Annotated in this window: 55 protein-coding genes (2 of these 55 cut by a window edge); 39 read left to right on the top strand and 16 right to left on the bottom strand. The window is 55.0% G+C overall.

Annotation, left to right across the window (positions count from 1 at the left end):
* The 10 genes from TH4_RS13465 to TH4_RS13420 all read left to right on the top strand — a co-directional run.
* Positions 1–1,155, top strand: partial view of a 1-deoxy-D-xylulose-5-phosphate reductoisomerase gene (locus tag TH4_RS13465; protein WP_064781494.1) — the 3' portion only. It extends 9 nt beyond the left edge of the window; the window shows 1,155 of its 1,164 coding nt (coding positions 10–1,164); its start codon lies off the left edge, out of view; its stop codon occupies positions 1,153–1,155.
* Between the two features lie 38 nt (positions 1,156–1,193).
* The gene (rseP, locus tag TH4_RS13460) at positions 1,194–2,297 is read left to right on the top strand and encodes an RIP metalloprotease RseP (RefSeq protein WP_064781493.1); all 1,104 of its coding nucleotides are present in this window, start codon (positions 1,194–1,196) and stop codon (positions 2,295–2,297) included.
* 26 nt (positions 2,298–2,323) lie between these two features.
* Positions 2,324–4,618: an outer membrane protein assembly factor BamA gene (gene bamA, locus TH4_RS13455; RefSeq protein WP_336232768.1), complete on the top strand. Its 2,295-nt coding sequence runs from the start codon at positions 2,324–2,326 to the stop codon at positions 4,616–4,618.
* Between the two features lie 5 nt (positions 4,619–4,623).
* On the top strand, positions 4,624–5,196 hold the full coding sequence (locus tag TH4_RS13450) for an OmpH/Skp family outer membrane protein (protein ID WP_245227865.1): 573 nt from the start codon (positions 4,624–4,626) through the stop codon (positions 5,194–5,196).
* On the top strand, positions 5,196–6,215 hold the full coding sequence (gene lpxD, locus TH4_RS13445) for a UDP-3-O-(3-hydroxymyristoyl)glucosamine N-acyltransferase (RefSeq protein WP_064781490.1): 1,020 nt from the start codon (positions 5,196–5,198) through the stop codon (positions 6,213–6,215). The genes TH4_RS13450 and lpxD overlap by 1 nt, the downstream gene beginning before the upstream one ends.
* 11 nt (positions 6,216–6,226) lie before the next feature.
* A complete protein-coding gene (fabZ, locus tag TH4_RS13440) occupies positions 6,227–6,676 on the top strand; it encodes a 3-hydroxyacyl-ACP dehydratase FabZ (RefSeq protein WP_008891195.1) in 450 nt (149 codons plus the stop codon).
* Between the two features lie 2 nt (positions 6,677–6,678).
* The gene (lpxA, locus tag TH4_RS13435; RefSeq protein ID WP_008891194.1) at positions 6,679–7,482 is read left to right on the top strand and encodes an acyl-ACP--UDP-N-acetylglucosamine O-acyltransferase; all 804 of its coding nucleotides are present in this window, start codon (positions 6,679–6,681) and stop codon (positions 7,480–7,482) included.
* Complete coding sequence (locus TH4_RS13430; RefSeq protein WP_064781489.1) at positions 7,463–8,326, top strand: LpxI family protein; 864 nt, start codon at positions 7,463–7,465, stop codon at positions 8,324–8,326. The genes lpxA and TH4_RS13430 overlap by 20 nt, the downstream gene beginning before the upstream one ends.
* Positions 8,316–9,482, top strand: a complete 1,167-nt coding sequence (lpxB, locus tag TH4_RS13425; RefSeq protein ID WP_064781488.1) for a lipid-A-disaccharide synthase — start codon at positions 8,316–8,318, stop codon at positions 9,480–9,482. Before TH4_RS13430 ends, lpxB begins: the two co-directional genes overlap by 11 nt.
* A 75-nt stretch (positions 9,483–9,557) precedes the next feature.
* Positions 9,558–9,998 carry a VOC family protein gene (locus TH4_RS13420; RefSeq protein WP_064781487.1) on the top strand — a complete coding sequence of 147 codons (441 nt, stop codon included), beginning with the start codon at positions 9,558–9,560 and terminating at the stop codon, positions 9,996–9,998.
* 100 nt (positions 9,999–10,098) lie between these two features.
* Here TH4_RS13420 and TH4_RS13415 read toward each other — a convergent pair whose 3' ends face one another.
* A complete protein-coding gene (locus tag TH4_RS13415) occupies positions 10,099–11,406 on the bottom strand; it encodes a citrate synthase (protein WP_064781486.1) in 1,308 nt (435 codons plus the stop codon).
* Between the two features lie 110 nt (positions 11,407–11,516).
* Positions 11,517–12,923 (bottom strand): glutamate--tRNA ligase, encoded by a 1,407-nt coding sequence (gltX, locus tag TH4_RS13410; protein WP_064781485.1) that lies wholly within the window; start codon positions 12,921–12,923, stop codon positions 11,517–11,519.
* Positions 12,924–13,202: 279 nt separating this feature from the next.
* On the opposite strand from gltX, the gene TH4_RS13405 reads away from it, so the two are divergent.
* Positions 13,203–15,203: a ComEC/Rec2 family competence protein gene (locus TH4_RS13405; protein ID WP_245227862.1), complete on the top strand. Its 2,001-nt coding sequence runs from the start codon at positions 13,203–13,205 to the stop codon at positions 15,201–15,203.
* A 77-nt stretch (positions 15,204–15,280) separates the two neighbouring features.
* Here the strand turns inward: TH4_RS13405 and lexA are convergent, their stop codons facing one another.
* From lexA to TH4_RS13380, 5 genes are all read right to left on the bottom strand, one after another.
* Positions 15,281–15,988 (bottom strand): transcriptional repressor LexA, encoded by a 708-nt coding sequence (lexA, locus tag TH4_RS13400; RefSeq protein ID WP_064781483.1) that lies wholly within the window; start codon positions 15,986–15,988, stop codon positions 15,281–15,283.
* A 162-nt stretch (positions 15,989–16,150) separates the two neighbouring features.
* Positions 16,151–16,630: a cyclic pyranopterin monophosphate synthase MoaC gene (moaC, locus tag TH4_RS13395; protein WP_064781482.1), complete on the bottom strand. Its 480-nt coding sequence runs from the start codon at positions 16,628–16,630 to the stop codon at positions 16,151–16,153.
* 19 nt (positions 16,631–16,649) lie between these two features.
* Entirely contained in the window at positions 16,650–17,447 is a 798-nt protein-coding gene (trpC, locus tag TH4_RS13390; RefSeq protein WP_064781481.1) for an indole-3-glycerol phosphate synthase TrpC, read from the bottom strand.
* Entirely contained in the window at positions 17,444–18,478 is a 1,035-nt protein-coding gene (gene trpD, locus TH4_RS13385; RefSeq protein WP_064781480.1) for an anthranilate phosphoribosyltransferase, read from the bottom strand. Before trpD ends, trpC begins: the two co-directional genes overlap by 4 nt.
* A 32-nt stretch (positions 18,479–18,510) precedes the next feature.
* A complete protein-coding gene (locus TH4_RS13380; RefSeq protein WP_064781479.1) occupies positions 18,511–19,083 on the bottom strand; it encodes an anthranilate synthase component II in 573 nt (190 codons plus the stop codon).
* Between the two features lie 270 nt (positions 19,084–19,353).
* Between TH4_RS13380 and TH4_RS13375 the strand changes: the two genes are divergently transcribed.
* Positions 19,354–20,577, top strand: coding sequence for a divergent polysaccharide deacetylase family protein (locus TH4_RS13375; protein ID WP_064781478.1), 1,224 nt, complete (start codon positions 19,354–19,356; stop codon positions 20,575–20,577).
* A gap of 71 nt (positions 20,578–20,648) precedes the next feature.
* Here the strand turns inward: TH4_RS13375 and trpE are convergent, their stop codons facing one another.
* Both trpE and TH4_RS13365 read right to left on the bottom strand, forming a co-directional pair.
* Positions 20,649–22,148, bottom strand: a complete 1,500-nt coding sequence (trpE, locus tag TH4_RS13370) for an anthranilate synthase component I (protein WP_064781477.1) — start codon at positions 22,146–22,148, stop codon at positions 20,649–20,651.
* A 111-nt stretch (positions 22,149–22,259) separates the two neighbouring features.
* Positions 22,260–24,155 carry a peptidyl-prolyl cis-trans isomerase gene (locus TH4_RS13365; RefSeq protein WP_064781476.1) on the bottom strand — a complete coding sequence of 632 codons (1,896 nt, stop codon included), beginning with the start codon at positions 24,153–24,155 and terminating at the stop codon, positions 22,260–22,262.
* A gap of 351 nt (positions 24,156–24,506) precedes the next feature.
* Here TH4_RS13365 and tpiA point away from each other — a divergent pair, with 351 nt between their 5' ends.
* The 12 genes from tpiA to TH4_RS13305 all read left to right on the top strand — a co-directional run bounded on the left by tpiA (position 24,507) and on the right by TH4_RS13305 (position 38,341).
* On the top strand, positions 24,507–25,262 hold the full coding sequence (gene tpiA / locus TH4_RS13360; protein ID WP_064781475.1) for a triose-phosphate isomerase: 756 nt from the start codon (positions 24,507–24,509) through the stop codon (positions 25,260–25,262).
* 134 nt (positions 25,263–25,396) lie between these two features.
* Positions 25,397–25,735, top strand: a complete 339-nt coding sequence (gene secG / locus TH4_RS13355) for a preprotein translocase subunit SecG (protein ID WP_044826746.1) — start codon at positions 25,397–25,399, stop codon at positions 25,733–25,735.
* A gap of 389 nt (positions 25,736–26,124) precedes the next feature.
* Complete coding sequence (locus tag TH4_RS13350; RefSeq protein WP_008891175.1) at positions 26,125–27,753, top strand: CTP synthase; 1,629 nt, start codon at positions 26,125–26,127, stop codon at positions 27,751–27,753.
* Positions 27,754–27,811: 58 nt separating this feature from the next.
* On the top strand, positions 27,812–28,669 hold the full coding sequence (kdsA, locus tag TH4_RS13345; RefSeq protein ID WP_008891174.1) for a 3-deoxy-8-phosphooctulonate synthase: 858 nt from the start codon (positions 27,812–27,814) through the stop codon (positions 28,667–28,669).
* A gap of 104 nt (positions 28,670–28,773) precedes the next feature.
* Positions 28,774–30,045, top strand: coding sequence for a phosphopyruvate hydratase (eno, locus tag TH4_RS13340; protein ID WP_008891173.1), 1,272 nt, complete (start codon positions 28,774–28,776; stop codon positions 30,043–30,045).
* A gap of 316 nt (positions 30,046–30,361) precedes the next feature.
* The gene (locus TH4_RS13335; protein ID WP_064781474.1) at positions 30,362–30,721 is read left to right on the top strand and encodes an FtsB family cell division protein; all 360 of its coding nucleotides are present in this window, start codon (positions 30,362–30,364) and stop codon (positions 30,719–30,721) included.
* Positions 30,722–31,286: 565 nt separating this feature from the next.
* Positions 31,287–32,300 (top strand): pyruvate dehydrogenase (acetyl-transferring) E1 component subunit alpha, encoded by a 1,014-nt coding sequence (gene pdhA / locus TH4_RS13330; RefSeq protein ID WP_064781473.1) that lies wholly within the window; start codon positions 31,287–31,289, stop codon positions 32,298–32,300.
* Between the two features lie 53 nt (positions 32,301–32,353).
* Positions 32,354–33,808, top strand: a complete 1,455-nt coding sequence (locus TH4_RS13325; protein ID WP_064781472.1) for a pyruvate dehydrogenase complex E1 component subunit beta — start codon at positions 32,354–32,356, stop codon at positions 33,806–33,808.
* Between the two features lie 64 nt (positions 33,809–33,872).
* The gene (locus TH4_RS13320) at positions 33,873–35,210 is read left to right on the top strand and encodes a pyruvate dehydrogenase complex dihydrolipoamide acetyltransferase (RefSeq protein ID WP_064781471.1); all 1,338 of its coding nucleotides are present in this window, start codon (positions 33,873–33,875) and stop codon (positions 35,208–35,210) included.
* 95 nt (positions 35,211–35,305) lie between these two features.
* Entirely contained in the window at positions 35,306–36,703 is a 1,398-nt protein-coding gene (gene lpdA / locus TH4_RS13315; protein WP_064781470.1) for a dihydrolipoyl dehydrogenase, read from the top strand.
* Between the two features lie 125 nt (positions 36,704–36,828).
* Complete coding sequence (gene lipA, locus TH4_RS13310) at positions 36,829–37,827, top strand: lipoyl synthase (protein WP_008891167.1); 999 nt, start codon at positions 36,829–36,831, stop codon at positions 37,825–37,827.
* 49 nt (positions 37,828–37,876) lie between these two features.
* Entirely contained in the window at positions 37,877–38,341 is a 465-nt protein-coding gene (locus tag TH4_RS13305; RefSeq protein ID WP_008891166.1) for a type II toxin-antitoxin system RatA family toxin, read from the top strand.
* A gap of 3 nt (positions 38,342–38,344) precedes the next feature.
* On the opposite strand, the gene TH4_RS13300 is transcribed toward TH4_RS13305, so the two are convergent.
* A complete protein-coding gene (locus tag TH4_RS13300) occupies positions 38,345–38,845 on the bottom strand; it encodes a CinA family protein (RefSeq protein WP_209272227.1) in 501 nt (166 codons plus the stop codon).
* A gap of 19 nt (positions 38,846–38,864) precedes the next feature.
* Positions 38,865–39,347 carry a phosphatidylglycerophosphatase A family protein gene (locus tag TH4_RS13295; RefSeq protein ID WP_064781468.1) on the bottom strand — a complete coding sequence of 161 codons (483 nt, stop codon included), beginning with the start codon at positions 39,345–39,347 and terminating at the stop codon, positions 38,865–38,867.
* Between the two features lie 222 nt (positions 39,348–39,569).
* Here TH4_RS13295 and TH4_RS13290 point away from each other — a divergent pair, with 222 nt between their 5' ends.
* Both TH4_RS13290 and TH4_RS13285 read left to right on the top strand, forming a co-directional pair.
* Complete coding sequence (locus tag TH4_RS13290) at positions 39,570–40,895, top strand: M23 family metallopeptidase (protein WP_064781467.1); 1,326 nt, start codon at positions 39,570–39,572, stop codon at positions 40,893–40,895.
* Positions 40,855–41,310 (top strand): bactofilin family protein, encoded by a 456-nt coding sequence (locus tag TH4_RS13285; RefSeq protein ID WP_064781466.1) that lies wholly within the window; start codon positions 40,855–40,857, stop codon positions 41,308–41,310. Before TH4_RS13290 ends, TH4_RS13285 begins: the two co-directional genes overlap by 41 nt.
* A 135-nt stretch (positions 41,311–41,445) precedes the next feature.
* Here the strand turns inward: TH4_RS13285 and TH4_RS13280 are convergent, their stop codons facing one another.
* Both TH4_RS13280 and TH4_RS13275 read right to left on the bottom strand, forming a co-directional pair.
* Positions 41,446–42,144 carry a haloacid dehalogenase type II gene (locus TH4_RS13280; RefSeq protein ID WP_064781465.1) on the bottom strand — a complete coding sequence of 233 codons (699 nt, stop codon included), beginning with the start codon at positions 42,142–42,144 and terminating at the stop codon, positions 41,446–41,448.
* Between the two features lie 94 nt (positions 42,145–42,238).
* Positions 42,239–44,275, bottom strand: a complete 2,037-nt coding sequence (locus tag TH4_RS13275) for a lytic transglycosylase domain-containing protein (protein WP_064781464.1) — start codon at positions 44,273–44,275, stop codon at positions 42,239–42,241.
* Positions 44,276–44,483: 208 nt separating this feature from the next.
* Here TH4_RS13275 and dapA point away from each other — a divergent pair, with 208 nt between their 5' ends.
* From dapA to TH4_RS13255, 4 genes are all read left to right on the top strand, one after another.
* On the top strand, positions 44,484–45,365 hold the full coding sequence (gene dapA / locus TH4_RS13270; RefSeq protein ID WP_064781463.1) for a 4-hydroxy-tetrahydrodipicolinate synthase: 882 nt from the start codon (positions 44,484–44,486) through the stop codon (positions 45,363–45,365).
* Between the two features lie 17 nt (positions 45,366–45,382).
* Positions 45,383–45,859 carry an SsrA-binding protein SmpB gene (gene smpB, locus TH4_RS13265; RefSeq protein ID WP_008891158.1) on the top strand — a complete coding sequence of 159 codons (477 nt, stop codon included), beginning with the start codon at positions 45,383–45,385 and terminating at the stop codon, positions 45,857–45,859.
* Between the two features lie 123 nt (positions 45,860–45,982).
* Positions 45,983–46,642, top strand: coding sequence for a sulfite oxidase-like oxidoreductase (locus TH4_RS13260; protein WP_157097756.1), 660 nt, complete (start codon positions 45,983–45,985; stop codon positions 46,640–46,642).
* A gap of 64 nt (positions 46,643–46,706) precedes the next feature.
* Complete coding sequence (locus tag TH4_RS13255) at positions 46,707–47,198, top strand: glutathione peroxidase (protein ID WP_008891155.1); 492 nt, start codon at positions 46,707–46,709, stop codon at positions 47,196–47,198.
* Positions 47,199–47,239: 41 nt separating this feature from the next.
* Here the strand turns inward: TH4_RS13255 and recQ are convergent, their stop codons facing one another.
* The 3 genes from recQ to TH4_RS13240 all read right to left on the bottom strand — a co-directional run bounded on the left by recQ (position 47,240) and on the right by TH4_RS13240 (position 50,426).
* Positions 47,240–49,072 (bottom strand): DNA helicase RecQ, encoded by a 1,833-nt coding sequence (recQ, locus tag TH4_RS13250; protein ID WP_064781462.1) that lies wholly within the window; start codon positions 49,070–49,072, stop codon positions 47,240–47,242.
* Positions 49,073–49,091: 19 nt separating this feature from the next.
* Positions 49,092–49,733 carry a uracil-DNA glycosylase gene (locus TH4_RS13245; protein WP_064781461.1) on the bottom strand — a complete coding sequence of 214 codons (642 nt, stop codon included), beginning with the start codon at positions 49,731–49,733 and terminating at the stop codon, positions 49,092–49,094.
* An 84-nt stretch (positions 49,734–49,817) separates the two neighbouring features.
* Positions 49,818–50,426, bottom strand: coding sequence for a LabA-like NYN domain-containing protein (locus TH4_RS13240; protein WP_008891152.1), 609 nt, complete (start codon positions 50,424–50,426; stop codon positions 49,818–49,820).
* Positions 50,427–50,625: 199 nt separating this feature from the next.
* Between TH4_RS13240 and folK the strand changes: the two genes are divergently transcribed.
* The 9 genes from folK to era form a co-directional block, all read left to right on the top strand.
* A complete protein-coding gene (gene folK / locus TH4_RS13230; protein ID WP_083997102.1) occupies positions 50,626–51,174 on the top strand; it encodes a 2-amino-4-hydroxy-6-hydroxymethyldihydropteridine diphosphokinase in 549 nt (182 codons plus the stop codon).
* 109 nt (positions 51,175–51,283) lie between these two features.
* On the top strand, positions 51,284–51,616 hold the full coding sequence (gene rpoZ / locus TH4_RS13225; protein WP_008891150.1) for a DNA-directed RNA polymerase subunit omega: 333 nt from the start codon (positions 51,284–51,286) through the stop codon (positions 51,614–51,616).
* A 141-nt stretch (positions 51,617–51,757) separates the two neighbouring features.
* On the top strand, positions 51,758–53,902 hold the full coding sequence (locus TH4_RS13220; RefSeq protein WP_063089421.1) for a RelA/SpoT family protein: 2,145 nt from the start codon (positions 51,758–51,760) through the stop codon (positions 53,900–53,902).
* 179 nt (positions 53,903–54,081) lie between these two features.
* Positions 54,082–54,744: a DUF2062 domain-containing protein gene (locus tag TH4_RS13215; protein WP_231959728.1), complete on the top strand. Its 663-nt coding sequence runs from the start codon at positions 54,082–54,084 to the stop codon at positions 54,742–54,744.
* Entirely contained in the window at positions 54,741–55,490 is a 750-nt protein-coding gene (locus TH4_RS13210) for a pyridoxine 5'-phosphate synthase (RefSeq protein ID WP_064781458.1), read from the top strand. The genes TH4_RS13215 and TH4_RS13210 overlap by 4 nt, the downstream gene beginning before the upstream one ends.
* On the top strand, positions 55,491–55,886 hold the full coding sequence (gene acpS / locus TH4_RS13205; RefSeq protein WP_064781457.1) for a holo-ACP synthase: 396 nt from the start codon (positions 55,491–55,493) through the stop codon (positions 55,884–55,886). It begins immediately after the preceding gene.
* Between the two features lie 25 nt (positions 55,887–55,911).
* Positions 55,912–56,658, top strand: coding sequence for a signal peptidase I (gene lepB / locus TH4_RS13200; protein WP_008891145.1), 747 nt, complete (start codon positions 55,912–55,914; stop codon positions 56,656–56,658).
* The gene (rnc, locus tag TH4_RS13195) at positions 56,658–57,341 is read left to right on the top strand and encodes a ribonuclease III (RefSeq protein ID WP_008891144.1); all 684 of its coding nucleotides are present in this window, start codon (positions 56,658–56,660) and stop codon (positions 57,339–57,341) included. Before lepB ends, rnc begins: the two co-directional genes overlap by 1 nt.
* Positions 57,334–57,671, top strand: the beginning of a protein-coding gene (gene era, locus TH4_RS13190; RefSeq protein ID WP_008891143.1) for a GTPase Era. 601 nt of this gene lie beyond the right edge of the window; only the first 338 of its 939 coding nucleotides appear in the window; its start codon is at positions 57,334–57,336; the stop codon falls past the right edge of the window. Before rnc ends, era begins: the two co-directional genes overlap by 8 nt.

Genomic DNA, 57,671 nt, shown 5'->3' with positions numbered 1-57,671 from the left:
AAGAAATCCGTCAGTGTCTTTGGTGTTACCGGTTCCATCGGGGCCAGCACCGTTGATGTTTTAAAGTCCCACACTGACAAATATGTTGTCGAAGCTGTAACGGCGCATCGCAATGTCGATGCATTGGCCAAGGCCGCCATCGAACTTGGTGCCAAATGCGCCGTGATCGGCGATTCTTCCCGTTTTGCGGACCTTCGCGATGCTCTGGCTGGGAAGGGGATTGAAATCGCGGCCGGTGAAGACGCGCTGATCGAGGCTGCCGAACGTCCCTCTGACATCGTCATTGCCGCAATTGTTGGGGCAGCTGGCCTGAAACCGACGCTCGCGGCCATTCGCCGTGGTGCACGCATCGGACTTGCCAATAAGGAAACGTTGGTCTGTGCCGGCGCCCTGATGACGGCGGAAATTTCCAGGCATGGTGCGACCCTGATCCCGGTTGATTCCGAACATAGTGCAATTTTCCAGGTTCTCGAGGATCGCGAAGAAATGCGCATCGACCGTATCCTTTTAACCGCTTCGGGCGGTCCATTCCGGGAATGGTCGTTAAAGGACATGCAATCTGTCACCCGTGTACAGGCTTTGGCCCATCCGAATTGGGAAATGGGCGCCAAGATTTCGATCGATTCTGCGACCATGATGAACAAAGGCCTTGAGCTGATAGAGGCTTGGCACCTGTTCCCGGTCGCCGAGGAACAGATTGAAATTGTTGTTCATCCTCAATCAGTTGTTCACAGCATGGTGGAATATCCTGATGGTTCTGTGCTGGCACAGCTGGGATCTCCGGATATGCGTACGCCAATTGCTTATGCGCTTTCATGGCCGGATCGGATCAAAGTGGACGCACCGCGTCTTGATTTTGCCACGATCGGGCGTTTGAACTTCGAGGCGCCGGATACAAATCGTTTCCCGGCTCTTCGTCTGGCACGACAGGCCTTGCAGGAAGGTGGCACGCTGCCTACTGTTCTGAACGCTGCCAACGAAGTCGCCGTCGAAGCGTTCCTTAACGACAGAATCGGATTCCTTGAAATCGCCGCGACTGTCGAAAAGGTCATGACAAGGCTTGGAAGCGAACCGCTGACCAGCCTTGAACAGGTATTTGAAACAGATGCAATGGTGCGCCGGGAAACGTCGGCGTGTCTTGTGTCGGTTTCTTAGATTGAAACTGCCGGTTTCACCGGCTTAGGGAATTCTTGATGGAAACCTTACTTGCTTTTCTTTTTGTGCTCTCGGTACTCGTGTTTGTTCACGAATATGGTCACTACTGGGTGGCAATCAAAAACGGCGTGAAGGTCGAAGCCTTTTCAATCGGATTTGGCCCCGAACTTTTCGGTTGGCAGGATAAAAAAGGCACGCGCTGGAAAGTCAGCCTGATCCCGCTTGGCGGTTACGTCAAAATGTTTGGCGATATGAACCCTGCCAGTGCCGGTGGTCGCGATGACCTTGACGCCGAAGAAGCAAAATACGCCTTCCATCACAAAGGGGTTGCCGCGCGCGCGGCCATCGTTTTTGCAGGACCTTTGGCCAACTTCATCTTTGCCATCATCGTCTTTACCTTCCTGTTTGCCGCTGTCGGACAACAGCGTGCCTTGCCGGTTGTTGGCGAGGTTCTTGAAAACAGCCCGGCATCTGTTGCTGGCCTGATGGCTGATGACCGCATCACCGCGATCAACGGTCAGCCGGTTGAATGGTTTTCTGAGCTTTCTGACATTGTGCGAGCAAATCCCGGGCAACCGATTTCCGTCACGGTCCAACGCGACAGCGAAATCGTTGATCTTGCCGTGACGCCCGAAGCCGTCGAAGTCGACGAGGGTGGTATGACTGCGACGGTCGGACGCCTTGGCATCACCGCTGGTGACTTTGAGACGAGCCGCACCGGGGTTGTGGAATCGGTCGGTCGCGCATTTGAGACGACCTATTCATTGACCACGCAGACCTTCTCGGCACTCGGTGAAATGATCAGTGGTGATCGCGACAGTTCTGAACTGGGCGGGCCGATCCGGATCGCGCAAATGTCAGGACAGGTGGCCGAAGGGGGCATCGCACCGCTTCTGTTCTTTATGGGCTATCTTTCCATCAGCCTTGGGTTGATCAACCTGATGCCTGTTCCGGTCCTGGATGGTGGTCATCTTGTGTTCTACGCGATTGAGGCAATTCGCGGTAAGCCATTGGGGGCAAAAGCACAAGAATATGGTTTCCGTATCGGCGCGGGTTTGGTATTCAGCTTAATAATTTTCGCAACGTGGAACGATTTGACGCAATTGGGTGTCTTTAGTTTCCTCAAAGGACTTGCTGGCTAATGCATGACAGCAACAGGGGGGTTAACTTGCTGCGTAAGGTAAAAGCGGCCGTTGTCATTACGGCCCTGCTTGGCGGAACGGCGCCATTGATTGTTCCTGTGGCTGCGCATGCCCAATCGGGTCTGATTCGCGACATTGAAGTCGAAGGCAATAATCGTATCGAAACGGCGACGGTGAATGCCTACCTCACCGTTGCACCTGGCGATTCCTACGACATCCAGAAAATCAACAGTTCACTCAAGGCGCTTTTCTCGACCGGCCTGTTTGCCGACGTGTCCTTCTCCTTTAATCAGGGAATTTTGCGTGTAAATGTCGTTGAAAACCCGATCATCAACCGCATTGCGTTTGAAGGAAACCAGCGTCTTGATGATGATACCCTGAGTGCTGAATTGCAGTTGCGCCCGCGCGTTGTTTACACCCGCACCAAGGTGCAGGCCGACGTTCAGCGTATCCTCGAACTCTATCGTCGTAGCGGACGTTTCGCCGCAACGGTTGAGCCCAAGGTCATCCAGCTTGACCAGAACCGTGTCGATCTGGCGTTCGAGATTGATGAGGGGGATGCCACGGGTATCCGCAAAATCAACTTTGTTGGCAACAAGGCCTTTGACGACGGCGAACTGTCTGATGTGATCCGCACCACCGAAAGTGCGTGGTGGAAAATCCTGACGGCCGACGATAACTACGATCCCGACCGTGTGACCTTTGACCGCGAACTCCTGCGTCGCTTCTACCTGTCTGCCGGCTATGCTGATTTTCAGGTTTTGTCGTCGGTTGCCGAACTGACACCTGATCGCTCGGATTTCTTTGTCACCTACACGGTGAGCGAGGGGCAGCGCTATCAGTTTGGCGAGATCAATGTCGTCTCACAGATCGACAAGATCGATCCGGAAACCCTGGTGCCGCTGATCGAGATTGAAAGCGGCGAATGGTATAACGCCAACCTTGTGGACGATGCGGTTGATGCTTTGACCGACAGTGTCGGGGATCAAGGCTATGCCTTTATTGACATCCGCCCGAATGTTCAGCGCAACCGTGAAACCGGCACCATTGACATCACCTTCAACATCTCCGAAGGGCCGAAGGTCTATGTCGAACGTATCAACGTTGTCGGCAACGTCCGAACCCTCGATGAGGTGATCCGTCGCGAATTCCGCTTGGTCGAAGGCGATGCGTTCAGCAGCTCCAAGATGCAGCGTTCCAAACAGCGCATCGAAAACCTTAACTTCTTCAAATCTGTGGATGTCAAAACCCTGCCGGGGGCGTCGCCGGATCAGACCGTGATCGAGGTCGATGTCGAAGAAAAATCGACCGGTGAGTTTTCCATTGGTGCGGGTTACGGAACGGATAATGGTGCGTTTGGTCAGCTTGGTATTCGTGAACGCAACTTGCTTGGCAAAGGCCAGGATTTGCGCCTGAACTTCACGCTTGGTTCAACCGACCAGCAGATCGACCTGTCCTTCACCGAGCCGTATTTCCTTGATCGCGAAATCGCTGCAGGTTTTGATGTCTATCGTCGTGAAGAAGATAATCAGGACGAAAGCTCGTATGATGAAGAGCAGACCGGGGGACGTCTCCGTGCGGGATTCCGCTACAGTGAGGAACTCTCGCATTCGTTCCGCTACTCGCTCGAAAGCAATAGCTATTCAAACATCAATCGTAGCAGCGCTTCACGACTTCTGTTGGCTGAAGAGACCGAGTTTGTTGAGTCCGCTATTGGTCATACTCTGACCTATGATGAACGTGACAGCTCGATTTCGCCGACGGAGGGATATTTCGCCCGCCTGTCAAATGATTTGGCCGGTGTTGGCGGCGATGAGCAATATTTGCGGTCGCGCGTTGAGGGCGGATATTACTATCCGATCGATCGCGAGCATGAGTGGGTTCTCTCGACCCGTGGTTCTACCGGCTACATTTTCGGGTTCGACGATGATACCCGCATTTCGCAACGTTTTTCTGTTGGTGGTTCAAACCTGCGTGGTTTCGAATCTGCCGGTGTCGGCCCGCGTGATATAGCGACCGGGGATGCTTTGGGTTCCAAACTGTACTACACTGGAACGGTTCAGTTAGACTTCCCGCTCGGGCTTCCATCTGAGTTTGCTTTAACAGGTCGCGTGTTTAGTGACTTCGGCTCCGGGCAGGACGTCGATGGTGCCCGTCCCGGCGAAATTTATGATACGGGCACTCTACGAAGCTCTGTCGGTTTTGGTGTAGGTTGGGAATCGCCGTTCGGCCCGATTGGTGTTGACATCTCTCAGGCAGTCACAAAAGAAGATCACGACAAAGAGGAAATGTTCCGACTTAACTTCGGAACGAGATTCTAATGAAAATGATCAAATCTCTCCGTAATCTGCTGGTTCTCTCCGCTCTTATCGGTTTCTCTGCACATGCCAATGTTGCGCAGGCGCAAGAACCGAACCCGGATAACTTTGCCTCCGTCATGATTGTCGATTTTGCCGGCATCATGCGTGAAGCATCTGCGATGCAGGATGCCCGCAAACAAATCCGCGATCGACAGGTTGCCTATCAAAAGGAAATCGAAACCCGCGAGCAGGGGCTGCGCGAGGAAGAAAAACAACTCGCTCAGCAACGCACGCTGCTGGCTGCAGACGTTTTTCAGGAAAAACAAAAGCAGTTTCAGCAAAAAGTCGCTGATTTCCAGAAATTTGCCCAGGCCCGTAGCCGTGTTCTCGATCAAGCCCTGGCCGAGGCCCAGTCCAAATTCTCGCAAGCCCTGAATGAAATCATCGGAAGCATCGCCGAAGAACGTGGCGCAAACCTTGTCTTGCATCGTGGTCAAGCCGTTTTGTTTGCAACCACCATGGATGCGACCAAGGAAGTTTTTGATCGCGCAAATGCCGAGGTTCCAACCATCACGGTTGAATTCAAGGAAGGCTCCTGATGGCGGATGCCCGTTTCTTTAGCCGCAAGGGACCCGTCAGTGTTGCTGAAATCGCCGCACTGACGGAAACAACGCCGGTCAATGCGCCCGACGAAACACGGGTCTTTCAGGATGTCTCGCCGCTGCAAAACGCAGATGGCGATATCCTGAGCTTCTTTGACAATCGCAAATATCTTGATGCGTTTGTCAACAGCAAGGCCGGTGCCTGCTTCGTGCGCCCGGAATTTGTTGAGCGTGCACCCGAAGGCATGGTCTTGTTTACGACCAAGGACCCTTATCGCGCCTATGCCAAGGCCGCAACCGCGTTCTATCCGTTCGAAACCGGCAATGGCATCGTTTCCGATCATGCGGTCATTGATCCGTCTGCCAGGCTTGGCAAGGGTGTTCAGGTCGATGCCGGTGCGGTCATCGGTGCCAATTGCGAAATCGGCGATGGTACCATCATCGCATCCAATGCTGTCATTGGTGACGGGGTTGTCATCGGTGCGGGTTGCAAGGTGGGTGCGAATGCCTCCATCAGCCACAGCCTGATCGGCAATCTGTGCCTGATCTATCCCGGTGCCCGCATCGGGCAGGACGGCTTTGGCTTTGCCATGGGCCCGCAAGGGCACGCCAAGGTTCCGCAATTGGGCCGGGTTGTCATTGGCAATGACGTCGAAGTCGGTTCAAACAGCACGATTGATCGCGGGGCAGGGCCGGATACTGTTATCGGTAATGGCTGTCGTATCGACAATCTGGTGCAAATCGGCCATAACGTTGAACTTGGCATGGGCTGTGTTGTTGTCTCGCAAGTCGGGATCTCGGGCTCGACCAAGATTGGCAATTTTGTCGTGCTTGCCGGTCAGGCAGGCATTACAGGACACCTCGAAATCGGCGATGGCGCGAAAGTCGCAGCCCAGTCGGGTGTCATGAAAAATGTGGGGCCGGGGGAAACTGTGGGCGGAAGTCCCGCCGTTCCGGTCATGGAATATCATAAACAGACGGTCGCCTTGTCGCGTCTGATACGAAAAAAGAAATAAGGGCTACACACATGACCGAACTGGTAAGTGTCGATATCCAGCGCATTCTGGAAATGATTCCGCATCGCTATCCGTTCCTTCTGATTGACAAGGTCATCGACATCGAAACCGATGTCCGTGCCACCGGTATCAAGAACGTGACGATGAACGAGCCGCAATTTACCGGCCATTTCCCGCAGCAGCCAATCATGCCGGGCGTTCTGATCATCGAAAGCATGGCGCAGACCGCAGCCATCCTGGTCGTTCAGACCCTTGGCGCGGATGCCGAAGGCAAGCTGGTTTATTTCATGAGCATTGATAATGCCCGTTTCCGTAAACCGGTAACACCGGGTGACGTCATGCACATCCACGTGACCAAAAAACAAAGCCGCGGCCCGGTCTGGAAGTTCGAAAGCCAGGTCAAGGTCGACGGCCAAGTCGTTGCCGAGGCAACCATCGCCGCGATGATCCGGGATAACTGATAATGTCAAAAGTACATCCAACCGCCGTTGTCGAAGATGGCGCGCAGATTGGTCAGGATGTCGAAATCGGACCCTATAGCGTGGTCGGTCCGAATGTTGTCTTGGGTGATGGTGTCAAACTGCACAGCCACGTCGCGGTCGCAGGTCACACCACCCTTGGCGATCAGTGCGAAGTTTATCCCTTTGCCTCTGTGGGGCATGCCCCGCAGGACTTGAAATTCAAGGGCGAAAACAGCCGTTTGATCGTTGGCAAACGCACCAAAATCCGCGAGGGCGCAACCCTTAATCCGGGCACCGAAGGTGGCGGTATGGAAACCACCATCGGTGATGACTGCCTTCTGATGACCGGGGCCCATGTCGGGCATGATTGTCATGTCGGCAACCACTGCATTCTGGTCAATAACGGCACGCTTGCGGGCCACGTGGTGGTCGAAGACTTCGCAATCGTTGGCGGTCTTTCGGCGGTTCACCAATTTGTTCGTATCGGCAAGCACGCCATGATCGGCGGCATGACCGGGGTCGAAAGCGACGTCATCCCTTATGGGTCTGTCATCGGCAACCGTGCGTATCTTTCGGGCCTGAATATCATCGGCCTGAAACGCCGCGGTTTTGACCGTGAAACCATCCATTCGCTGCGCAAGGCCTATCGCCTTCTGTTCGCACAGGAAGGCACTCTGGCCGAACGTGTCGAAGAAGTCGCCAAGGATTTTGAGGGCGTCGGCCCGGTGATGGAAATCATCAATTTCCTCAAAGCGGAAAGCATGCGTTCCGTATGCACGCCAAAATATGACAGCTCCGCAGGATAATCCGCAGCCGAAATTGGGGATTATCGCCGGGGGCGGGGCGCTTCCCGCCCGTCTGGCGTCCGCGGCTGTTTCAATGGGCCGCGATGTCTGCATCGTCAAACTTGATGGCTATGCCGATGATACAGACCTTGATCAATATCCGAATGTAACGGCCCGCCTCGGTGCAGCATCGAAAATCCTCGATGCCATGCGCAAGGAAAATTGCCAGGACGTGGTTCTGGCAGGTAAGGTCGCACGGCCCAGCTTTTCCTCGATCCGCCCGGATTGGCGGGCAGCCAAACTCCTGATGAAAGTTGGCACCAAGGCCCTTGGCGATGACGGATTGCTTCGCCTTGTCGGTAAAGAGCTCGAACGCGAAGGCTTCCGGCTTTTGGGCGCCCATGAAATTCTTGGCGATCTCGCGGTTGAGGAAGGCGTTCTTGGGGGCATCAACCCCGATGAGCAGGCAATGACCGATGCCCGCCATGGCCTGACAGTCGCCCGAACACTGGGGCAGGCTGATGTCGGGCAGGGATGTGTCGTGCAACAGGGGCTGGTATTGGCCCTTGAGGCGATCGAAGGCACCGATGAAATGGTGCGCCGCTCGGCCAAATACCGCCGTGATGGTGTTGGCGGGGTGCTGGTAAAGTCCGCCAAGCCGCAACAGGACAAACGCCTTGATCTGCCGGCCATCGGCATGAAAACCGTCGAAGAGGCCCATAAAGCTGGCCTGCGTGGCATTGCATTGCTTGCCGGTGGGACCATGATCATTGACCGCGCCGCGGTGATTGCGCGCGCTGATGCGTTGGGCATGTTTGTCGTTGGTCTGTCCCTCCCGGACGAGGAACGACAAAATGGCGAATGAAACCGCGCCGCTTGGCCCGAAAATCATGCTTGTGGCTGGCGAGGCATCCGGGGATCAACTGGGCGGGCGCCTGATGGCGGCCCTTAAGGCCAAACAGGATCATATTCGCTTTATCGGTGTCGGCGGTCCACGCATGGAGCGTGAAGGCCTCAAAAGCCTGTTTCCGATGAATGAAATGTCGGTCATGGGCCTGACAGAGGTCGTGCCGCATATTCCACATCTGCTCAAACGCATTTCCCAAACCGCGGACTTCGCCAAGTCCGAGAAACCCGATGTCGTGATTACCATTGATGCCCCGGATTTCAGCTTTCGGGTCGGCAAGAAGCTGAAAGGCAAGGGCATCCCACTGGTGCACTATGTCGCCCCCTCGGTCTGGGCGTGGCGCGAAGGCCGGGCAAAGAAGATTGCGGGTTTCCTCGATCATCTTCTCGCACTTTTGCCGTTTGAACCGCCCTATTTCGAGAAAGAAGGCCTGCCAACCACCTTTATCGGCCACTCAGCGGTCGAAGAACGCCATGACGGTGATGGTGAGCGGTTTCGCACCCAACATGGCCTGAAGCCGGACCAGAAGCTTTTGGCGGTTCTGCCCGGAAGCCGTAATTCCGAAGTCAAACGCCTCCTTCCGGTATTTCGCAAGGTCATTGATGATGTTGCCACGAAATACCCCGATGCACGCATCGTCGTGCCAACGGTCAGTAAGGTCGTCGACACCGTCACCGAAGAAGTGAAATCCTGGCCACTTGATCCGATTATTGTCGCAACCGATCAGGAACGCCATGATGCGTTTTCGGCGGCCGACTGTGCGCTGGCGGCATCAGGGACCGTCTCGCTGGAGCTCGCAATTGCCGGTGTGCCGCATGTCATTGCCTATAAGGTCAATGCTGTGACGGGCTGGATTGCAAAGCGCCTGATCAAGATCGATACCGTCACCATTGTTAATCTGGTCCTTGGCAAAAAACTGATACCCGAGTTCCTACAGGATAAATGCAAGGCCAAAAAGATCATTCCGGTTCTTGAAACCCTGATGGCTGATAGCCCTGAACGGGCCGCACAGATCGACGGTTTTGATAAAGCCTGCACCTTGCTGGGATTTGGTGACAGACCGCCCAGCGAAAAGGCTGCCGAGCAGATTTTGAAAATCATCGCCAAAAAATAGTCTGTTACGGGTGGCATCAAACCCGCATTGCAATTAGTTTCTTCGCATTGATTAATTGAAAACGGAGTCAGTGTTATGCGCTACCTGCACACGATGGTACGTGTCGAGAATGTCGATGAATCGATGAAATTCTATTGCGACCTTCTTGGTATGAAAGAGACCCGCCGGATCGAGAGCGAGCAGGGCCGTTTCACCCTGATCTATCTTGCACCGCCGGCGGACGTCGAAAGTGCCAAATCCGTCAAGGCCCCGGAACTTGAACTGACCTATAACTGGGACCCGGAAAGCTATTCCGGTGGGCGCAATTTCGGGCACCTGGCCTATGAAGTCGACGATATTTATGTGCTTTGCCAGAAACTGATGGATGCGGGTGTTACCATTAACCGTCCGCCGCGTGATGGGCGCATGGCGTTTGTTCGTTCCCCGGACGGCATTTCCATCGAGTTCCTGCAGAAAGGCGAAAGCCTCGCCCCGGCTGAACCGTGGGCCAGCATGGAAAACACCGGAAGCTGGTAAGCCCGGAAGATATGGTGGGGCAGGTTAAAGCTGCCTCACAAATACAAAAAGGCCCGGAAAATTCCGGGCCTTTTCTTTGATCTGTCGATGTCGACGCGGCTTAGCGCTTGTCGACCGGAACGAATGGACGTTCTGCAACACCGGTAAACAGCTGACGCGGACGACCGATTTTCTGAGACGGATCTTCGATCATCTCTTTCCACTGGGAAATCCAGCCAACGGTACGTGCAACAGCGAACAGCACGGTGAACATGCTGACCGGGATGCCCATCGCCTTGAAGATGATGCCCGAATAGAAGTCGACGTTCGGATAGAGTTTCTTCTCGATGAAGTACTCGTCTTCACGTGCGATACGTTCCAGTTCCTGCGCAACGTCAAGCAGCGGGTCGCTGATGTTGAGTTCTTTGAGAACTTCGTGGCAGGTTTCCTGCATGACCTTGGCGCGCGGATCGTAGTTTTTGTAAACGCGGTGACCAAAGCCCATCAGACGGAACGGATCGTTCTTGTCTTTTGCTTTTGCAACGTATTCCGGGATGTTTTTCACATCGCCGATTTCGTTGAGCATGACCAGAACGGCTTCGTTTGCGCCGCCATGTGCCGGACCCCAAAGCGATGCGATACCAGCAGCAATACATGCAAACGGGTTGGCACCCGAAGAACCGGCCAGACGAACGGTCGAGGTCGACGCATTCTGTTCGTGGTCAGCATGCAGGATCAGGATGCGATCCATTGCCTTGGCCAGAACCGGATTGACTTCATAGTCTTCACACGGGTTGCCAAACATCATCTGCAGGAAGTTTTCCGCATAACCGAGCTTGTTGTTCGGATAACGGAATGGCTGACCGATGGAATATTTATACGCCATCGCTGCAATGGTCGGCATTTTCGCAATCAGGCGATAGGCCGAAATCATCCGCTGCTTCGGATCGTTGATGTCGGTGCTGTCATGATAAAACGCGGACAATGCGCCAACAACGCCACACATGATCGCCATCGGATGCGCATCACGGCGGAAACCGTTATAGAAATTGCGCATCTGTTCGTGGACCATGGTGTGCATGGTAATATCATTCTCGAACTTGGCTTTGTCGGCGGCATTTGGCAGCTCACCATAAAGCAGCAGATGGCAGACTTCGAGGAAGTCGGCGTTTTCTGCAAGTTCATCAATTGCATAACCGCGGTGACGCAGAATACCAACGTCGCCATCAATATAGGTCAGTTCCGACTGGCAAGAGCCGGTCGAAGTGAAGCCCGGATCATAGGTGAAATATCCGGTTTCAGCATACAGCTTGCGGATGTCAATCACAGACGGGCCTACACTGCCCTCAATCACCGGCATATCGAACGACTTGCCAGTGGCATTGTCGGTCATTGTCACGGTGTGGGAAGTCTTGGGATTAGATGCCATGACTATTTTTCCTTCCCTGTTTGAACGAACACGGTTTCAAGTTGTGTGCAGCATAATGCTGCGGCGCACAAAGCGCAAACGGGTTATTAGTTTTTCTTAATTCGCTGTTGTTATGCATCAAAATGGCGAATGCGTTTCAGCGTTTGGGTTTTGCCAAGCACAATCATTACTTCGAAAATGCCTGGTGAAGAGTTGGAGCCTGTAAGCACCGCCCGCAAGGGCTGCGCAACTTTGCCAAGCTTTAACTCAAACTTATCGGCAATGGCACGAACACTTGCGTCAACGTCCTCTTCGGTCCAACTATCAAGCGCTTCAAGACTGTTGGCCAGTTCCTTGAACAGACCTTCAGGTGCACCATCAATCAGGGACTGGGCTTTCTCGTTAACGGACGTAATGCCATCGGTAACATAGAAAGCCGAAGAGTCGGCGAGCTCGATAAGAGTCTTGGCCCTTTCTTTAAGGCCTACCATGCCGTTGATCAAGATTTCTTTTTGCGACGCATCAAGTGCATCGACACCAATTTGCTTGGCAACCAGCGGCGAAATCTCGTCTGCAAGGCGTTTGTCATCGGCCTGACGCAGGTAGATGCCATTAAGGTTGGTCAGCTTTGCAAAATCAAAGCGTGCAGCACCTTTGCCGACATCGGTGATGTCAAACCATTCAATCGCCTGCTCGGTCGAAATGACCTCATCATCGCCATGGCCCCAGCCAAGACGCAGAAGATAGTTGTTCAAGGCCTCGGGCAAGAAGCCCATTTCATCGCGATAGGCATCAACACCCAGCGCGCCATGGCGTTTCGACAGCTTGGCGCCATCCGGACCATGGATCAGCGGGATGTGCGCAAAGGTCGGAACATCCCAGCCCATGGCATCATAAATGACTTTCTGACGGAATGCGTTGGTCAGGTGGTCGTCACCACGAATAACGTTGGTAACGCCCATGTCATGGTCATCAACCACGACCGAAAGCATGTAGGTCGGCGTTCCGTCGCCGCGCAGGATGACATAATCGTCAAGCTGCTCGTTTCCGACGCGAACTTCGCCCTGCACCTGATCATTGATCACGGCATCGCCTTCCTGCGGCGCCTTGACGCGGACAACAGGTTTGACACCTTCCGGTGCCTCGGACGGATCGCGATCACGCCAGGTGCCGTCATATTTCATCGGACGGCCTTCTGCGCGGGCTTTCTCGCGCATGGCCGTCAGCTCCTCGGGGGAGCAATAGCAATAATACGCTTTCCCGGCATCAAGAAGCTGTTGGGCGACTTCTGCATGGCGGTCGCGACGGGCAAACTGGAAAGTCGGCTCTTCGTCTGCGGTCAGGCCAAGCCAGTTCAAGCCGTCAAAAATGGCGTCTACGGCCTCGGGCGTTGAACGTTCACGGTCGGTGTCCTCGATCCGGAGCAAGAACTTGCCACCGGTATGTTTGGCATATAGCCAGTTATAAAGTGCGGTGCGTGCGCCGCCGATATGCAGAAACCCGGTCGGAGACGGGGCAAAACGGGTAACAACCGTCATTCAATCTATCCGTTATTTGGATGTTGTCGCTTGTCCTGAGGACTTTTGGCGTGCAGGCTATAGCACAAATGACACGCTGTTGCACCACAGCGGATGTTAGATAGAAACTATGCGGCAGGCGGGCTATTGGACATTCGTCGTACGGCGAAAGCTAAAGTTAAATTAAAACAATTGTTTGTGGGTATTTTCTCACAAATTAATTTTGTTGTAACAAGCCAAAGAAATAAATGGTTTCTGTCCTCGGTTATCTTCTTTGGGTTGGGCTGTGCCGGGTATTTCTTGCTCCCTGCGCGTATCGGGCTTGGTCAAATTGCTCTGGCGGTGATTCTGCTGTGCTGCGGTTTCTGGATGTCGCGGCGACTTGCCACTCTGGCCTTCGCGTTTCAGCTGCTTGCCAGTTTGGCATTCGGGGCTTTGACAAGTGCCAGCCATACCGAACTTGGCCCGGATAACATCCCGACAAAAACGCTCTACACGACCGAGGTTACTGGCACCATCATTGCGCTGGAACCGCGGAACGGACGCATCCGCGCCACCGTCCAGCCGTCCGAGATTGTCGGCATTGCCCAAGACCAACTGGACTGGAATGTAAGGCTCAGTTTCTTGGGCGATAGTGCGCTTTCAATTGGCGATCAGATCCGTGCGAACGCACGTCTCTTTCCATTGCGCGCACCTGCCGTTCCCGGCGACCCGGATTTTTCACGCAATCTCTATTTCAGCAATATTGCCGCATCCGGCTTTGTCTTTGGACGACAGTTCGAAGTTCTGGAAAATCAAAAAGATATAAATAACAATGTGTTGCTGGTCGGTATTGAAAGGGCGCGTCAATATATCTCAGCCGTCATCAGCGATGAAATGACCGGTCCCGAAACCGGAATTGCCAAGGCGCTGATCATCGGCGAACGTGGCGAGGTTGCCCCGGATATTGCCGATAACCTTCGCAAATCCGGGCTTGCGCATCTGTTGGCGATTTCCGGCCTGCATATGGGTTTGCTTTGCGGGACGGTGTTTTTCCTGATCCGGTTCGGGTTGGCTGCCATTCCTCAAATTGCCTTGCGCTATCCGATCAAGAAATGGGCGGCGATGGCGGCTATGCTGGCGGGGCTTGTCTATCTTGGATTATCCGGGGCGACCATTCCGACCCAGCGCGCCTTTGTTATGTTGCTCGTGGTTTGGCTGGCACTCCTGCTGGATCGCCGTGCCATATCGCTGCGCCTTGTGGGCGTGGCCGCGATCATTGTTTTGATCCTTCGGCCCGATGCGGCACTTGGCGCCAGTTTCCAACTCTCCTTTGCCGCCGTTGGCGCACTTGTTGCGTTTTATGACGGGCCGGGCCGACGCTGGCTGGATCGGCAGGGAATGCTGTCCTGGTACGAGCGTACTGGCCTTTATCTTGCCGGTTTGCTCCTGACCAGTCTGATCGTGACGGCGGTGACAGCCCCCATCATCGGCTATCATTTCGGCCGTATTTCGATGCTGGGCGTACTTGCTAATCTGGTCGCCATTCCGGTCATGGCATTCTGGGTGATGCCCTGGATCGTCGTGACGCTGGCGCTTGTGCCGGTTGGGTTGTCGGGGCTCTCCCTGGCCGCGATCAAGCCCGGATTGACGGTATTGTTGGAAACCGCCGAACTGGTCGCCGCACAGGACTGGGGGCTTTGGTATGTCTCGGGCCTTGATATGCTGGCGGTTGCCTTGGGACTGTTTGCCTTGGCATGGATCGTCATCTGGCGCGACAAGGTGATGATCGTGCCGGTCATTCCGGTGATTTTTGCCGCCATCATCTTTCAGGCACTGCACAAAGAACCCGAAATTCTGATATCAGGCGACCGCGAAAGCTGGGCGATCTATGATCCCGATGCCGGTATCCTGCATACCTCATCACGGCTGAATGATTTTCAAAAAGGCATCTGGATGAGCCGCTTTGGCATTCGCCCCGAACAGGAACAAAGCCGCGTACAGTCCTGCCAGAACGACCCGTGTTCCCTGGGTGTTAGCGCTAACATCGTTCAGTCACGGATCATCGTCGCAAGCCGTATTGCCAATCCGTTTTATGCCTGCCGTAATGCAGATATCATTGTCAGCCTGAAAACAGATCTACCAACCACCTGTCAGGCCTCTGGCGCGCGTGTGATCATCGATGATGACGTTCTGTGGTGGCAGGGCGGTGTTGCGATCAAGCTGCCGTCGAAGCCAGATGGAAAGCCTGTCATCAACACCGTCCGAGCGGAAACCGGCAATTGGCCCTGGATCATCATCGGCGGCAGAGCAGGGCGCTAACAACCTGATCGCACACAAAACAAAAACGCCCGGGCACAAGCACCGGGCGTTTGTGGTTGATAACGTCGCGCAATCAATCAGTACTGACGCAGCAGCCCGACCAGACGGCCCTGAATGCGTACACGGTCCGGTGACAGGGCGCGGGTTTCATAGCGCGCGTTGGCCGGTTCCAGCAGAACTTCACCACGCCCGCGTTTCAGGCGCTTAAGCGTGGCTTCGCTGTCATCGACGAGCGCCACCACAATCGTGCCATCATGGGCCTGTTCGCAGCGTTGGATCAGGACGGTGTCGCCATCCAAAATACCGGCATCAATCATCGAATCCCCCGATACTTCAAGGGCATAGTGATCACCGGCGCCAAGCAGGGCGGCCGGGACCTGCACCATGGTCGTTTGATCGCGAAGGGCCTCGATCGGTGTACCGGCAGCAATCCGGCCATAGAGCGGCAAACCAACGGATTCTCCGGCCTCCGAGAAGGCGGTTGGCACCGTGGTTGGCCGGTGTGCGGCCTTTCGGACACTGGCAAGCGAGGTCACATTGTTTGGCGTTTCCGGCGTGTCATCATCGCTGTTTTCCGGAAGTCTGACGACCTCAAGCGCGCGTGCACGATGGGCAAGGCGGCGGATAAAGCCGCGTTCCTCAAGGCCTGTGATCAGGCGGTGAATGCCGGATTTGGATTTAAGGTTCAGGGCCTCTTTCATTTCATCGAAAGAGGGCGAAATCCCGTGATCGCGAAGGTAATTGTCTATATAGACCAGCAACTCATATTGCTTGCGCGTCAGCATGTTATTTCCCGAACCTGTAAAAAGAACAAAAAGGATACACAGATGTTCTACTTTAGTTCTTTTCGCGGGTCAAGCGGCTCTGTGCGATTTGATGGAAAAACCGAATAATCGCCATGATCCTTCAAAAAATGTGAATAGTAGGCGGTTTGTGGGGACAGGAAGCTAGTCCGCGATGAAGGTGCCCGACTTGCCACCTTCTTTTCGGGTGACCCGCAAATCGGTAATCCTCATACTTTTATCAACCGCCTTGCACATGTCAAAAACCGTCAATGCCGCGACCGAGGCAGCGGTGAGGGCTTCCATCTCGACACCGGTCTTGCCGGTCGTCTTGCAGGTGGCGGTGATATCGACCGCATCAACACCCTCTGCCAGTTCGAGATCGACGGTGACAGAGGTCAGGGGCAGGGGATGACAAAGCGGGATCAGATCGGGGGTCTTTTTCGCGCCCATGATCCCGGCAAGCTGGGCGATGCCAAGAACATCACCCTTTTTATGGCCGCGATCCGCAATCAGCTTTGCCGTTTCGGAAGACATCAGAACCCGTGCCTTGGCAATGGCGGTGCGTGCAGTTTCTGCCTTGGCCGAAATATCGACCATCACCGCGTTGCCACCGGCATCAATATGGGAAAGCTTGTCTGCCATTGGTTCTGTCCAGTATTGATCAGGCCGCAAGGCCGAGCAGGTTGCGGGTGGCGGTTGCGACGTCGTCCTGGCGCATCAGGCTTTCGCCGATCAGGAAACACTCAGCGCCGACCTTTGCCATGCGGGCAAGGTCATCAGGGGTAAACAGGCCGCTTTCAGCCACCAGCAACCGATCACCGCCGACCATGCTTGCCAGTTCCTCGGTCGTGGTGAGCGAGATTTCCATGGTCTTGAGGTTGCGGTTATTAATACCCACAAGGCGCGATTTGAGCTTGAGCGCACGTTCAAGTTCCGGGGCGTTATGCACCTCGATCAAAGCATCCATGCCAAGGCTGTGCGCGGCATCTTCAAGTTCAGCCGCCAGGCTATCTTCAAGGGCTGCCATAATCAGGAGGATGCAATCCGCGCCAAGGGCACGTGCCTCGGTAATCTGATAGGGATCGACCATGAAGTCCTTGCGAAGGGCCGGAAGATCGACTGCGGCCCGGGCCGCGACCAGATAGCTGTCATCGCCCTGGAAATAGGGGATGTCGGTCAGAACCGACAGGCAGCTTGCCCCGCCGGCCTTATAGGCCTTGGCGAGTTCCGGCGGATTGAAGTCCGGGCGGATCAGCCCCTTGGAAGGCGATGCCTTTTTGATTTCAGCAATCAGACCATAACGGCCATCGGCAACACTGGTTTCAAGCGCCTTGATAAAACCACGCGGGGCTGATTGTGCCTTTGCCTCGGCCTCGAGGGTAGCAAGCGTCTTGCGCGCCTTGCAGGCCGCAACGTGATCGCGTTTGTCGTTGCAGATTTTGGCTAGTACGTCGCTCACGCCGGGGTTCCTTCGTTGGTGATCTTCACAAGCCCTTGCAGGGTCTCGGCAGCCTTGCCGCTATCAATAGCGTCTGCGGCCTTTTTGATGCCGTCGGCCAGATCACTGGCAATGCTGGTGACCACTAGTGCCGCCCCCGCATTCATCAGAACGATGTCGCGGTACGGGCTTTTCTTGGCGGCCAAAAGGTCGGTAATCGCTCTGGCATTGACATCGGCATCACCGCCCTTGAGGTCGTCAAGCGTTACGGTTTCGAGCCCAAAATCACTTGGGCTGATTTCAAATGTGGTGACCTTGCCGTTCTTGACCTCGGCAACATAGGTCGGGCCGGTGGTCGATATTTCATCAAGGCCGCTGTGGCCATGAACAACCCATGCATGCACCGATCCCAGACGGTTCAATACATTGGCAATCGGTTCGACCCACTGTTTGGCAAAAACGCCAAGAACCTGACGTTTGGTCTTGGCCGGGTTGGCCAGCGGTCCCAGCAGGTTAAAGATGGTGCGCGTGCCCATTTCAACGCGGGTCGGCATGACGTGACGCATCGCTGAATGGTGACGGGTTGCCATCATGAAGCAAAGATTGATGTCGCGAAGCGCCTTTTCCAGAAGCTTCATATCGGCATCAAGATTAACGCCAAGCGCCATCAAAACATCGGCAGACCCGGATTTGGACGATGCGGCACGGTTGCCGTGCTTGGCAACGGTGGCACCCGCGGCGGCGGCAACAATCGCAGCCCCGGTCGAGATGTTATAGGTGCCACTGCCATCACCACCGGTACCGCAGGTATCGACCGCGTTTTCCGGGGCAATGATGCCGGTTGCCTTTTCGCGCATGACACGTGCGGCACCGGTGATTTCATCAACGGTTTCGCCACGAATGCGCAAGCCCATCAGGAAAGCCCCCATCTGCGATGGCGTTGCCTGACCGGACATCAGCACATTAAAGGCCGCCTCGGCGGCGCTTTCGGTCAGTTTTTCGCCATCTGCGACTTTGGCCAGAATTGGCTTCAGATCATGATCAGTCGACATCGGGTCTTCCTTGGTTTGCGGTCCGGAGCGTATCAGGCACCGGTATAGTCGATAAAATTCTTAAGCAGGGCGTGGCCATGTTCCGAAGCGATGCTTTCGGGATGGAACTGGACACCATGAATTTGATGGGTTTTGTGACGCACGCCCATAATAAGACCATCTCCGCTTTCGGCCGTTATTTCAAGGCTGTCGGGCAAAGTTTCGCGTTCAATCACCAGCGAGTGATAGCGGGTGGCCTCAAACGGGCTGGGAAGGCCTTTAAAAACGCTGGTGCCGGAATGGGTCATCGCATCGGTCTTGCCATGCATGCATTCGGGCGCACGGATCACCTTGCCGCCAAAGGCCTGACCGATCGATTGATGACCAAGACAGACGCCAAGCAGCTTGACCTTGCCCGCGGCGGCCTTGATCAGGTCAAGGCAGATACCGGCGCGTTCCGGATCGCAAGGACCGGGCGAAATCACAATGCCTTCGGGATTGAGCGCCATGGCCGCATCCACGGTAATCTCATCATTGCGGCGCACTTCGACCTCTGGGCCGAGTTCGCGCAGATAGTGCCACAGATTGAATGTGAAACTGTCGTAATTGTCGATGAGGAGATACATCGGAGGAAAGGCCTGTGCACATTAAAGTTGCCAGAGAATAAACGCCCTTGTCGCTACGTCAAGCAGAAGCAGAGCAAGGGTTTTTCGCGATCTAAATGCACGTTGGTGCTCGGTCGTTAATGTTCTTTAACCGGGTGCTAACCAGAGGCGTTTTAAAAACGTGAAAACACAAACCGATTTGATCGGTATATAATCACCATATGGGAAGGGGCCGAACCGTGTGTTTGGCCGCTACGAGCATCCCAGCAAACGAATACTGGAGACCACAGCGTGGCACGCCGGGCAACCCGGGCACCGACCGCCAAACGTAAGAAGGCGGCACCCAAGAAATCCACTCGTAAAAAGACCGCCCCGAAAAAGAAATCGGGTGGCATTGGTCGCCTGATGCTGGGCGGGGCCTTTGTTGCAGGTACGCTGTCGGCCATTATTGCCGTTGGCAGCATGCTTGAACTTGATCGCGCGTCGGATGAATTTGGCCGCGCATCGGATCAAAGCGCACCGAATTATGCCCTGGCCGAGCCGGAACCGACCCCGAAGCTTCGTAAGGATTACAAGCTTTCGGAAAATGCCAATGTTTCCGAGCGTGGACGGACGGGATATCTGGTCGGCGAAAACAGTGAAACGACGCGATCCACCGGACAAGGCGGGCAGGGACTGACGGACTTTGTACCGGCACCGGCCGCACGCAAACCGGACCAGGGCGGGGATATTCTTCCGGGTGATAGTGGCAATGATGTTCCGGTTGCAACCGTTGGCCCGACAAATCAGCCGTGGCAGAAATATGCCGCACTGACACAGGATACTGGCGACAAGCCGGTGATTGCGATTGTGATTGATGATGCCGGCCTTGATCAGCCGCGCACCGCCAAAACGGTCGATCTGCCGGGGCCGATCACGATTTCCTATCTGCCCTATGCCCGTGATTTGCAGGCACAGGTCAATGCCGCGCGCAAGGCCGGTCATGAGGTGATGCTGCATATGCCGATGGAACCGTCATCTGCATCGGTTGATCCGGGGCCGCATGCGTTGCTGGCAAGCTATGACCGCCAGACCATCCTCAATGAGATGGCCTGGATGCTGGATCGGTTTGATGGCTATGTCGGTGTGAACAATCACATGGGCAGCAAATTTACCGCCGATCCCGAACGCATGCGTGTTGTCATGGAAGTCATGAAGTCACGCGGCCTGATGTTCCTTGATAGCCGGACCAGCGCAGACTCGGTTGGCTATTCCACAGCCAGCAGCTTTGGCGTCCCGGCGATTACACGTGATATCTTTATTGATGATGCTGATGATGCGGCCAAGATCGCCGATATGTTGGCCCGCACCGAAAATGTCGCCCGCAAACAGGGCTTTGCCATTGCAATTGGTCATCCGCGCGATCTGACGATCGGGGCGCTTCACAAATGGATCCCCGAAATTCAGGCCAAGGGCTTTGTTCTGGTGCCAATTACAGATGTGCTGCGCCGATCCATGCAAAGTGTGACCGGCTAGTAGGTTTATCTGACGGACACGAAAAAGGGCTGCAGGATAACTGCAGCCCTTTTTGTTTGCGGGATCGCGAACTATGCGAAGCGATGGGCTTCGCGGGCGGCGGCCATGAGGGCGCCGGCTTTGTTCTGGCATTCCTTGTGTTCGAGTTCCGGTTTGCTGTCGACGACGACACCGGCACCGGCCTGAATGTGGATTTTTTCGTCCTTGATGACGGCGGTGCGCAGCGCAATGCAAGTATCCATCGAACCGTCGGCCGAGATATAGCCGATACACCCGGCATAGATGCCACGGCGCACCGATTCCAGTTCATCAATGATTTCCATGGCGCGGACTTTCGGGGCACCCGACACGGTCCCGGCGGGGAAGCCGGCCTTGAGTGCGTCCATCGCGTCGTATTTGGTTTCGTCAATCTGGCCGACGACGTTTGAGACGATATGCATGACGTGGGAATAATATTCGATCTGTTCGCGGTCGGTGACGCGCACGGTGCCCGGTTTGGAAACACGCCCGACATCATTGCGGCCAAGATCGAGCAGCATCAGATGTTCGGAGCGTTCCTTGGGATCGTCGAGCAGGTCTTGCGCCATGACTTTGTCATCGTCGGGCGTTTTGCCGCGGCGACGGGTGCCGGCAATCGGGCGAATGGTGACTTCGCCGTCGCGCAGGCGCACCAGGATTTCCGGGCTGGCCCCGACGACCTGAAAACCGCCGATATCGAGATAGAACATGAAGGGCGACGGATTGATGCGGCGCAATGCCCGGTAAAAGGCAAAGGGCGGGAGCTGATAGGGCAGCGTATAGCGTTGCGACAGGACCACCTGAAAGATGTCGCCCGCGCGGATGTAATCCTTAGCCTTTTCGACCATGTCGTGAAATCCGGCCTCGGTGACGCTGACCTTTGGTTCGGGTAGGGTATCAGGCACCGATTTGGAGCGGCGGTCGATAAACAGGTTGCGCTGGAACTGCTGGACGACATCATTAAGCCGCGCGCAGGCCAGATCATAGGCCGCATCAGCCGAAATGCCTTTTTCCGGGCGCACGGGCGTCACCACGGTTACCGTGTCTTCGATGGTATCAAAACTTGCCGTCACGGTCGGGCGGATGAAAATGCCATCGGGCACATCAAGCTCGTCCTTGTTGCTGTCGGGCAGCTTTTCCATCAGACGGACAGTGTCATAGCCCATATAGCCGACCAGACCGGCACTCATGGGTGGCAGGTTGTCAGGCAGTTCGATGTGGCTTTCGGCGATCAGTTTCTTGAGGCTGTCAAGCGGGGCGTCAGGCTCGGCCACAAAGGCGTCGGCATCGGCCATCACACGGCGATTGAGTTCGGCCTTGTTGCCAAAGCAGCGCCAGATCAGGTCGGGTTTAAGACCGAGGAAGGAATAACGCCCGCGGACCGATCCGCCTTCAACAGATTCAAGCAAATAGGTGTTTGGCATGCCTTCAGCGATCTTGAGAAAGGCCGAGACCGGCGTATCAAGATCGGCGGTCAGCGAAGTCCAGAGAACCTGTGAAATGCCGTTGTCGTAGTTTTGCTTGAAACTGGTGAAATCCGGTTTGATTTCCATGATCTGTCCGATGGTTGGGCTTGGTCGGTTTGACGATGGCGTCTTTGAGATAGAAAAAGGGCGACCGGATTTTCCGGTCGACCGGATTTTCCGGTCGCCCCTGGATGTGTATCAGTTTGCAGCGGTCGGCTGATAAAGCTCGTTGATCACGCTGTTATTGACGCTGACCGAGATTTCCTCGTTCAGGTAGTTGAGATACTGCGCAAGGATGTCCTCGTTAAGGGCTTCCTTGAGCTCGTCATTTACCGGCGCGGCATCGGCGGTGTTGATGTCGGCGGCCTGAATTTCATCAAGCTTGACGATCATGACGTCTTCGCCGGTCTGGACGGCTTTGGCCTTGCCGTCTTCAAGGGTGAAGAGGGCAGCGGCAACCGCCGGGTTGACGTCATCTGCAAGACCGCGACCGGTACGGCGGGTCAGGCCGGTTTCACGAACCTCTGCGCCGTCTTCGGAGGCGAGGGTTGCGAGATCCGCACCGGACGTGTTGATGTTGCCAGCCAGTTCTTCGGCCTTTTCCATCATCAGGCGTTGGCGTTCTTCGGCGGTCCATGCGGCAACAACTTCGTCGCGGACTTCGTCAAATGGACGCAGGGCCGACGGGGTTACGTTTTCAACACGAACGACATAACGCGTGCCCGAAGCGGTTTCTTCAAGGAAGCTTTCCTCGCCGTTTTCGAGCTCGAAGATTTTGGCGTTGATTTCGTCTGCGCCGTCAACGTTCTGACCTGCAAGGCCTTCGCCACGGACGATGCCGTCAAGCTTGTAGGTCTTTGCGCCAACATCGCGTGCGGCGTCTTCGATCGGGGTGCCGGCACCGAGTTCTTCGTCAAAGGTGGCCGCCAGATCATAGATGGCGTCTTCGGCTTTGAACTGTTTGAGGCCGTCAACAATGATGTCGCGAACTTCATCAAGGCTTTGCGTGCTGCCCGGGGTGATCGACGGAACACGGATGATGTGCCAGCCAAGGGCGGTTTCAACCGGCTCGGAGATGCCGCCTTCGTCAAGCGAGAAGGTCGCATCGCGGAGATCGGGCAGGATGTCATTTGCGGTGAACTGGCCAAGTTTGACCATGGCTTCGTCCATGTTCGCGTCTTCTTTGGCGACCGTCATGAAGTCTGCACCTTCGGTCAGGCGCTTATAGGCTTCACGGGCGGTCTGTTCTTCGTTCGGCGAGAACAGGATTTGTTCGACGGTGCGTTTTTCCGGGGTCTGGAATTCCGGTTCGCGCTGTGCATAGGCATCGTTGATTTCTTCGTCGGTTACGGTGACGGTCGAAATCAGGTCAGCGGCACTCAGCGTTGCAAGGGTGACATTGCGGCTTTCCGGTGCGGTGAACTGGGCCGCGTTTTCTTCGTGATAGGCACGAAGGGTCGTGTCATCAGCCGGTTCGATGTCAGCAAAGGCATCCTTGTTCAGCGTAAAGAACGAACCGCTGCGCTGTTCATTGCGGTAAGCGACGATCTGGCGTGCCATGATGTCTGGCACCGTTGCCGGGTTGGTCAGGCTGCTGACAACCTGCTGGCTCATCATGTCGCCACGGACACCGTTGATGAATTCGTTTTCGGTGTAGCCAGCCTGATACAGGGCCTGCAGGAAGCGGTCACGGCTGAACTGGCCGGTGGTCGGATCCTTGAAGCTGTCAGAAGAGAAGATCTGATCACGGACGGCTTCGTCGCTGATGCCGATACCGATGTTTTTGGCATCCTCACGCAGGATCTTCTGGGATACGAGCGACTGCACCGTATTGTTCAGAAGGCCCATCTGAATGGCCTGCTGCTGGTTGAAGTTCGGTCCGAACATGTTTTGCATATTCTGCACGCTACGCTGGAAGGCGCGATCCAGTTCGACCGGGGTGATCCGTTGGCTGCCGATTTCGGCAACTTCACGCGAGGTGCCCAGATTGAGCATCGATGCGTTCAGGCCCCAGATCACGAAGCTCAGTGCAATCACGCCAAAGATAATCTTGGCGAAGATTGATTTCGAAAATGTGCGAATGCCAGCAAGCATATGATAAGCCTAACAATCCGTGGTTTGACGCCAAAATCAGGCTTTGACGTCGTTTCATTATGGTCGCCCGGACGACGTGATAAACGAAAAGGCCCGAGCAAATTTGCCGCGCATCTTAATGGCGAGTGTTATCAGCGGCAACAGGCGATTGTATAGAAGATGACTGCAATCACATCCTAAATACGTGATCGGGCGTTTTCGGGTACTTGGCCCCGCTGGCATGGCATGCTAAAACCCGCGTCGAAACAGGTCCTGTAACAAATCGTATCAACCGCAAACCGGTTGTTATGGTCTGGAAACAAGGACACTACACAGACAAAATGTGAACCAGATCAGCACGAGGTAGCTCCCATGACCCAACGCCGTCCCCTGATTGCCGGAAACTGGAAAATGAACTGTTTGCGTGCAGACGGTCTTGCGCTGGCATCAAGCCTGGCGGCAAAGGCGTCTGAAAAAGGGGCGCTTGGTTGCGATATTCTTGTCTGTCCGCCGGCAACGCTTTTGTCCGAGGCAGTTGGTGTGACCAAGGGAAGTGCGGTTGCCGTCGGTGGGCAGGATTGCCATGCGGCGATTTCGGGCGCGCATACCGGTGATCTGGCTGCCCCGATGCTGGCCGATATTGGCGCACAATATGTTCTGGTCGGTCATTCCGAACGCCGTGCCGATCACGGGGAAAGTTCGACCGACATTCGCAAAAAGGCGATTGCGGCCCATGATGCCGGTCTGATCGCGGTGGTGTGCGTTGGCGAGACCGAGGAAGAACGCGATCTTGGTGCGACGTTGCCGGTGGTGAACGGGCAGGTGGCGGTATCGCTTCCCGATGGGGCGACAGCCAAAAACACGGTTGTTGCCTATGAGCCGGTCTGGGCGATTGGCACCGGCCGGACTGCCAGTGTCGAAGAAGTTGCCGAAGTGCATGCTGCGATCCGTGCAGGTCTGATGGCACGGTTTGAGGATGGTGATCAGTTCCGAATTCTGTATGGTGGTTCGGTCAAGCCGTCGAATGCCAAGGAATTGATGGCTGTCGAAGATGTCGATGGTGCACTTGTCGGCGGGGCCAGCCTTAAGGTTGAAGATTTCTGGCAGATTATTGAATCTTGTGCCTGACCGACTGCGGTGCAGATTTTGTTTAATATGGTCTAGCCAACAGCCATAAAACGCGTTAAATACGCATCAAATTTATGCCCGATCCGGGCCGAATTGCGTTTGGATCGGTTGATTAGGACAAGAGTTTCGACACCATGCAAACAGTCATTCTGGTAATCCACCTTCTTCTTGCGCTCGGCCTGATCGCTGTGATTCTCGTGCAGCGCAGCGAGGGCGGTGGGCTTGGTATCGGCGGTAACAGCGGCGGCGGCGGCGGCGGTGGTTTCGGCGTGATGAGCTCACGCGGCGCTGCGAACCTGCTGACCCGTACTACTGCTATTCTGGCAGGCGCATTCATGATCACCAGCATCATTCTTGCCCTTCAGTCGAATACCCACACCCAGCCGGCTTCGATCCTTGATCAGGCGCCGGAACCGGCCCCCGCGGTCACTGAGCCCGCCGAGGACACCGGTCCCGCGGCTCCGACCCGATAAACAAATTAACCGACGACCTGAGGCGGCAAACTTGCCGCCTCAATTTTTGATTGTTGAATTCCCCGGTTCGTGATGCACAAGTACCAAGGAGTAGAAATAGTCACCGATAGAGACGCCTTTTAGCGTTCTCTGGTTAGGAGAGGCTTGTGTGGCGATGCGGCGCATCGCAAACAAGCTACGACGCGGTCCGGAGGGCGCTAAAAGGTGCCGTCCCGGTCGCGCAAACAAACTATAGGCTGGCGTCAGAACAGCTTGACGATGCACCGCATCGCCTGCGCTATTCTTCCTAGCCAATAGCTCGTTTGCACGATCTCTATTGATGAGTATTTCTGCTCCTTGGTACTATGGCATCGAACCGAGGCTTTGTGCTTTGAGATGAGGCCAAGATAATGACTCGTTTTATCTTTATTACCGGTGGCGTGGTTTCCTCGCTGGGCAAAGGTCTGGCTTCCGCTGCTTTGGGGGCGTCCCTGCAGGCACGCGGCTTTACAGTTCGTCTGCGTAAACTTGATCCGTATATCAACGTCGATCCGGGCACCATGAGCCCGTACCAGCATGGCGAATGCTATGTGACCGAAGACGGTGCGGAGACCGACCTTGATCTTGGCCACTATGAACGTTTCACCGGCGTATCATCGCGCCGGTCCGATAACGTCACCACCGGTCGTATCTATTCCAACGTGATCGCGCGTGAACGTCGCGGCGATTACCTTGGCGGGACTGTGCAGGTCATTCCGCACATCACCGATGCGATCAAGGAATTCGTCATGTCGGATGCGACCGAGGACTTTGTCCTGGTCGAAATCGGCGGCACGGTGGGTGACATCGAAAGTCTTCCGTTCCTTGAAGCCATCCGTCAGATGGGCAATGACCTTGGCGATGGCCGGGCGCTGTTCATGCACCTGACACTTGTTCCTTATATTTCGTCTGCCGGGGAGCTTAAAACCAAGCCGACCCAGCACTCGGTCAAGGAACTTCAGAGTGTCGGTATTCAGCCAGATATTCTTCTGTGCCGTTGTGATCGCGAAATTCCTATCAATGAACGCCGCAAGATTGCGCGTTTCTGTAACGTCCGTGAAGCGGCGGTTATTCCGGCCTATGACGTTGACAACATCTATCAGGTGCCGATCAGCTATCACCAGTATGGTCTGGATAACGAAGTGCTGTATCACTTCGGCCTGCAAGCGCAGGAACCGGATCTTCAGCCGTGGGAAGATATCTGCAACACCATCCGCAATCCGGAAGGCGAGGTTACCATCGGCATCGTTGGCAAATATATCCAGCTTCCGGATGCCTATAAGTCGCTGACCGAAGCACTGACCCATGGCGGGATTGCCAACAAGGTGCGCGTCAAACTGGAATGGATTGCGTCTGACGAGCTGGAAAAAGAAGGCAACGTCAACGAAATCCTGTCCAAGCTTGATGCGATCATGGTTCCGGGTGGCTTTGGCGAACGTGGCACCGAAGGCAAGATTGCCGCGGCCCGCTATGCACGCGAAAACAAGGTTCCGTATTTCGGGATTTGCTTTGGCATGCAGATGGCGGTTCTGGAAGCTGCGCGTAATCTTGCCGGGCTTAAGGATGCGTCCTCGTCCGAATTTGGTCCGACCAAGACGCCGCTTGTCGGTCTGATGACCGAATGGGCGAAAGATGGTGGCTCGGTCGAACGTCGTTCTGATGACGATGACCTTGGCGGCACCATGCGTCTGGGCAACTACGAGTGCAAGCTTGTTGATGGCACCCGTGCGCGTGAGATTTATGGCAGCGAAACCGTTCTTGAACGTCACCGCCATCGTTATGAGGTGAACGTCAACTTCATGGGCCAGCTTGAAGAGAAGGGTCTTAAATTCTCAGGGCTGTCGCCGGATGGTCGTTTGCCGGAAATCGTCGAATATCCGGATCATCCGTGGTTCATCGGTGTTCAGTTCCACCCGGAACTGCGTTCGCGTCCGCTGGATCCGCATCCGCTGTTTGTTTCCTATATCAAGGCCGCCAAAGAGCGCAGCCGTCTGGTATAAGCCTGGTATCTGATTGCCAGAACAAACAGCCACAAGTGATCGACAGAAAGTCAGTGCAATGACCGAAATTAAAACCGTCAAAGTCGGCAATATCGAAATCGCCAACGACAAGCCGTTTGCCGTTCTGGCAGGCCCGTGCGCGATCGAAAGCCGTCAGCACGCGCTCGAGATGGCCACAGCCCTTAAGGAACTGTCCGAAGGGCTTGGCATCGGGCTTGTTTATAAAAGCTCGTTCGACAAGGCCAACCGGACCAGCACCACGTCCAAACGCGGTGTTGGCCTTAAAGAAGGTCTCGATATCCTGGCCGAGGTCAAGGAAGTCACCGGGCTTCCGATCGTGACCGACGTGCATTTGCCTGATCAGTGTGCGGCGGTGGCCGAGGTTGCCGATATCCTGCAGATCCCGGCATTCCTGTGCCGTCAGGCCGATCTGTTGCAGGCGGCGGGCAAAACGGGCCGTGCGGTCAATGTCAAAAAGGGGCAGTTCCTGGCGCCTTGGGACATGGTCAATGTGGCCAATAACCTTGCTGCGACCGGCAATGAAAACATCATGCTCTGTGACCGTGGGACCAGCTTTGGCTATAACACGCTTGTCACGGACTTCCGCGGACTTCCCACCATGGCCCGTCAGGGCTATCCGGTTGTCTTCGATGCCACCCATTCGGTTCAGCAGCCGGGCGGACAGGGCACCTCGTCAGGTGGCCAGCGCGAATTCGCGCCAGTTCTTGCCCGTGCGGCCGTTGCGGTTGGTATCGCAGCACTGTTTATCGAAACCCACGATAACCCGGCGACGGCCATTTCCGATGGCCCGAACCAAATCCCGTTGAACAAGCTTCCCGAAGTTCTTTCGGTTCTGATGGAACTGGACAAGGTGGCAAAAGCCAATCCGGTTCGTCTGGATATGTTTGACGCGTAAATAACAAATGCCGCCAGCACGTGATTGGCGGCATTCTTTTTTGCTGTAACCTGCATGCCTGATGGTCAGGTATGGTTCCTACCAGTGAGGAGAACGTTTCTGTCATGACCGCTATTATCGATATTCGCGGCCGCGAAATCCTTGACAGCCGTGGTAACCCGACGGTCGAAGTTGATGTCACCCTGGAAAATGGCGCCTTTGGTCGTGCTGCCGTTCCTTCGGGCGCATCCACCGGTGCACACGAAGCCGTCGAACTGCGCGACAAGGAAGACCGTTACCTTGGCAAAGGTGTGACCAAGGCGGTTGCATCCGTAAACGGTGAAATCTTTGAGGCGCTGGCGGGCATGGATGCCGAAGACCAGCTTGCTGTTGACAATGTCATGATCGACCTTGATGGCACCGAAAACAAAGGCCGTCTGGGCGCAAACGCCATTCTGGGCGTGTCGCTGGCGACTGCCAAGGCCGCCGCCGAAGACGCCGGTCTTCCGCTGTATCGTTATGTCGGTGGGTCGTTTGCCCGCACTTTGCCGGTGCCGATGATGAACATCATCAATGGTGGCGAGCATGCCGATAACCCGATCGACGTGCAGGAATTCATGATCATGCCGGTGTCGGCCGAGACGTGCTCGGACGCGATCCGCATGGGTGCGGAAATCTTCCACAACCTGAAAAAGGCATTATCGGCAGATGGTCTGAACACCAATGTCGGTGACGAGGGTGGCTTTGCGCCGAACATCGCATCGACCGAGGCTGCCATCAGCTATGTCATGAAGTCGATCGAGGCTGCTGGCTATCGCCCGGAAGAAGACGTTGTGCTGGCGCTTGATGCGGCATCGACCGAGTTCTTCAAGGACGGCAAATACGTTCTGGCCGGCGAGGGCAAGTCGCTTGATCCGAGCCAGATGGTCAAATACTGGGCCGATCTTGTTGGTAAATACCCGATCTTCTCCATCGAAGACGGCATGGCCGAAGACGATTGGGATGGTTGGGCAGAACTGACGGCCGCCATCGGTGCCAAGACCCAGCTTGTGGGGGATGACCTGTTTGTCACCAACCCGAAACGTCTTGCGGACGGCATCAAAAAGGGCGTGGCCAACTCGATCCTGGTCAAGGTCAACCAGATCGGCACACTTTCGGAAACGCTGGAAGCCGTCGAGATGGCACATCGTGCCGGTTACACCGCTGTGATGTCGCACCGTTCGGGCGAAACCGAAGACGCGACCATTGCCGATCTGGCGGTTGCCACCAACTGTGGTCAGATCAAAACCGGTTCACTGTCACGTTCTGACCGTATGGCAAAATACAATCAGCTGATCCGCATCGAGGAGCTTCTTGATGCCGGCGCACACTTTCCGGGTCGTTCGATCCTGAAGTAAGGGCTGCTGATATTTCGACGGCGTAACAGGCCGCTTCCTTATCCGGAGGCGGCCTGTTTTGTATGGGCGCCAAGTGATAAATTCGAATATCAGGATTAGTGAATTGAGCGTAATCGCGCAGCTTTGCGCAGATTGCTTAACTCTATTTTTACCCGAATATGCGCATGGTTACGGGTAATCTTGCCGGTTTTCCCGACTTGTCCAATGGTAAATCATTGTCAGACAAGCGAAATAACGTATGTGGTTTTTACGTTATGCGACCGGAACGAAGTATTTGGTCATCACGTCGCACAGATGTGCAAGGGGCATAAGGTAAATGTCGTCCAGTTCACCGGTCATTCTTCGCCTGAAACAGGCTGTCGCACCGGTAATCGCATTTACCGTGATGGCGTATTTCATCTTTCACAGTGTCGAAGGCGAACGCGGGCTTTTGAATTACTGGTCGATGCAAGACCGCGTCAGCCAGATCACCCAGGTTCTTGAAGAAACGACCGAGCGCCGCAAATTGCTTGAACAGCATGTGCTTTCGCTGCGTTCGAGCCACCTTGATCCGGATCTGCTTGATGAGCGGGCGCGTGCGATGCTGAATGCCGCCCATCCCGACGATGTGATCATTTTCCACCATGATGGCTATAGCGATGTCATCACGGCTGCGGCCGCAACCGACGCCAACTGAGCCTGATGCCTGATGCCTGCTTTGAGTGGGCAGGGGATGTGGTGCGAGAGAATCCGCTGACAGCACAATCGCATTTCTCTGCGTAAAATGGCTCTGTACTGTTGACCAGATCACAGTTTGACAGAAATTTTGGGTTGTGAATTGTGTTCAGCAATAATCGCAAACGGGTAAGTCGTTGTTTAAACTGACTTCTGGTTTAGGGCGCTATTTTGCCAAACCAAGTAGAGGTCATTGATATACAATGCATTCTTTCGGTTGTTTTCCGTTTTGCGCTGCTATGCGGTATTATCCCCGCGAAAGCATAGCATTTGTGACGCAGGGGAATGAACGAGTTTTAAAGCAGGCGTCCAAGGTGCTGAAAATCCTGCAACTCTGTAAAAACGCGTAAACTCAAAGATTAACTTAAATCAGGTTTATTTGTGATTGTGCGTTGCAAAACAACAGTTTAATCGAGGTTAGATTGCTTGCCCTTGTGGTCTGTTTTCGGTAGTCATTTCGGTGGTCCAGTACCGAATTAAGCACTCATACATGATGCTTAAGCGATAGCCATCCACCGGGAGGAAACATGGCGACCACACCAAAACGCAAACGCGGCACGACGCGCGCCGACAATCAGGCGAGCAGTGACGATCTCCTCAAATATTACCGTGAAATGCTTCTGATCCGTCGCTTTGAAGAAAAAGCCGGTCAGCTGTATGGCATGGGTCTCATTGGCGGTTTCTGCCACCTTTATATCGGGCAGGAAGCCGTTGTTGTCGGCATGCAGGCCGCCGCATCGAACGAAGATGGTGTTATCACCAGTTATCGCGATCACGGGCATATGCTTGCAACCGGCATGGATGCCGCCGGTGTGATGGCCGAACTGACGGGCCGCGAAGGCGGGTATTCCCGCGGTAAAGGCGGCTCGATGCACATGTTCTCCAAGGAAAAGAATTTCTATGGTGGTCATGGTATCGTGGGTGCGCAGGTTCCGCTTGGAACCGGTATTGCCTTTAGCTACAAATACCGTGGCGAAAACAAGGTTTGCATGACCTATCTGGGTGACGGTGCCGTCAACCAGGGCCAGGTCTATGAAGCATTCAACATGGCAGCCCTTTGGCAGCTTCCGGTGATTTACTGCATCGAGAACAACCAGTATGCGATGGGCACTTCGACCCAGCGTCACTCGTCGAGCCCTGACCTGTATGAACGTGGTAAGGCCTATGGCATTCCCGGTGAGCAGGTTGATGGCATGGACGTTCTGGCGGTCAAGGCTGCTGGTGAGCGCGCTGTGGAACATTGCCGTTCAGGCAAGGGGCCTTATATCCTTGAGCTGAAAACCTATCGCTATCGCGGGCATTCCATGTCCGACCCGGCGAAATACCGTACCAAGGACGAGCTCGACAAAATGCGTAAAGAGCACGATCCGATTGATATGGTCAAAAAACTCCTGATCGACGGTGACATCATTGATGAATCCGGTCTGAAAGACATCGACAAGGAAGTTAAAGCCGAAGTCGCAAAAGCGGCCGAGTTCGCGCAGAACAGCCCGGAACCGGATGTTTCCGAACTGTTTACCGACATTCTGATCGACGCGTGATCGCAAGCTCTGCGAACCGCTTTTGAACGATATTTCCCGGGAGAGAGGGAACAATGCCGATTGAAGTTTTGATGCCGGCCCTGTCGCCGACCATGACCGAAGGCACACTTGCCAAATGGAACGTCAAGGAAGGCGACACTGTCGCATCCGGTGACGTGATCGCAGAAATCGAAACCGACAAAGCCACGATGGAAGTCGAGGCCGTAGACGAGGGCACCATTGGTAAGCTCGTTATCGAAGCCGGTACCGAGAATGTCGCGGTCAATCAGGTGATTGCCTATATCCTTGAAGAAGACGAAGACGCGTCCGCACTTGATAACGTTTCTGCGTCCTCTGAACCCAAGAAAGACGCCGCACCGGCAAAAGAAGAAGAAGCTTCCAAGGAAGAGTCTTCTGACAAAGCCCCGGCATCGGCATCTTCGAATGCTGCGCCGGTTTCTGCCAGTGGTGCGATTGAACGTTCTGACGCTGAGCCGCGCGCAATGAGCGTGATGAACGCGACCCAGGACGAAAAGACCTATACCAGCTTTAAAACCCAGACCGTTCGTGAAGCCCTGCGCGATGCAATGGCCGAAGAAATGCGGTCTGACGAAAACGTCTTCGTCATGGGTGAAGAAGTTGCGCAGTATCAGGGTGCCTACAAGGTTACCCAGGGGCTGCTCGATGAATTCGGTGACAAGCGCGTGATCGATACCCCGATCACCGAGCACGGTTTCACCGGTCTTGCAACCGGTTCGGCCTTTATGGGCCTTAAGCCGGTTCTGGAATTCATGACCTTTAACTTCGCAATGCAGGCGATTGACCAGATCATCAACTCTGCTGCGAAGACGCTGTACATGTCTGGTGGCCAGCTTGGTTGCCCGATCGTATTCCGTGGCCCGAACGGTGCCGCATCGCGCGTCGGTGCCCAGCACTCGCAGTGCTATGCATCCTGGTATGCACATTGCCCGGGTCTCAAGGTTGTTGCACCGTGGTCGGCCGCAGATGCCAAAGGCCTTCTGAAGGCGGCTATTCGTGACCCGAACCCGATTGTCTTCCTTGAAAACGAAATCATGTACGGTCAGAGCTTTGAAGTGCCTGACGACGAAGATTTCGTCCTGCCGATTGGTCAGGCCAAGATCGAACGCGAAGGGACCGATGTCACCATCGTTGCCTTCTCGATCATGGTGGGCAAGGCGCTTAAGGCGGCCGAGCAACTGGCAGAGCAGGGCATCTCGGCAGAGGTCATCAACCTGCGCACCATCCGTCCGCTGGATGTGAATACCATCGTGCGCTCGGTCATGAAGACCAACCGTCTGGTGACTGTTGAGGAAGGCTGGCACTTCTCGGGTATTGGTGCGGAAATCGCTTCTGTTGCGATGGAACATGCATTTGATTACCTCGATGCACCGGTTGCCCGTGTAACCGGCGAAGACGTTCCGATGCCGTATGCTGCCAACCTGGAGGCGCTTGCGCTTCCGCAGGACAGCCACATCGTCGCCGCGGCCAAGGCCGTTTGCTATCGCTAAGTAAGACGGACAGGGGCTGGTCGCGGGTTACACCGCGCCGCCCCGTTACCGGGAGAATGCGTTCATGCCTGTAAAAGTATTGATGCCGGCCTTGTCGCCGACCATGACCGAAGGCACCTTGGCGAAATGGCACGTCAAGGAAGGCGACACCGTTGAATCGGGTGACGTCATCGCCGAAATCGAAACCGACAAAGCCACGATGGAAGTCGAAGCCGTTGACGAAGGCAAGATCGGTAAAATCCTTGTTTCTGAAGGCAGCGAAAACGTTGCGGTAAACGAAGTTATCGCGTTGCTGCTTGAGGAAGACGAAGACGAAAGCGCGCTTGAGGGTGCGGACACGTCTGCTGCCAGTACGTCTGGTGGCGGCGAAAGTGCGCCGGCAAAGGACGACGCCAAAGAGGAAAAGGCACCAGCAACAGCCGAAAAATCGGCTTCTGGTGACGACAAACCGGCACCGGCTGCCCCGGTTTCCGGTGGCAAGCGCATCAAGGCAAGCCCGCTTGCGCGGCGTATTGCAGCCAACGAAGGTGTCGAGCTTTCCGACGTTTCCGGTTCGGGCCCGCGTGGTCGTATCGTGAAACGCGATATTGAGGCGGCTCTGTCGTCGAAACCGGCCGAAAAGTCTGCCGCATCCGAAGACAAGAAATCGGCAGACGCACCGGCAGCAGCAAGTGCACCGGCCGCATCTGGCTGGAACCCGGATCTTACCGGTCTTCCGGAATACGAAGAAATTCCGAACAGCGGCATGCGCAAAACCATCGCGCGTCGCCTGACCGAATCCAAGCAGCAGGTTCCGCACTTCTACCTGACGGTGGATTGCGAACTCGACAATCTGTTGGCCACCCGCAAGCAGCTGAATGAAAAGGCGGGCGAGGGTGTCAAGATTTCGGTAAATGATTTCGTCATCCGTGCGGTGTCGCTGGCGCTGAAAAAGGTTCCGGCTGCGAACTCCATCTGGACCGACAAGGCGACCCTGCAGTGCAAGAAACAGGATATCTCGGTGGCGGTTGCCATAGAAGGTGGCCTGATCACGCCGGTTGTTCGTGATGCCGGTTCGAAAGGCCTTGCTGAAATCTCAGGCGAGATGAAAGCACTGGCTGGCAAGGCACGTGACGGCAAACTGAAGCCGGAAGATTATCAGGGTGGGACCTTCTCGGTATCTAACCTGGGCATGTTCGGCATCAAGGACTTCTCGGCGATTATCAATCCGCCGCAGGGCTGCATCCTTGCAGTTGGTGCGGGTGAACAGCGCCCGGTCGTCAAGGACGGTGCACTGGCAATCGCCACTGTCATGACCTGCACCCTTTCTGTTGACCATCGCGCGGTCGATGGCGCAGTCGGTGCGGAATTCATGGCCGAATTCAAAAAGCTTATTGAAGATCCGCTGAGCATGTTGCTCTAGGGTCCAAAGTTGCGCGGGGGCTTTAACAAGTCCCCGCAAGCATTTGAATTTAAAAGACCTGCAACCATTAAAGGGCAGGCGAAGGAGATCCTACGATGGCGGATAACAATTTCGACGTAATCGTGATTGGCGCAGGCCCGGGTGGTTATGTAACCGCAATCCGTGCGGCCCAGCTTGGCCTGAAAACGGCTGTTGTTGAACGTGAACATGTTGGCGGCATTTGCCTGAACTGGGGCTGCATCCCGACCAAGGCGCTGCTGCGTTCGGCCGAAGTTTATCGCAACATGCACCACGCAAAGGATTATGGCCTTTCATGTGAAAAGCCGTCCTTTGATCTGGATGCGGTGATCCAGCGTTCGCGCGGCGTGTCCAAGCAGCTTGCCGGTGGTGTTGGTCATTTGCTGAAAAAGAACAAGGTGACCGTGATCAACGGTGAAGCCAAGTTCGACGGCCCGAAAAAGATCGTGGTCGAAGGCAAGGACAAGGGTACCTATACCGCGAAGAATTATATCATCGCGACCGGTGCGCGTGCCCGTTCACTGCCGGGGCTTGAGGCCGACGGCAAGGTTGTCTGGGATTACAAAAAGGCGATGACGCCTGACAAGATGCCCAAAAGCCTTGTTGTGGTGGGTTCCGGTGCCATCGGGATCGAGTTTGCCAGCTTCTATCACACCATGGGTGCGGATGTGACCGTGGTGGAAATCATGCCGCAGATCATGCCGGTTGAAGACAAGGAAGTCGCTGGCCTGGCACAGAAGATGATGACCAAGGACGGGATGAAGATCCTGACCGAAGCCAAGGTCGCGAACCTTAAGCGCAATTCCGATAACGTTGTCGTCACGGTGGAAACCAAGGACGGCAAGAAACAGGAATTGACCGTTGATCGCGTAATTTCGGCTGTTGGTGTGATCGGCAATACCGAAGGTCTTGGTCTTGAAACCACCAAGGTCAAGGTTGATCGCAACGTGATCGATACCAACGAGTATTCGGCAACTGCAGAACCGGGCATCTATGCCATTGGTGACGTTGCCGGTCCGCCGATGCTGGCACACAAGGCCGAGCACGAAGGTGTTATCTGCATTGAAAAGATTGCCGGTGTCAAAGGCGTTCATCCGCTTGATCCGCGCAAGATCCCGGGTTGCACCTATTGCCATCCGCAGGTCGCAAGTGTCGGTCTGACCGAAGCCAAGGCCAAAGATGCCGGTTATGAAGTCAAGGTCGGCAAGTTCCCGTTCATCGGCAATGGCAAGGCGGTCGCCCTTGGCGAGGCAGAAGGTCTGGTCAAGACCGTGTTTGATGCCAAGACCGGTGAATTGCTTGGCGCGCACATGGTTGGTGCCGAAGTGACCGAGCTGATCCAGGGCTTTGTGGTTGCGATGGGTCTTGAAACGACCGAGGAAGATCTGATGCATACGGTCTTCCCGCATCCGACGCTTTCGGAAATGATGCATGAGTCGGTCCTTGACGCCTATGGCCGTGCGATCCACTTCTAGAGCTTGAGATGTTGTGTCGTGCCGGGCGGACATGCCCGGTATGATCACCTTTTACGAATGTCGGTTTGACAAATGCGCGGCGTGGCGGCAAATTGCCGCCCGTCCAATCCTTCGGAGGTAACTCTATGTCGACGGCGCCCAGCGAACAGAAACCCGTTCGTCACCCGGAAAAACAGAAACGGCCAGATCGCCCATCGGGGCGCAAACCGTCCTGGATCAGGGTCAAGGCTCCGACCTCCAAGGGGTATCAGGAAACCCGCGACCTTGCGCGCGGCCTGAACCTTCATACCGTGTGTGAAGAAGCCGCATGCCCGAATATCGGCGAATGCTGGCAGAAGAAACACGCATCCTTCATGATCATGGGCGATACCTGCACGCGTGCATGTTCGTTCTGTAACGTCAAAACCGGTATGCCGAACGCGCTTGACCCGTTCGAGCCGGAAAACCTGGCGATGGCGGTTGCCGACATGCAGCTTAAGCATGTTGTGATCACGTCTGTTGACCGTGATGATCTGGCCGATGGCGGGGCAGCACACTTTGCCCGCGTTATTGAGGCGATCCGTCACAAGTCGCCGGAAACCACGATTGAAATCCTGACGCCGGACTTCCGTGACAAGCCGGGTGCGGTTGAAATCGTTGCCAAGGCCCGTCCGGACGTGTTCAACCACAATCTTGAAACCGTTCCCAGGCTCTATACCAATATCCGTCCGGGTGCGCGCTATTACCAGTCGCTGCGTATTCTTGATCGCGTCAAACAGATTGACCCGACGATCTTTACCAAATCTGGCCTGATGGTTGGTCTGGGTGAGGAACGCAAGGAACTGGCACAGGTAATGGATGACCTGCGTGTGGCCGATGTCGACTTCCTGACGATTGGCCAGTATCTGCAGCCGACCCTTAAGCACGAGCCGGTCCACAAGTTTGTGACACCTGATGAATTCAACGAATATGCATCGATGGCACGTGGCAAGGGCTTCTTGATGGTGTCGGCAACGCCGCTAACACGGTCGAGCTATCACGCGGACCGCGACTTCGAGCAGCTTCGTGAAGCGCGCGAGAAGAAGCTGGCTGCTGCCGATGCTGCCAAAGCCAAGGCGGAACAGACCGTAACGGCGGCACAGTAATCCTTTCACCCGTTTAGCCACAGACCACGACGATCAAGGGAGATATCGCGTGCCGACGCATGCAGAGCGCAGGAAACTGCCCTATACGCCGGAACAACTCTTTGATCTTGTCGCGGATATCGATTCCTATTCGGAGTTCCTTCCGTGGTGTGTCGCATCGCGGGTGCGCAAGCGTGAAGGCAATGTGCTTAAGGCGGATCTTGTGATCGGCTTTAAGATGTTTCGTGAAAAATACACATCGAAAGTCACCTTGCAGCGCCCGGACCGGGTCGATGTTGAATATCTGCAAGGGCCGTTCAAGTACCTTAACAATCACTGGGTATTTGAAGAGGACGAAGACGGCGGCACGTCGCTTGATTTCTTTGTCGATTTCGAGTTTCGGTCAGCACTTCTGCAGAAAATGATCGGCGTTGTGTTTAACGAAGCGGTCAAGATGATGGTGGGTGCGTTTGAAACCCGTGCGCGCGAAGTGTATGGCGAGCCGAACTTGCCGACATCGGAAAATCAGGCCTGATTCCTAGTCCTTGCGATCCAGCATTTCTTCGATCAGGGCAAAGGCCTTAAGGACTGTTGCCTTGCGCACGGTATGGCGATCGCCCGGAAAGACCGTGTGGGTCGTGATGGTTTCACGGCCCTTGGCGGCACAGCCAAAATGAACAAGCCCGACCGGTTTGGTGTCGGTTCCGCCGCCCGGACCGGCAATGCCGGTAACCGAAACGGCGATGGTGGCATTGGGTGCACGATCAAGCGCACCTTCGCACATGGCACGCGCAACCTGTTCCGATACCGCGCCATGTTCGGCGAGCAAGTCATTGCCAACGCCAATCAGGCTGTTTTTGGCCTCGTTCGAATAGGTGACAAAGCCGCAATCGACCACCGATGAGCTGCCATCAACGCCGGTCAGGGTGCCGGTGATCAGACCACCAGTACAGGATTCGGCCGTGGCAATCATTTCGCCCTTGGCCTTGCAGCGCGCGATCAGGGCACTTGCCGCATTTAGAAGATCAGGGTCATTCATCATCACGATCTTTCGTCCATCAGGTGCCAGTCAGGTAAACAACGCCGACAAGCGCAATCATGGCAAAAACGCCGGCCAGGACATCATCAAACATGATGCCAAACCCGCCGCCCACGCGCCGGTCAACCCAGCGTATCGGCCAAGGCTTGATGACGTCAAATATGCGGAATGCCAAAAAGGCAATCAACAGCCACACAGCATCCATCCAGACCGCGCCAAGCGGCACGACAAGCAGACACATCCATTGACCGACCACTTCGTCAATGACGATCTCGCCGGCGTCATGGATGCCCAGCATGTTGCTGTAAAGATGGGCGACCCAGATGCCGATGGCAAAAACGGCGATGCTGGCGATGATCAATGCCGTATTCCCGCCATAGGCCCAGATCAACCAGCCAAAGGGCAGGGCGGCGAACGATCCGGCCGTGCCGGGTGCCTTCGGGCTTTTGCCGCTATAAAACCAGGTTGCGGCAAAGGTGATCATAAATCGGGAAAACGCCATTCTCAGCAAACGCATATGATGTGGAAGATGGCCATAGGTAACACAGCATATGAGCAGAAGGTGAAAATTTTGCGATTAAGGATGTGTTAACGGGCTTGCTTGCTAGCCGAGTTACAGGTAGCGTAAAGAAAAGGCGAAAATGTCTCAGGCGGGGTCAAAGAAACTCTGCATAACCGGGGTAACCGGGCGTGCATACGGGCAACTAGGGGTTAGACACTGAATATGTCGGCGTTTGAACGCATTCGTCGGTTGGTGGATAAATGGTTTCCGGATCGGCAGTTGCTTATCCGTTCCAATGATTCCGTTTACCAGCTTCGGCTTGGAAAATACGCGCAGGTCGCACTGGCCTCATTCGGGGCAGCAGCCATAACCTGGACGGTCGGCGTTACAGGTTATAGCTGGTACCTAGATCAGCGCCTTACAATGCGTGAAGAGCAGCTTTTCAGAAGCGAGCTATCGTACAACCGTCTGATCGCCCGGGTTACCGAAAGTCAGCGCCGTTTTGGCGAGATTACATCCCAGATGGAAGATACCCATCGTAATCTGTTGTCGATGGCGGAAAAGAACCTGCAGCTTCAGGCGCGGGTACAGGATTATACCTCCAAGCTTGCTGATAGCGAGAAGGAGAAAGTCCGGATTTCATCGCTTCGCACGTCGATGGATAACCAGATGAATGCGTTGCAGGGGCAGATTGACGGGATCACCAACCGTAACCTTGCGCTGCGCGATGAGTTGGAAACGGTTGAAACCGTCATGTCGCGTGTGATGCGTGAACGTGATCAGGCTTTGCAGCGGTCCAAAAAGCTTCAGGGTGAACTGAGCGAAGCGCGTCAGCGTATTGCTGATTTGCACTCGATCCAGCAGCAAGCCATGCAGCGGGTGGCCCAGACGGCAGATAACACCATTCTCGAACTTGAGAATGTGCTTGAAATGACCGGCCTGCAGCCGGAAACATTTGTTCTGCCGCCGATGAAGCCGCAGCAGCCCGGTGTTGGTGGTCCGTTCGTAGCATTTGAGCCCGAACACCCGCAGGACGAGGAATTTGTCAATACGGCGTTGGCGCTGAATGATCGTATGGATCACCTTGCCAACCTGCATGACAGGATCAAGAAGACGCCTATCGGGGAACCGGCGGCGAAATACTATCTATCGAGCTCGTTCGGTAAACGAAAAGACCCGATCAATGGTCGCTGGGCTTTTCATTCCGGTGTTGATCTTGCCGGACCGATCAAGACACCAATTCTTGCAACCGCACCGGGCAAAGTGGTGCATGCGGGATGGAGTGGCAAATACGGGAAGATGGTCGAAGTTGATCACGGAAACGGTATTCGAACCCGTTATGGCCACCTATACAAGGTCCTCGTAAAGAAGGGCGACGAAGTGCAGTACCAGGACCATATCGCCTTGATGGGAAGCACGGGCCGCAGTACCGGTAGCCATGTGCATTATGAAGTTCTGGTCAATAATAAGCCGGTCAATCCTGTAAAATTTATTGAGGCGGGACGTTATGTTTTCAAAAGCGAGCAAGACGACACAAACAACGAATAAAAGTGGTTCACACGGCGCCGAGAAAAAGGGTGGCCTGTCGGTCATCAATGCCGATCTTCGTGTGACGGGTGATCTGATTTCGGAATCCGATGTTCAGGTTGATGGTTCGATCAATGGCGATATTCGCACACGAACCCTGACAATCGGTCAAAGCGGCGAAGTCCGCGGCGAAATCGTTGCCGACAAAATCCGCATTTGCGGCACTGTTATCGGTCAGGTCCGGGCAAAGGACGTTTCCCTTTCCGATACCGCCCGCATGATCGGTGATATTCTTCACGAAAGCCTTTCCATCGAGCCGGGTGCCCATATCGAGGGCCATTGCCGCCGCATCGAAAGCGCTGCCGACGAAGGCGGCCTGACGGTGATCCAGGCGGGGCAGGTGGTTGCTGCCAACGTGAAGAAAGAAAACAAATAGTCACTTAAGTGATTTCTGTTGCGGTTTTTAGGTGGCGGGTCCGGCCATGCGCAAAACCGGCAGCAAAGAAAAAAGGCAGGCACCGGTTTCGGGCCTGCCTTTTTCATGTTTGGGCGTGATTGGAGCTGCCCGGCGTTATGCCTTTTGCGGTTCGCCAACCAGTGGCAGCAACTCATCAAGGCCGTTCAGCACCACATCGGCGGTATGCGACAGGCGTTCGGCCGGGCTATGCGCGCGATTGATCCAGGCGGTGCGGAAACCGAAATGTCCGGCCCCGGCAATATCCCAGCCGTTCGAAGACTGGAATGAAATCTCGGCCGGTTCGACTTCAAGCTTGTCGACGGCAAGCTGATAAACATCCGGGTGCGGCTTGTAGGTTTTAAGATCGTCAACACAGATGATCTGATCAAACAGCGACAGAATGCCCGACGATTTGGCTGCCGAGATCAGCATATGCTTGGCACCGTTTGAGAGGATGGCAAGCTTGTGGCCCTGACTTTTAAGCGTTTTCAGCGTTTCGACCACTTCCGGGAAGGTATCAAGCGACAGATAGGTTTCCATCAGCTTGGCACGCAGAACCGGATCCTTTTTGCCAATCTGATCAAGCGCATAATCCAGCGCATCACCGGTTACAGTCCAGAAATCGGCAAAGTCCCCCATCAGACTGCGCAGCCAGGTATATTCAAGTTGCTTTTGTCGCCAGAGGGATGAAAGGCGGTCTGCCTCGTCGCCGACGTTGTCGCGTAGTTTTGCGACGGCGGAGCCGACATCAAACAGGGTGCCATAGGCATCGAAAACAAAAGCACGGCAGGAAGACAGTGCGTTATCGGACATATTGCTGACCTCTTCTGACAAGCAGTGTTGATCAAATATGGGCAATTGCGCGCAGGCACAAATCAGGACAGGCGGAAGAGACCCCCGACTGTCCTTATTCGGTATCCTGTGCTGCGTCGCTTTGGCCCATTGCGATCTCGTCCCGGGCAAAACGCCGGCGATAGACATAAGTTCCTTCCATCACACGCTGAACGTAATTTCGGGTTTCGCTATAGGGGATCATTTCGATCCAGTCGACCAGATCGACATCCGGGTCACGCGGATCGCCATATTCGTTGATCCATTGGCGCACACGGGTCGGCCCGGCATTGTAACTGGCAATCGTCAGGACTTCCTGGCCATCCCAACGATCAAGAAGGCGGCTGAGATACGCGCGGCCAACTGCGATGTTGAAGGACGGATCCTCGATCAGGCGATCGGTGTCGTAATCAAGCTTGAGCGACTGTGCCATACGTTTTGCCGTGGCGGGCATCAACTGCATCAGACCACGTGCGCCAGCAGACGAGACCGCCTGCGGATTAAACAGGCTTTCCTGACGCATGATCGCATGGACCAGTGCCGGATCCGGGGCACGGCCCAGCGGAACCTGTTCATGGATCGGGTAGGCGGCATCAAGATAACCGCTGCCAGTCCGGATGCTGCGCTTGGCGGCAAGAATGCCCAGATCGGTGCGGCCATATTCGCGCGCCAGATCGGTCGCCATGGCGAGGTATTCCGGTTCATCATGTTCGTAAACCAGTGCCATGATGAAAGGGCGAATGATGTTGCCAAGGCCCATTGCGCCAAGCTTGCGAACGACCTGGGTCAGTTCCTGTGCTTCGAATTCTGCGCGTTGTTCGGCGGTCGGGACCGGTTGTTCAACCGAATAGGATGGCTTGCTGCCCAGTTTGTCGATGGCAAGCTGCCCATAGAAGGTATGGGCATGTTCAGCCGCGATTGCGTACCATTCCTTGGCGCGTTTCTGATCGCCAAGCGCCTCGTTGGCGCGCCCGGCCCAGTAAGAGCCGCGCGACAGGCTGATTGGATATTGAACGACATCATAAAGGTTCTGGAAATGGGTCAGCGCGATGTCGGCATCGCCCAAAAATTCAAGCGCGATCCAACCGGCATACCATTCTGCCTCGGCGATATCGCCCGGATCAACCTGCCCATGGTTGGCGACCAGACGGTAGGCATCTGTGATATGGCCCTTTTGCAGGGCGCGGCGGGCCAGAATGGCCTTTTCCAGCCACCAGTATTGCGGCCGGATCGAGATATAGGCGAGGTCATTAGCCTGCGAGAGCAGAAGATCACGCGCATCCTGATCGCGGTCCTTCTTGCGGCGCCAGCGCACACGTTCGTAAATCAGGCCGGGATCGTCGCGGTATTTTTCCGGAACACGATTGATCGCACCGTCAACACCGCCACTCATGGCGCGAAGGGCGGCGCGGGCCTCGGCCAGGCGACGGTAATCGTCGCTGACATATTTCATCATGCGTGCGGCAGTCGTCAGGCGACCTTCCCATAACAGGCGATCAAGGCGCTGTTGGTGGGTTTCCTGATCAATGTACTGGCCGTAGCGATCAAGGAAGCGGCGTTCCTGGCCGCTGCCGAAATTCTCGTTAATCCAGCTGTTACGGACCAGTGCGATGGCCGCCGATTCCTGTCCGGCACCCAGCAACGCCTTGATCTGGCGGGTTGCGCCATCAGCCGTCACCGGGGCGGATCGTTTGAACCATGCAAGGATTTCTTCATCGGGCACGGCATCGGTCATGGCTTCTTCGGCGCGCTGTCTTAGCAGCGCCTGATTGGGCCATTTCGGATGGGCATCGATGAAGGCGGTGATTTCTTCGAAGCTGTGCCCGGAATTGGGGGCGGTCAGCAGCATCCATTCCGCTGCCTTTTGCAGCAGGGGATCATCAAAATTAGTCAGGAGTTGTTCGAAAATGTCGGTCTTGCCATCTTCAACCGCGTCCAGAAAGGCGTTCAGGCGCGCCCGGCTGACAGCAGAATACAGCGGCGAGGGCGGCTGCGTCTGAAGAACGTTGTCTTCATTCGTTGCGGCCTGCACCTGATAACTGCCTGGTATCAAGATCGAAAAGCCCAGTGCCAATGCGCAGATCGAAATCTTGCGGAAAGACGCTTGCGCCATGTGATGTTCCCCTTGTGCCTTGCGGCAACGAATGCTCTCTCGAGCCGGGCATTATGGCAGCGAAATTGATAAAAGCCAAACAGTCCTGACGGGAATTTTCAGACCCGATCCCGGATCGCTCGGATTATTGGATACAGTGCTTGCGGGAAACCCCAACAGCGGCTATTTTCGCGACCGCTTTCAATATATCCCGAATTTGGAGATCTCTATGTTTAAGGGTTCAATCACAGCTTTGATCACACCATTCACGCAAGATGGTGCGATTGATGAAAAGGCGTTCCAGTCTTTTGTGGATTGGCAGCTTAAACAGGGCACGACAGGTGTTGTGCCTGTCGGAACCACTGGTGAATCTCCGACCCTTAGCCATGCCGAGCATCATCGCGTTGTCGAACTGGCACTTGAAGTTGCCAAAGGCCGCGGTCCTGTGATTGCAGGCACGGGTTCGAATTCGACCGCAGAAGCGGTGTCGCTGACCCGTCATGCGCAGAATGCCGGTGCGGATGCCGCACTTGTGGTAACGCCGTATTACAACAAGCCGACCCAGAAAGGCCTGTATGCGCATTACAAGGCAATTCATGACGCGACCGATATCCCGATTATTATTTATAACATTCCGGGCCGTTCGATCGTTGATATGAATGTCGACACCATGGCGCAGTTGGCCAAATTGCCGCGCATTGTCGGTGTTAAGGATGCGACCAGCGATCTGGAACGTCCGGCATTGACCCGCCTGGCGGCGGGTGCCGATTTCTGCCAGTTGTCGGGGGAAGACGGCACCATTGTGCCGTTCCTCGCACAGGGTGGTCATGGCTGCATTTCCGTCACATCGAACATCGCGCCGAAACTGTGTGCGGATCTGCATACGGCCTGGGCTGCGGGGAACATTTCGAAAGTTCAGGAGTTGAACTATCGACTGATGCCGGTTCACAAGGCGATGTTCTGTGAGTCCAGCCCCGGACCGGTGAAATACGCAGCAGAGCTTCTTGGCCTGTGTGGCAGCCATATGCGTTTGCCTATGGTCGAGATTGCCGAAGAATCCAAACGCAAGGTCGAAGCCGCACTTAAGAATGCTGGTATTCTCGGCCAGTAAGCGATAACAAGCGTCTTATGGCACCCAAGAAAGAAACAAGTAACAACAAGATTGTCGCGCAGAACCGGCGGGCCCGCTTTGACTTTTTCCTGACGGAAACGTTTGAAGCTGGCATCGCCCTGCGCGGTACCGAAGTCAAATCACTTCGCGATGGCAAAGGGAATATTCAGGAATCCTATGCCGAAGCGAAGAACGGTGAAGTGTGGCTGATCAACGCTTATATCCCTGAATATCAAAGCAAAATGCCGTTTGGCCACGAAGAGCGCCGACCGCGTAAGCTGCTTTTGCATAAGCGTGAAATCACCAAGATGCATGATGCCCTGAACAAGAAGGGTTTCACCCTTGTTCCGGTCAAGCTGTATTTCAATGAGCGCGGTATAGCGAAACTTGAACTGGCCATCGCCGAGGGCAAGAAAAAGGCTGACAAGCGTGAAGCGGTCAAAGAACGTGACTGGCAGCGCGACAAGGCGCGTTTGATGCGCGACTTTGGCTGATTGAAAGATCGGTCGCGGGCATGTGACTTGCCGTAGCCGTGTGAAAAGAGATTAAATGGCGCTGACATGGTGAACATGTTGGCGCCATTTTTCGTATGTCGATCATCAACCAAGGAATATCCAGTGACCGAGAGCTTTTCAGGCAAGATCAAAGACAAACTGATCGCGGCCAAGCGCAAGTGGGCCGAAGACGGGCGCTTGATGACCGGTGCACCGGACACCGAACGTGCGAACCGTTTGCCGCCGGGCCAGCGTCTTGTCACGGATTGGCCGGTTCTGGATCTTGGCATCACGCCGCATGTGTCAGCGGATGACTATCAGCTTGAAATTAACGGCCAGGTCAGAAAGCCGATGACACTGAGCTTTTCCGATCTGCTTGATTTGCCGCATGTCACAGCCAAAAACGACATTCACTGTGTGACCAGTTGGTCGCGATACGAAAATCATTGGCAGGGCGTGTTGGCCAAAACCCTGGCAGAGCTTGTTGATCCATTACCTGCTGCGCGTCACGTCCTGTTTACCGCCCATGACGGCTATACGACCAATGTTCGGATCGAACAGTTTCTGGATGATGACGTGCTGTTGGCCCATCATTGGGAGGGCGAGCCGCTGAGTGAAGAACATGGCGGGCCGCTGCGTGTTGTGATCCCGAAGCTTTATTTCTGGAAAAGTGCCAAATGGGTAAAAAAGATCACCTTTGCCCGCGATGACAAGCCGGGCTTCTGGGAAGAACGCGGATATCACAACAATGCCGACCCATGGACGGAGGAGCGCTATGAATAGGCGGCAATTCGTTGTATTCTTTGTCTTTACTATTGTTGTCGTGAGTTTGTCCTGGAGGGAGACAATGGCATCGGATGATGCGCCATCTGCATACGACTTTTCTTTCCCGGCGATTGATGCCGGTGAAATCCATCTTTCAGAGTATAACGACAAAGTCGTTTTGCTGGTAAATACCGCCTCGATGTGTGGGTTTACGCCACAATATACCGGCCTGCAGAAACTGTGGGAAGATTACCGTGACGAGGGGCTTGTTGTCCTTGGCGTCCCGTCGGCCGATTTTGGCGGGCAGGAATATAGCGAGGATGCCGATATCCTTGATTTCTGTGAGGTCAATTTTGATGTCGACTTCCCGCTGACATCAAAGACCACGGTCAAAGGTCCGGATGCGCACCCGTTCTATAAGTGGGCTGAGCAGGAATTGGGGGCGGAAAACGCCCCGCAATGGAATTTCCACAAATATCTGATTGGCCGCGATGGCAAGCTTATTCAAAGCTTTGACAGCCGGACCAAGCCGGAAGACGAGGAAATTGTCAGCGCCATTCGCGCAAGCCTTTAAGGCCAAATTGCCAAAAGACGATTTGATGACGGGACGGCGGGTTACCGCCGTCCGTCCATGACATCAAGAAATGCCAATCCGTACTGATCAAGCTTTTTGACGCCGACACCGTTGATGGATGCCATATCTTCAAGGGTGCGGGGCTTGAAACGCACCATTTCCCAAAGTGTCCGGTCGCTGAAGATCACATAGGGCGGCACATTCTGGCTGGTTGCCAGTTCGCGGCGGAGCGTGCGCAAACGTTCCCAAAGATCGCGGTCTTCCTCGTTTTCGAATTCGGTATCGAAATCGCGCAGACGCTTGGTCATGGCGCGTTTGCTTTCGCCGGGGTCTTTGCGCATTTCGACGACTTTTTCGCCGCGCAGAACCGGTCGGGACTCCTCTGTCAGATAAACACCGCCATGTCCTTCGACATCGACTTCGAGATATCCCATGGCAAGAAGCTGTCGGAAGACCGAGCGCCATTGTGGCTGCGCGATGTCCTTGCCAATGGCATAGACCGAAAGCTTGTCATGGCCGTTTTGGCGGATTTTTTCGGTCTTGCGGCCCATCAGGACTTCGATCACATGCGCCGGGCCAAAGCGTTGGCCGGTGCGATACACCGCCGACAGCGCCTTGCGCGAGGCCTGGGTTGCGTCCCAGGTATCAACCGGTTCAAGGCAGGTGTCGCAGTTGCCGCAGGGTTCGTGGCGATCTTCGCCAAAATAGGACAGGATCACCTGACGGCGGCAACGGGTGGTTTCCGCAAGTCCAACCAGCGCATCGAGTTTGCGCGACTCAATGCGTTTCTGGGCTTCGGGCGCGTCGGAACCCGCCACCATGCTTCGGATCGAAACGATATCGGACAGATCGTAATTCATCCACGCATTGGCCGGCAGCCCGTCACGCCCGGCACGCCCGGTTTCCTGATAATAGGCTTCCATGCTTTTGGGCAGGTTGAGATGGGCGACAAAGCGGACATTGGGTTTGTCGATCCCCATGCCAAAGGCCACAGTGGCACAGATGATCAGCCCGTCTTCACGCAGGAAGCGGTCCTGATGCAGTTGGCGTGTTTCCTGTGCCAGACCCGCGTGATACGGCAGGGCCGGTCGACCATTTTCCGAAAGCCATTGCGCGACGTCTTCGGTTTTGCGCCGTGACAGGCAATAGACGATCCCGGCATCTTCGGCATGTTCGCGATTAAGGAACGACAGCAGGCGTTGCTTGGCATTGCCCTTGGTTTCAATGCGATAGGTGATGTTCGGGCGGTCAAAGCCGGTGATAAAGCACTGTGCATCGGTCAGATGCAGGTTTTCGGCAATGTCTTTACGGGTGGGCGTATCGGCCGTTGCCGTCAGCGCAATGCGCGGCACATGGGCAAAGCGTGTTGGCAGCAAATCAAGACGGCGATATTCCGGGCGGAAATCATGGCCCCATTGCGACACACAGTGGGCTTCATCAATTGCAAACAGTGAAATGCTGATCCGGTCGAGCAGGTTCAAGAACCGGTCAGAGGCAAAACGTTCCGGCGCCACATAGAGAAGATCGATATCACCATCGACGGCACGCGTTTCAATCTCGCGCGCGGCATCGGGGGCAAGGGTCGAATTGATAAAGGCGGCCTTGACGCCCAGCTGATTAAGCGCATCGACCTGATCCTTCATCAACGCGATCAGCGGGGACACGACAACAGCCGTTCCCGGACGGCACAGGGCCGGTACCTGATAGCAGAGCGACTTGCCGCCACCGGTCGGCATCAGGACCAGTGCATCATTTCCAGCGATAACATGATCAATGATTTCAGCCTGTTGGCCACGAAAGCTGTCATAGCCAAACACTTCTTGCAGAACGTCAATCGGCTGACGTTGTGCAGGTCGGTCGAGAAGGTCGGGCATGGGCAATGTATCGGGCAAATTAACCGTCCAGATGTGCGCGAATTCCGGCAAAGACGTTTTCAAACATCTCTGGCGTCAGGCGATAGGTCTGGGTGTTGTAGCGCGAACAGTGATAGCTATCAAACAGTGTGATGCCATTTTCCATTTTATGCGATGCGCCATGGCCAAATTTCAGCGATGAAAGCTTGAGCCCGAAGGTGCGCAGCATCGCCTGATGGGCCACCTGTCCAAGGCAAAGAATGGCCGACAGGTTCTTCATGGCATCAAATTCGCTGATCAGGAACGGGCGGCAGGTATTGGCCTCTGGCCCGGTCGGCTTGTTTTCCGGGGGCACGCATTTCACCGCGTTGGTGATGCGGCAATCAAGCAGTTCAAGACCGTCATCCGGGCGTTTGTCATAGGTGCCCTTGGCAAAGCCGAACTTTTTAAGCGTGTCATACAACAGATCACCAGCATAGTCGCCGGTGAAGGGGCGGCCGGTGGCATTGGCCCCCTTAAGTCCGGGGGCAAGGCCGACAATCAGAAGGCGCGCATCAAGCGGCCCGAACGGACGCACCGGCCCGTTGTAGAATTCGGGAAATTTTTCCTGATTCTTGCGGCGGAATTCCACAAGGCGCGGGCAAAGCTGACAATCGATATCGGGTTGCTGATAGGTGGTCATGGCAAGTCTGACGTTTTGCCGGTTACAGTGCGGGCTGTAACCGGTGGTGATCAGGGCAGGGTGACGGGCGACGCGGTGTCGCGATCAATCGTAATCGAATTCTTCGAGATCGGGATGTTCCGGATGATCGTCGATATCGGGGTGATCGTCGTCGCGGCGTTGCTGAACCTTGCGCGCAATCGTGCCTTCAAGGGCGGTCAGTTCGATAAAGTTATCGGCCTGACGGCGCAATTCGTCGGCAACCATCGGCGGGTTTGATTTGACGGTCGAAACAACAGTGACGCGCACACCTTTGCGCTGCACGGCGTCGACAAGGCGGCGGAAATCACCATCGCCCGAGAAAATAACAACATGATCAAGGTGTTGCGCCATTTCCATGACGTCAATTGCCAACTCGATATCCATGTTGCCCTTGATCTTGCGGCGACCGGCGGCGTCGGTGAATTCCTTGGTCGGTTTGGTGACCATGGTGTAGCCGTTATAGTCCAGCCAATCGACAAGCGGGCGGATCGGGGAATATTCCTGATCTTCAATCAGGGCGGTGTAGTAGAAGGCCCGGATCAACTGACCTTTCTGGGCGAAAAGATCCAAAAGACGTTTGTAATCAATGTCAAAACCAAGGGCACGGGCAGCGGCATAAAGATTGGAGCCGTCGATAAATAACCCGATGCGTTCTTGCGGGTAAAAAATCATCGTTAAATTCCTCAAACATCAAATTTAATTATGCAGTTCCTAAAATACGGAACTTTCAAATACAGACCTTTCATGTTTACCGTGGGCGCCGGGACAAAGAAAGGCGAAAATATCGTGGACAGAGCAGGGTGGCTCCCTTAGATATCCCTTCTTTCCGAACCTTGTCATACGCCCAATCACCGAACCGAAGGTCTTCTTTGTGCGCAATTCTTCACCGTCAGACACCAGCATGATCGCGGATGACGCTATCCTGATTGCTTTCGGTGCAAATTTGCCTACTGAAGAATATGGTGCGCCTGCACAAACATTGAAAGCCGCACTGCGTCGATTGGCCGAAAATGGCGACATTTCGATCAATCAGGTGTCGTCATTTTATGAAACCGCACCGGTGCCGATTTCCGATCAGCCCTGGTACGTGAACGGTGTTGCACGCATTTCGACGGAACTGTCTGCGCACGATCTGCTTGAACGTTTGCACGAAGTTGAGGCCGAATTCGGGCGTGTCCGGCGGGAACGCAATGCCGCGCGTGTCATTGACCTTGACCTGATTGCTTATGGCCGGGAACTGGTGCGTGAAGAGGGCGGCATTCAGGTGCCGCACCCGCGCATGGCAGAGCGGGCGTTTGTTTTGCTGCCCTTGCGGGATGTGGTTGCCGACTGGGTTCACCCGGTTTTGAGCCGCACCGTTGATGATCTGATTTCCGATCTGCCGGCTGATCAGCAGATTCGCAAACAAACGAATGGCTGATAAAGCATGCGAAAACCTGATCGAAAGAGTGGTTTCGCTGTTGCAACACACGTGATCCGACGCTATAAAGCTCGGTCTGGACACCCCAAAAGTATTTCTGGAGACATTTATGGCGCGCGTTACCGTCGAAGATTGCGTTGACAAGATTCCGAACCGCTTTGAGCTTGTAATGCTTGCAGCTCAGCGTGCACGCAACATCTCGGCCGGTGCAGAACTGACCATTGATCGTGACAACGACAAGAACCCGGTTGTTGCGCTGCGTGAAATCGCCGAAGTAACGGTTGATTTTGACGATCTGCGAAATGGCATGGTGCAGGGTCTGCAGCGGCATGTTGAAGCCGATGAGCCGGAAGAAACCGAAGACGATTTCGGTCCGAAACTGGTTGCTGAAGCTGTTGAAGAAGCTTCCGCTGGCGTTGTTGCTCCGTCGGAAGAAGAATAAGGTCAGACTGGTTTTGATCTGAACCTTTCCAAAAGAAGAGCCACGGTGTTTATCTTCCGTGGCTTTTTTTTGTCCAGATCGTACTATCTTATGAAAGGGGATGGATTATATCCCCTTGAGAAACTGCGGAGACGCCCCTGAATGATGCGGCAATACGAACTTGTTGAACGGGTTAAGGCATACGACCCCGATGCGTGCGAAACCACGCTGAACCGGGCCTATGTCTATGCGACCCAGAAGCACGGTTCGCAAAAGCGCGCATCCGGTGACCCGTATTTTTCCCATCCGATTGAAGTCGCAGGCATTCTGACCAATTACAAGCTTGATTGCGACACGATCATCACGGCCCTTCTGCACGACACCATCGAAGATACCGATGCGACGCCCGAAGAGATCACCAAGCTTTTCGGGACCAACATCATGAAGCTGGTCGATGGTGTGACCAAGCTGACCCAGATCGAGCTTAAATCAGCAGATTCCAAGCAGGCGGAAAACTTCCGCAAGTTGCTTTTGGCGATGTCCGAGGACATTCGCGTGTTGCTGGTCAAGCTTGCCGACCGACTGCACAACATGCGGACGTTGCATTATATCTCCAAGCCGGAAAAGCGCGTGCGGATCGCTGCTGAAACGCTTGAGATTTATGCCCCGCTTGCCGAGCGCATCGGTATGCATGACATCAAGGAAGAGCTTGAAGATCTGGCCTTCCAGCATATCAATCCCGAAGCACGTGATTCGATCCTTGCCCGTCTGGAATTCCTGCGCGAGAAGGATGACAACGTCGTCAGCCGGATTGTTTCCGAACTGACCGAAGTTATTTCGCGTCAGGGGCTTAAGGTCGACATTTACGGGCGCGAAAAGCGGCCCTATTCGATCTGGCAGAAGATGCAGCGCAAGAACATCACCTTTGGTGAGCTGTCTGACATCATGGCGTTTCGCGTGCTCGTCGATGACATGCCAAATTGCTACGAAGTGCTGGGCTATCTGCACGCCAATTACAAAGTGGTTCCGGGCCGGTTCAAGGATTATATCTCGACGCCCAAACCCAACGGATATCGTTCGATCCATACCACGGTGCTCGGCCCGGAAAATCACCGGATCGAGGTTCAGATCCGCACCCGCCAGATGCACGAGGTCAACGAAAACGGTGTGGCCGCGCACTGGGCCTATAAACAGGAAGCACCGACCGGACAGCAGAAGGAAGGGGTGCAGTATCGTTGGCTGCGTGACCTTCTTGATATTCTGGAACATGCGTCCGAACCGGAAGAATTCCTTGAACATACCAAGCTTGCGATGTTCCAGGATCAGGTGTTCTGCTTTAGCCCGAAGGGGGATGTGATCGCCCTTCCGGCGCGCGCGACCCCGGTCGATTTTGCCTATATGATCCATACCCACATCGGTGATACTTGCGTCGGGGCCAAGGTCAATGGGGCGATGGTGCCGTTGCGTACGGTGCTCAATAACGGTGATCAGGTCGAGATTGTCACTTCCAAGGCGCAGACGCCGAATCCGACTTGGGAACGGTTTGTTGTTACCGGCAAGGCCCGTGCACGAATTCGCCGCTTTATCCGCCAGCAGCAGGAAGACCAGTACAAGGACCTTGGCAAGGCGATCTTACAAAAGGCGTTCCGTCAGGAAGGCTATGACTATTCCGACAAGGCGCTGGAAGGGGTTCTTAAAATCTTCAAGCAGCCGTCGGTTGATGCGCTTTTGACCCTTGTCGGGGCCGGGCATCATACCGGGCGTGAAGTGGTTCATGCCGTGTTTCCGGGCACCAAGGACAAGGAAACGGCGCGCAAGGTTGTGCCACTTGATAAGGTGCGCGCCCGCAAACATGATCACGCCATCCCGATCAAGGGCCTTATTCCCGGTATGGCCGTGCATTATGCAGGGTGCTGCCACCCGTTGCCGGGGGATCGAATTGTCGGGATTGTTACAACCGGCAAGGGTGTGACGATCCATACGATTGACTGCGATACGCTTGAAACCTTTACCGAGCAGCCGGAACGTTGGCTTGATGTCGGGTGGGATAACGAGGGCGAACCGGAACACTTCATCGGTCGCCTTGGATTGACCGTCGGGCATGAGCAGGGGGCGCTCAGTTCAATCACCAGCGTGATTGCCAAGAACCATGGCAACATCACCAATCTGCGCTTTACCAATCGCACGACAGACTTCTTTGAAATGCTGATTGATATCGATGTGGTCGATGTCAAACACCTGACCAATATCATTGCCGCATTGCGTGCCACACCGGTGGTCAATGCCGTTGAACGCGCGCGCGGGTGACGGCGAACTGTAAACGCCTTCACCTTTTAGGCGAATTTGGCGCAAAAGCCTTGCCAATCGCGCAGTCAGCACTTACGCATATGCTTCAAGATTTTACAGCATTACGTGATTAGATCCAGAACTGACCCCGCATGTTTCGGCGCCGCAGCAAACCTTCATCCTTTCAGCGTGTACGCAACGTGGTATGGCCGCGCGGCGGATGGCGTCGTTCGTCACAGTATTTTGCCCATCGCGTCGCCCGTCTGCCCGGATCGCCCTATAGCATCGCATCGGGTTTTGCGATCGGGGCGGCGGTGTCTTTCACGCCGTTTATCGGGTTCCACTTTGTTATATCGACACTGCTGAGCCTTTTAACGCGCAGTAACGTGGTGGCATCCCTGTTGGGCACAGTGGTTGGCAATCCCTGGACGTTTCCGTTTATCTGGTTGTGGCTTTATACCTGCGGCAACTGGATCCTTGGCGCGCATTCGGCAAGTTCGACAGTGCATTTCGATATGGCGGTGCTGTGGGAATTTGTTGTCCTGGGCCTGAACTATGTTGGCGGCGGGCTTATTTTCGGCAACTGGGATGTCAGTGATCAGCAGGCACTGGGGCAACTCTGGGCCAGCATTGTTGATATCATCTGGCCGATGGTGGTTGGCTGTATTCCAACAACGATTGTTATCTGGATACTGTTTTATTTCCCGATCCGCCGTGCGGTCGTGATTTATCGCCATAACCGCATCTTGCGTCGGATGAAAAAGACCGAACGCCATGGCCTTGGCCCGATGCTTGAAAGTGCCAAGGAAAAGATCGGAACCGCCGCAAAGCACGCCACCAAAAAGCAGGATGAAACATCATGAATGCGAAGCTGCGCCTCGGGGTCAATATTGACCATGTTGCGACCATTCGAAACGCCCGCGGCGGCGATTTGCCCGACCCGGTGCGGGCAGCAGAGCTTGCAAAGGCGGCTGGTGCGGATGGTATCACCGCGCATTTGCGCGAAGACCGTCGCCATATCCGCGATGCGGATATGCAGCGCCTGCGCGAAGAAGTTGATTTGCCGCTGAATTTCGAGATGGCGGCAACCGATGAAATGCTGGCCATCGCAATTCAGACCAAGCCGCATGCGGTTTGCCTTGTGCCGGAAAAACGCGAAGAACGCACCACCGAAGGCGGGCTGGATGTAGCCGGTGGGCATAATCATCTTAAACGGTTTGTCTCGGACCTTGGTGATGCCGGCATTCGCGTTTCATTGTTTATCGAGGCATCCGAAGCACAGCTTGACGCGGCCAAAAGCCTTGGCGCGCCGGTGGTGGAAATCCATACCGGGGCCTATTGCGATGCGAAGGCCGACGAAGAACGTGCCCGCGAACTGGACCGTATCCGCCATGCTGTGCAATATGGGGCAGGGATCGGACTTGAAATTCATGCCGGTCACGGCTTGAATTTTGAAACCGTCAAGCCGATTGCCGCCATGCCGGAGATTGCCGAGCTTAATATCGGGCATTTCCTGATTGGTGAGGCGGTGTTTGTCGGGCTTGAAGCGGCGATTGCCGAAATGCGCCGTTTGATGGATGAAGCACGCACGCAGGCAGGTTATGCGTAAATGATCATTGGGATTGGCACAGATTTATGCGATATCCGTCGGATAGAGGCTACTCTTCAACGCCATGGTGAGCGTTTCATGAAGCGTGTCTTTACCGATATCGAGATTGCGCGTGCCAAACGCAAGCCGCACCGGACTGCCTCGTCGCTGGCCATGGCGTTTGCCGCCAAGGAAGCCTGTTCAAAGGCGCTTGGGACCGGTTTTCGTCGCGGTGTTTATCATAACACCATGGGTGTGGTACATCAGCCCAGCGGCAAGCCCGATATGGTTTTGATTGAAGGTGCGCAAGCACGACTTGAAGAATTGACCCCGGATGGGAAAACTGCCTCTGTGTATGTGACCCTGACGGACGAATATCCGATGGCCAATGCGGTCGTTGTGATTTCGGCAGATTGACAAAAATTGATTGGTTGAACACGGAATGGAAAAGCTTGTGCATAAGAAGAAAACGGGTGGTTTGCTCGACACCTTGAAGACCGTTTTCTGGGCCATTGTCATTGCACTTATGGTTCGGACCTTTGCTTTCGAACCGTTCAATATTCCGTCTGGCTCGATGATCCCGACCTTGCTGGTTGGTGATTACCTGTTTGTGTCGAAATTCTCTTATGGGTATTCGAAGCACAGCATGCCGTTCAGCCTGCCGATCATTCCGGGCCGTGTGTTTGAAAGCGAGCCGGAACGTGGCGATGTGGTTGTCTTCAAACTGCCGTCTGATACCTCGCAGGATTATATCAAGCGTGTGATTGGCCTGCCGGGCGATACGGTTCAGGTCAAGGAAGGCCGCCTTTACATCAACAACAAGATGATCGAGCGCGAGCGTATCGAGGATTACATTCTGACCGATGGTGGCGGGCGATCGGCCGCAGTTCCGCAATATATCGAAACCCTGCCAAATGGCCGTGTGCATCGCATTCTTGAGATGTTTGGCGATCAAGGACCCAGCGACAACACCGAAGCTTTCACCGTACCGGAAGGTCATTTCTTCATGATGGGTGATAACCGCGACAATTCGGCAGACAGCCGTGCCTTCCCGTCGCGCTTCCGGTTCGTTCCGATTGAAAACCTGGTCGGGCGTGCTGAATTCCTGTTCTATTCCAAGGACAGCTCTCAGCCGGTGTATGACCTTGGCAGCATCCGCTTTGATCGCCTGTTCCAGGGGGTTAACTGATGAGCGACGGCCTGCCGGTGATCGCCGAGATTGATCACGGTTTTTCCGATCCAGATCTTTTACGTGTGGCACTGACCCATCGTAGTGCCGCCAAGGGCAAGGATATGCTAAGCGGCGGCAACGAGCGCCTTGAGTTCCTTGGCGACCGTGTGCTGGGTCTTGTCGTGGCGGAGATGCTTTATACCCGGTTCGGGCGCGAGCGCGAAGGTGCCATGGCCAAACGGTTTGTTGCACTGGTGCGCCGCGAGACTTTGGCGCGCGTGGCAGAACAGATCAAACTGGGTGAACACATCCAGATGGCCAAGGGTGAACGCGCAGCAGGGGCGGATACTAATCCGGCGATTTTATCTGATTGCATGGAGGCGGTGATTGCCGCACTCTATCTTGATGGTGGTCTTGAACCGGCACGGCGTTTCATTGAAAAGCTTTGGACGCCGCTTTTGGATGAAGCCAACAAGCCGCCGCAGGATGCCAAAACGCAATTGCAGGAATGGCTGCAAGGGCGGGGCAAGCCGTTACCGAAATACGAGATGGTCGGGCGTGAAGGCCCGGCCCACGCGCCGTTATTTACCATCGAACTGACGACCGGCGACGGTGACAGTGTCAGTGCCGAAGGCAAATCGAAACGCGAAGCGGAACAACTCGCCGCAAAATTGATGTTGGATAAACTTAGTGATGAATGAGGTTCCCACACCGGTGGCCGAAGACAGATTACCTTATCAGCAACGTTGTGGCTTTGTGGCCCTCGTTGGTGCGCCGAATGCTGGCAAATCGACACTTTTGAACCAGTTGGTTGGTACGAAAGTGTCCATCGTCTCGCCGAAGGTCCAGACGACACGAACGCGCGTGCGCGGTATCGTCATGACCGAAGACGCGCAGATTGTTTTCATTGATACGCCGGGCATCTTTGCACCCAAACGCCGTCTTGACCGTGCGATGGTCAAGGCCGCCTGGAATGGGGCAGATGACGCTGACCTTGTTGTTCTGGTGATTGATGCCGGAAGCGGCATCAC

The sequence above is a fragment of the Thalassospira tepidiphila MCCC 1A03514 genome, assembly GCF_001662875.1.
GTDB classification, from domain to species: domain Bacteria; phylum Pseudomonadota; class Alphaproteobacteria; order Rhodospirillales; family Thalassospiraceae; genus Thalassospira; species Thalassospira tepidiphila.
Note: the sequence above shows the minus strand (reverse complement) of the source record. Positions and strands in the feature narration are given on the sequence as shown.

Coding starts and splice junctions, on each gene's coding strand:
- rseP (WP_064781493.1), top strand. CDS start 1,194: ATGGAAACCTTACTTGCTTTTCTTTTTGTGCTCTCGGTACTCGTGTTT.
- TH4_RS13450 (WP_245227865.1), top strand. CDS start 4,624: ATGATCAAATCTCTCCGTAATCTGCTGGTTCTCTCCGCTCTTATCGGT.
- lpxD (WP_064781490.1), top strand. CDS start 5,196: ATGGCGGATGCCCGTTTCTTTAGCCGCAAGGGACCCGTCAGTGTTGCT.
- fabZ (WP_008891195.1), top strand. CDS start 6,227: ATGACCGAACTGGTAAGTGTCGATATCCAGCGCATTCTGGAAATGATT.
- lpxA (WP_008891194.1), top strand. CDS start 6,679: ATGTCAAAAGTACATCCAACCGCCGTTGTCGAAGATGGCGCGCAGATT.
- TH4_RS13430 (WP_064781489.1), top strand. CDS start 7,463: ATGACAGCTCCGCAGGATAATCCGCAGCCGAAATTGGGGATTATCGCC.
- lpxB (WP_064781488.1), top strand. CDS start 8,316: ATGGCGAATGAAACCGCGCCGCTTGGCCCGAAAATCATGCTTGTGGCT.
- TH4_RS13420 (WP_064781487.1), top strand. CDS start 9,558: ATGCGCTACCTGCACACGATGGTACGTGTCGAGAATGTCGATGAATCG.
- TH4_RS13415 (WP_064781486.1), bottom strand. CDS start 11,406: ATGGCATCTAATCCCAAGACTTCCCACACCGTGACAATGACCGACAAT.
- gltX (WP_064781485.1), bottom strand. CDS start 12,923: ATGACGGTTGTTACCCGTTTTGCCCCGTCTCCGACCGGGTTTCTGCAT.
- lexA (WP_064781483.1), bottom strand. CDS start 15,988: ATGCTGACGCGCAAGCAATATGAGTTGCTGGTCTATATAGACAATTAC.
- moaC (WP_064781482.1), bottom strand. CDS start 16,630: ATGGCAGACAAGCTTTCCCATATTGATGCCGGTGGCAACGCGGTGATG.
- trpD (WP_064781480.1), bottom strand. CDS start 18,478: ATGTCGACTGATCATGATCTGAAGCCAATTCTGGCCAAAGTCGCAGAT.
- TH4_RS13380 (WP_064781479.1), bottom strand. CDS start 19,083: ATGTATCTCCTCATCGACAATTACGACAGTTTCACATTCAATCTGTGG.
- trpE (WP_064781477.1), bottom strand. CDS start 22,148: ATGGAAATCAAACCGGATTTCACCAGTTTCAAGCAAAACTACGACAAC.
- TH4_RS13365 (WP_064781476.1), bottom strand. CDS start 24,155: ATGCTTGCTGGCATTCGCACATTTTCGAAATCAATCTTCGCCAAGATT.
- tpiA (WP_064781475.1), top strand. CDS start 24,507: ATGACCCAACGCCGTCCCCTGATTGCCGGAAACTGGAAAATGAACTGT.
- secG (WP_044826746.1), top strand. CDS start 25,397: ATGCAAACAGTCATTCTGGTAATCCACCTTCTTCTTGCGCTCGGCCTG.
- TH4_RS13350 (WP_008891175.1), top strand. CDS start 26,125: ATGACTCGTTTTATCTTTATTACCGGTGGCGTGGTTTCCTCGCTGGGC.
- kdsA (WP_008891174.1), top strand. CDS start 27,812: ATGACCGAAATTAAAACCGTCAAAGTCGGCAATATCGAAATCGCCAAC.
- eno (WP_008891173.1), top strand. CDS start 28,774: ATGACCGCTATTATCGATATTCGCGGCCGCGAAATCCTTGACAGCCGT.
- TH4_RS13335 (WP_064781474.1), top strand. CDS start 30,362: ATGTCGTCCAGTTCACCGGTCATTCTTCGCCTGAAACAGGCTGTCGCA.
- pdhA (WP_064781473.1), top strand. CDS start 31,287: ATGGCGACCACACCAAAACGCAAACGCGGCACGACGCGCGCCGACAAT.
- TH4_RS13325 (WP_064781472.1), top strand. CDS start 32,354: ATGCCGATTGAAGTTTTGATGCCGGCCCTGTCGCCGACCATGACCGAA.
- TH4_RS13320 (WP_064781471.1), top strand. CDS start 33,873: ATGCCTGTAAAAGTATTGATGCCGGCCTTGTCGCCGACCATGACCGAA.
- lpdA (WP_064781470.1), top strand. CDS start 35,306: ATGGCGGATAACAATTTCGACGTAATCGTGATTGGCGCAGGCCCGGGT.
- lipA (WP_008891167.1), top strand. CDS start 36,829: ATGTCGACGGCGCCCAGCGAACAGAAACCCGTTCGTCACCCGGAAAAA.
- TH4_RS13300 (WP_209272227.1), bottom strand. CDS start 38,845: ATGAATGACCCTGATCTTCTAAATGCGGCAAGTGCCCTGATCGCGCGC.
- TH4_RS13295 (WP_064781468.1), bottom strand. CDS start 39,347: ATGGCGTTTTCCCGATTTATGATCACCTTTGCCGCAACCTGGTTTTAT.
- TH4_RS13290 (WP_064781467.1), top strand. CDS start 39,570: ATGTCGGCGTTTGAACGCATTCGTCGGTTGGTGGATAAATGGTTTCCG.
- TH4_RS13285 (WP_064781466.1), top strand. CDS start 40,855: ATGTTTTCAAAAGCGAGCAAGACGACACAAACAACGAATAAAAGTGGT.
- TH4_RS13280 (WP_064781465.1), bottom strand. CDS start 42,144: ATGTCCGATAACGCACTGTCTTCCTGCCGTGCTTTTGTTTTCGATGCC.
- TH4_RS13275 (WP_064781464.1), bottom strand. CDS start 44,275: ATGGCGCAAGCGTCTTTCCGCAAGATTTCGATCTGCGCATTGGCACTG.
- dapA (WP_064781463.1), top strand. CDS start 44,484: ATGTTTAAGGGTTCAATCACAGCTTTGATCACACCATTCACGCAAGAT.
- smpB (WP_008891158.1), top strand. CDS start 45,383: ATGGCACCCAAGAAAGAAACAAGTAACAACAAGATTGTCGCGCAGAAC.
- TH4_RS13255 (WP_008891155.1), top strand. CDS start 46,707: ATGGCATCGGATGATGCGCCATCTGCATACGACTTTTCTTTCCCGGCG.
- recQ (WP_064781462.1), bottom strand. CDS start 49,072: ATGCCCGACCTTCTCGACCGACCTGCACAACGTCAGCCGATTGACGTT.
- TH4_RS13245 (WP_064781461.1), bottom strand. CDS start 49,733: ATGACCACCTATCAGCAACCCGATATCGATTGTCAGCTTTGCCCGCGC.
- TH4_RS13240 (WP_008891152.1), bottom strand. CDS start 50,426: ATGATTTTTTACCCGCAAGAACGCATCGGGTTATTTATCGACGGCTCC.
- rpoZ (WP_008891150.1), top strand. CDS start 51,284: ATGGCGCGCGTTACCGTCGAAGATTGCGTTGACAAGATTCCGAACCGC.
- TH4_RS13220 (WP_063089421.1), top strand. CDS start 51,758: ATGATGCGGCAATACGAACTTGTTGAACGGGTTAAGGCATACGACCCC.
- TH4_RS13210 (WP_064781458.1), top strand. CDS start 54,741: ATGAATGCGAAGCTGCGCCTCGGGGTCAATATTGACCATGTTGCGACC.
- acpS (WP_064781457.1), top strand. CDS start 55,491: ATGATCATTGGGATTGGCACAGATTTATGCGATATCCGTCGGATAGAG.
- lepB (WP_008891145.1), top strand. CDS start 55,912: ATGGAAAAGCTTGTGCATAAGAAGAAAACGGGTGGTTTGCTCGACACC.
- rnc (WP_008891144.1), top strand. CDS start 56,658: ATGAGCGACGGCCTGCCGGTGATCGCCGAGATTGATCACGGTTTTTCC.